This is a genomic window from Methylobacterium sp. Leaf106, from assembly GCF_001422895.1.
Classification (GTDB): domain Bacteria; phylum Pseudomonadota; class Alphaproteobacteria; order Rhizobiales; family Beijerinckiaceae; genus Methylobacterium; species Methylobacterium bullatum.
Genome location: NZ_LMNB01000023.1, coordinates 451826 through 507477 on the forward strand (window position 1 = coordinate 451826; position 55652 = coordinate 507477).

At 68.0% G+C, this 55652-nt stretch carries 57 protein-coding genes and 2 pseudogenes (2 of these 59 running past the window's edge); 36 read left to right on the top strand and 23 right to left on the bottom strand.

The window, feature by feature from the left end; genetic code table 11:
- From ASF34_RS13850 to ASF34_RS13855, 3 genes are all read left to right on the top strand, one after another.
- A protein-coding gene (locus ASF34_RS13850; RefSeq protein ID WP_056162082.1) for a multidrug effflux MFS transporter crosses the window boundary here: on the top strand, positions 1 to 472 show its 3' end. The gene continues 695 nt to the left of window position 1, outside the view; the window shows 472 of its 1167 coding nt (coding positions 696–1167); its start codon lies beyond the left edge, outside the window; the stop codon is at positions 470 to 472.
- A gap of 95 nt (positions 473 to 567) precedes the next feature.
- Entirely contained in the window at positions 568 to 693 is a 126-nt protein-coding gene (locus ASF34_RS23645; RefSeq protein WP_274533758.1) for a hypothetical protein, read from the top strand.
- A gap of 84 nt (positions 694 to 777) precedes the next feature.
- Positions 778 to 1296, top strand: coding sequence for a DoxX family protein (locus ASF34_RS13855; RefSeq protein WP_018045080.1), 519 nt, complete (start codon positions 778 to 780; stop codon positions 1294 to 1296).
- On the opposite strand, the gene ASF34_RS13860 is transcribed toward ASF34_RS13855, so the two are convergent.
- The gene (locus ASF34_RS13860; RefSeq protein ID WP_056162091.1) at positions 1293 to 2693 is read right to left on the bottom strand and encodes a DHA2 family efflux MFS transporter permease subunit; all 1401 of its coding nucleotides are present in this window, start codon (positions 2691 to 2693) and stop codon (positions 1293 to 1295) included. The genes ASF34_RS13855 and ASF34_RS13860 overlap by 4 nt on opposite strands.
- Before the next feature lie 298 nt (positions 2694 to 2991).
- On the opposite strand from ASF34_RS13860, the gene ASF34_RS13865 reads away from it, so the two are divergent.
- From ASF34_RS13865 to panE, 5 genes are all read left to right on the top strand, one after another.
- Entirely contained in the window at positions 2992 to 3876 is an 885-nt protein-coding gene (locus tag ASF34_RS13865) for a DUF3313 domain-containing protein (protein ID WP_056161714.1), read from the top strand.
- A gap of 129 nt (positions 3877 to 4005) precedes the next feature.
- Positions 4006 to 5499, top strand: coding sequence for an IMP dehydrogenase (gene guaB / locus ASF34_RS13870; protein WP_018045077.1), 1494 nt, complete (start codon positions 4006 to 4008; stop codon positions 5497 to 5499).
- A gap of 10 nt (positions 5500 to 5509) precedes the next feature.
- The gene (locus ASF34_RS13875; RefSeq protein ID WP_018045076.1) at positions 5510 to 5932 is read left to right on the top strand and encodes an MAPEG family protein; all 423 of its coding nucleotides are present in this window, start codon (positions 5510 to 5512) and stop codon (positions 5930 to 5932) included.
- Between the two features lie 22 nt (positions 5933 to 5954).
- Positions 5955 to 6386, top strand: coding sequence for an MAPEG family protein (locus ASF34_RS13880; protein ID WP_056161716.1), 432 nt, complete (start codon positions 5955 to 5957; stop codon positions 6384 to 6386).
- Positions 6387 to 6455: 69 nt separating this feature from the next.
- Positions 6456 to 7394, top strand: coding sequence for a 2-dehydropantoate 2-reductase (gene panE, locus ASF34_RS13885; RefSeq protein WP_056161718.1), 939 nt, complete (start codon positions 6456 to 6458; stop codon positions 7392 to 7394).
- A gap of 24 nt (positions 7395 to 7418) precedes the next feature.
- Here the strand turns inward: panE and ASF34_RS23150 are convergent, their stop codons facing one another.
- Positions 7419 to 7589, bottom strand: coding sequence for a hypothetical protein (locus tag ASF34_RS23150; protein ID WP_018045073.1), 171 nt, complete (start codon positions 7587 to 7589; stop codon positions 7419 to 7421).
- 198 nt (positions 7590 to 7787) lie between these two features.
- Here ASF34_RS23150 and ASF34_RS13895 point away from each other — a divergent pair, with 198 nt between their 5' ends.
- Entirely contained in the window at positions 7788 to 9089 is a 1302-nt protein-coding gene (locus ASF34_RS13895) for an RsmB/NOP family class I SAM-dependent RNA methyltransferase (RefSeq protein WP_082494172.1), read from the top strand.
- Positions 9089 to 10048, top strand: a complete 960-nt coding sequence (locus ASF34_RS13900) for an alpha/beta hydrolase (protein ID WP_056161724.1) — start codon at positions 9089 to 9091, stop codon at positions 10046 to 10048. Before ASF34_RS13895 ends, ASF34_RS13900 begins: the two co-directional genes overlap by 1 nt.
- Before the next feature lie 81 nt (positions 10049 to 10129).
- Here ASF34_RS13900 and ASF34_RS13905 read toward each other — a convergent pair whose 3' ends face one another.
- Entirely contained in the window at positions 10130 to 10357 is a 228-nt protein-coding gene (locus ASF34_RS13905; protein ID WP_056161726.1) for a hypothetical protein, read from the bottom strand.
- A 180-nt stretch (positions 10358 to 10537) separates the two neighbouring features.
- On the opposite strand from ASF34_RS13905, the gene guaA reads away from it, so the two are divergent.
- Positions 10538 to 12094, top strand: coding sequence for a glutamine-hydrolyzing GMP synthase (gene guaA, locus ASF34_RS13910; RefSeq protein ID WP_056140468.1), 1557 nt, complete (start codon positions 10538 to 10540; stop codon positions 12092 to 12094).
- An 87-nt stretch (positions 12095 to 12181) separates the two neighbouring features.
- On the opposite strand, the gene ASF34_RS13915 is transcribed toward guaA, so the two are convergent.
- On the bottom strand, positions 12182 to 12481 hold the full coding sequence (locus ASF34_RS13915; protein WP_026176153.1) for a hypothetical protein: 300 nt from the start codon (positions 12479 to 12481) through the stop codon (positions 12182 to 12184).
- 174 nt (positions 12482 to 12655) lie between these two features.
- Between ASF34_RS13915 and ASF34_RS13920 the strand changes: the two genes are divergently transcribed.
- A complete protein-coding gene (locus ASF34_RS13920; protein ID WP_018045066.1) occupies positions 12656 to 13666 on the top strand; it encodes an OmpA family protein in 1011 nt (336 codons plus the stop codon).
- A 116-nt stretch (positions 13667 to 13782) separates the two neighbouring features.
- Here ASF34_RS13920 and ASF34_RS13925 read toward each other — a convergent pair whose 3' ends face one another.
- Positions 13783 to 14952 (bottom strand): hypothetical protein, encoded by a 1170-nt coding sequence (locus ASF34_RS13925; RefSeq protein WP_056161728.1) that lies wholly within the window; start codon positions 14950 to 14952, stop codon positions 13783 to 13785.
- Positions 14953 to 15060: 108 nt separating this feature from the next.
- On the opposite strand from ASF34_RS13925, the gene ASF34_RS13930 reads away from it, so the two are divergent.
- From ASF34_RS13930 to der, 3 genes are all read left to right on the top strand, one after another.
- Positions 15061 to 15666, top strand: a complete 606-nt coding sequence (locus ASF34_RS13930) for an NnrU family protein (protein WP_056161731.1) — start codon at positions 15061 to 15063, stop codon at positions 15664 to 15666.
- Positions 15667 to 15768: 102 nt separating this feature from the next.
- On the top strand, positions 15769 to 16482 hold the full coding sequence (locus tag ASF34_RS13935; protein ID WP_056161734.1) for a tetratricopeptide repeat protein: 714 nt from the start codon (positions 15769 to 15771) through the stop codon (positions 16480 to 16482).
- 64 nt (positions 16483 to 16546) lie between these two features.
- A complete protein-coding gene (gene der, locus ASF34_RS13940; RefSeq protein ID WP_018045062.1) occupies positions 16547 to 17905 on the top strand; it encodes a ribosome biogenesis GTPase Der in 1359 nt (452 codons plus the stop codon).
- A gap of 3 nt (positions 17906 to 17908) precedes the next feature.
- On the opposite strand, the gene ASF34_RS13945 is transcribed toward der, so the two are convergent.
- The 12 genes from ASF34_RS13945 to rpsF form a co-directional block, all read right to left on the bottom strand.
- Positions 17909 to 19033 carry a carboxylate-amine ligase gene (locus tag ASF34_RS13945; protein WP_056161737.1) on the bottom strand — a complete coding sequence of 375 codons (1125 nt, stop codon included), beginning with the start codon at positions 19031 to 19033 and terminating at the stop codon, positions 17909 to 17911.
- 54 nt (positions 19034 to 19087) lie between these two features.
- Complete coding sequence (locus tag ASF34_RS13950) at positions 19088 to 19495, bottom strand: dihydrofolate reductase (RefSeq protein ID WP_018045060.1); 408 nt, start codon at positions 19493 to 19495, stop codon at positions 19088 to 19090.
- 181 nt (positions 19496 to 19676) lie between these two features.
- A complete protein-coding gene (locus ASF34_RS13955) occupies positions 19677 to 20417 on the bottom strand; it encodes an SDR family NAD(P)-dependent oxidoreductase (RefSeq protein WP_056161739.1) in 741 nt (246 codons plus the stop codon).
- A gap of 8 nt (positions 20418 to 20425) precedes the next feature.
- Positions 20426 to 21916, bottom strand: a complete 1491-nt coding sequence (gene purF / locus ASF34_RS13960; RefSeq protein ID WP_018045057.1) for an amidophosphoribosyltransferase — start codon at positions 21914 to 21916, stop codon at positions 20426 to 20428.
- Between the two features lie 180 nt (positions 21917 to 22096).
- On the bottom strand, positions 22097 to 22693 hold the full coding sequence (locus ASF34_RS13965) for a CvpA family protein (RefSeq protein WP_056161741.1): 597 nt from the start codon (positions 22691 to 22693) through the stop codon (positions 22097 to 22099).
- Between the two features lie 130 nt (positions 22694 to 22823).
- A complete protein-coding gene (gene radA / locus ASF34_RS13970) occupies positions 22824 to 24260 on the bottom strand; it encodes a DNA repair protein RadA (protein ID WP_026176151.1) in 1437 nt (478 codons plus the stop codon).
- Between the two features lie 193 nt (positions 24261 to 24453).
- Positions 24454 to 25563, bottom strand: coding sequence for an alanine racemase (gene alr / locus ASF34_RS13975; protein WP_156465720.1), 1110 nt, complete (start codon positions 25561 to 25563; stop codon positions 24454 to 24456).
- A gap of 252 nt (positions 25564 to 25815) precedes the next feature.
- Positions 25816 to 27303, bottom strand: coding sequence for a replicative DNA helicase (locus ASF34_RS13980; RefSeq protein WP_026176149.1), 1488 nt, complete (start codon positions 27301 to 27303; stop codon positions 25816 to 25818).
- A gap of 407 nt (positions 27304 to 27710) precedes the next feature.
- The gene (gene rplI, locus ASF34_RS13985; protein WP_018045051.1) at positions 27711 to 28274 is read right to left on the bottom strand and encodes a 50S ribosomal protein L9; all 564 of its coding nucleotides are present in this window, start codon (positions 28272 to 28274) and stop codon (positions 27711 to 27713) included.
- 67 nt (positions 28275 to 28341) lie between these two features.
- Positions 28342 to 29406, bottom strand: coding sequence for a hypothetical protein (locus ASF34_RS13990; RefSeq protein ID WP_056161743.1), 1065 nt, complete (start codon positions 29404 to 29406; stop codon positions 28342 to 28344).
- A gap of 234 nt (positions 29407 to 29640) precedes the next feature.
- Positions 29641 to 29922, bottom strand: coding sequence for a 30S ribosomal protein S18 (gene rpsR / locus ASF34_RS13995; RefSeq protein ID WP_018045049.1), 282 nt, complete (start codon positions 29920 to 29922; stop codon positions 29641 to 29643).
- A 3-nt stretch (positions 29923 to 29925) separates the two neighbouring features.
- The gene (rpsF, locus tag ASF34_RS14000; RefSeq protein WP_018045048.1) at positions 29926 to 30393 is read right to left on the bottom strand and encodes a 30S ribosomal protein S6; all 468 of its coding nucleotides are present in this window, start codon (positions 30391 to 30393) and stop codon (positions 29926 to 29928) included.
- 373 nt (positions 30394 to 30766) lie between these two features.
- Here rpsF and ASF34_RS14005 point away from each other — a divergent pair.
- Both ASF34_RS14005 and ASF34_RS14010 read left to right on the top strand, forming a co-directional pair.
- Positions 30767 to 30977 (top strand): annotated as a pseudogene (locus ASF34_RS14005) (PQQ-dependent dehydrogenase, methanol/ethanol family); the annotation flags it as partial.
- A 147-nt stretch (positions 30978 to 31124) separates the two neighbouring features.
- Positions 31125 to 32681: pseudogene (locus ASF34_RS14010) on the top strand (PQQ-dependent dehydrogenase, methanol/ethanol family); the annotation flags it as partial.
- A 4-nt stretch (positions 32682 to 32685) separates the two neighbouring features.
- Here ASF34_RS14010 and ASF34_RS14015 read toward each other — a convergent pair.
- The 3 genes from ASF34_RS14015 to ASF34_RS14025 form a co-directional block, all read right to left on the bottom strand.
- On the bottom strand, positions 32686 to 33351 hold the full coding sequence (locus tag ASF34_RS14015; protein WP_082494173.1) for an MgtC/SapB family protein: 666 nt from the start codon (positions 33349 to 33351) through the stop codon (positions 32686 to 32688).
- Positions 33352 to 33446: 95 nt separating this feature from the next.
- Complete coding sequence (locus ASF34_RS14020) at positions 33447 to 33710, bottom strand: PepSY domain-containing protein (RefSeq protein WP_156465721.1); 264 nt, start codon at positions 33708 to 33710, stop codon at positions 33447 to 33449.
- 72 nt (positions 33711 to 33782) lie between these two features.
- A complete protein-coding gene (locus ASF34_RS14025; protein WP_018045043.1) occupies positions 33783 to 34157 on the bottom strand; it encodes a PH domain-containing protein in 375 nt (124 codons plus the stop codon).
- A 115-nt stretch (positions 34158 to 34272) separates the two neighbouring features.
- On the opposite strand from ASF34_RS14025, the gene ASF34_RS14030 reads away from it, so the two are divergent.
- The 15 genes from ASF34_RS14030 (at position 34273) to dxr (ending at position 47755) form a co-directional block, all read left to right on the top strand.
- A complete protein-coding gene (locus ASF34_RS14030) occupies positions 34273 to 35040 on the top strand; it encodes a pyridoxine 5'-phosphate synthase (RefSeq protein ID WP_056162100.1) in 768 nt (255 codons plus the stop codon).
- On the top strand, positions 35037 to 35492 hold the full coding sequence (gene acpS / locus ASF34_RS14035; protein WP_018045041.1) for a holo-ACP synthase: 456 nt from the start codon (positions 35037 to 35039) through the stop codon (positions 35490 to 35492). Before ASF34_RS14030 ends, acpS begins: the two co-directional genes overlap by 4 nt.
- A gap of 60 nt (positions 35493 to 35552) precedes the next feature.
- Entirely contained in the window at positions 35553 to 36353 is an 801-nt protein-coding gene (gene lepB / locus ASF34_RS14040) for a signal peptidase I (RefSeq protein WP_056161748.1), read from the top strand.
- An 11-nt stretch (positions 36354 to 36364) separates the two neighbouring features.
- Complete coding sequence (gene rnc, locus ASF34_RS14045; RefSeq protein WP_056161750.1) at positions 36365 to 37177, top strand: ribonuclease III; 813 nt, start codon at positions 36365 to 36367, stop codon at positions 37175 to 37177.
- 49 nt (positions 37178 to 37226) lie between these two features.
- A complete protein-coding gene (era, locus tag ASF34_RS14050; RefSeq protein ID WP_085984279.1) occupies positions 37227 to 38156 on the top strand; it encodes a GTPase Era in 930 nt (309 codons plus the stop codon).
- A gap of 359 nt (positions 38157 to 38515) precedes the next feature.
- Positions 38516 to 39439 (top strand): class I SAM-dependent methyltransferase, encoded by a 924-nt coding sequence (locus ASF34_RS14055; protein WP_018045037.1) that lies wholly within the window; start codon positions 38516 to 38518, stop codon positions 39437 to 39439.
- A gap of 10 nt (positions 39440 to 39449) precedes the next feature.
- Entirely contained in the window at positions 39450 to 40199 is a 750-nt protein-coding gene (locus tag ASF34_RS14060) for a pseudouridine synthase (protein ID WP_056140515.1), read from the top strand.
- A gap of 177 nt (positions 40200 to 40376) precedes the next feature.
- Positions 40377 to 41441: a 30S ribosomal protein S2 gene (locus tag ASF34_RS14065; protein WP_018045035.1), complete on the top strand. Its 1065-nt coding sequence runs from the start codon at positions 40377 to 40379 to the stop codon at positions 41439 to 41441.
- 122 nt (positions 41442 to 41563) lie between these two features.
- A complete protein-coding gene (tsf, locus tag ASF34_RS14070) occupies positions 41564 to 42487 on the top strand; it encodes a translation elongation factor Ts (protein WP_056161752.1) in 924 nt (307 codons plus the stop codon).
- Positions 42488 to 42727: 240 nt separating this feature from the next.
- Positions 42728 to 43450, top strand: a complete 723-nt coding sequence (gene pyrH / locus ASF34_RS14075) for a UMP kinase (protein WP_018045033.1) — start codon at positions 42728 to 42730, stop codon at positions 43448 to 43450.
- A 166-nt stretch (positions 43451 to 43616) separates the two neighbouring features.
- The gene (locus tag ASF34_RS14080) at positions 43617 to 44096 is read left to right on the top strand and encodes a BLUF domain-containing protein (RefSeq protein WP_157196503.1); all 480 of its coding nucleotides are present in this window, start codon (positions 43617 to 43619) and stop codon (positions 44094 to 44096) included.
- 151 nt (positions 44097 to 44247) lie between these two features.
- Entirely contained in the window at positions 44248 to 44811 is a 564-nt protein-coding gene (gene frr / locus ASF34_RS14085; protein WP_018045031.1) for a ribosome recycling factor, read from the top strand.
- Between the two features lie 49 nt (positions 44812 to 44860).
- The gene (locus tag ASF34_RS14090; protein WP_018045030.1) at positions 44861 to 45706 is read left to right on the top strand and encodes an isoprenyl transferase; all 846 of its coding nucleotides are present in this window, start codon (positions 44861 to 44863) and stop codon (positions 45704 to 45706) included.
- Entirely contained in the window at positions 45706 to 46572 is an 867-nt protein-coding gene (locus ASF34_RS14095) for a phosphatidate cytidylyltransferase (protein WP_056161754.1), read from the top strand. The genes ASF34_RS14090 and ASF34_RS14095 overlap by 1 nt, the downstream gene beginning before the upstream one ends.
- Positions 46573 to 46585: 13 nt before the next feature.
- A complete protein-coding gene (gene dxr / locus ASF34_RS14100; protein WP_056161755.1) occupies positions 46586 to 47755 on the top strand; it encodes a 1-deoxy-D-xylulose-5-phosphate reductoisomerase in 1170 nt (389 codons plus the stop codon).
- Between the two features lie 7 nt (positions 47756 to 47762).
- Here dxr and ASF34_RS14105 read toward each other — a convergent pair whose 3' ends face one another.
- From ASF34_RS14105 to ASF34_RS14115, 3 genes are all read right to left on the bottom strand, one after another.
- Positions 47763 to 48242 carry a DUF2269 family protein gene (locus ASF34_RS14105; protein ID WP_056161758.1) on the bottom strand — a complete coding sequence of 160 codons (480 nt, stop codon included), beginning with the start codon at positions 48240 to 48242 and terminating at the stop codon, positions 47763 to 47765.
- Positions 48243 to 48247: 5 nt separating this feature from the next.
- Positions 48248 to 49546 carry an SDR family oxidoreductase gene (locus ASF34_RS14110; protein ID WP_056161760.1) on the bottom strand — a complete coding sequence of 433 codons (1299 nt, stop codon included), beginning with the start codon at positions 49544 to 49546 and terminating at the stop codon, positions 48248 to 48250.
- A 91-nt stretch (positions 49547 to 49637) separates the two neighbouring features.
- Positions 49638 to 50327, bottom strand: a complete 690-nt coding sequence (locus tag ASF34_RS14115; protein ID WP_244478995.1) for a TetR/AcrR family transcriptional regulator — start codon at positions 50325 to 50327, stop codon at positions 49638 to 49640.
- 89 nt (positions 50328 to 50416) lie between these two features.
- Between ASF34_RS14115 and ASF34_RS14120 the strand changes: the two genes are divergently transcribed.
- The 4 genes from ASF34_RS14120 to bamA all read left to right on the top strand — a co-directional run.
- Complete coding sequence (locus ASF34_RS14120) at positions 50417 to 51634, top strand: HlyD family secretion protein (RefSeq protein ID WP_056162106.1); 1218 nt, start codon at positions 50417 to 50419, stop codon at positions 51632 to 51634.
- Positions 51635 to 51643: 9 nt separating this feature from the next.
- The gene (locus ASF34_RS14125; protein WP_056161761.1) at positions 51644 to 53221 is read left to right on the top strand and encodes a DHA2 family efflux MFS transporter permease subunit; all 1578 of its coding nucleotides are present in this window, start codon (positions 51644 to 51646) and stop codon (positions 53219 to 53221) included.
- A 164-nt stretch (positions 53222 to 53385) separates the two neighbouring features.
- The gene (rseP, locus tag ASF34_RS14130; RefSeq protein ID WP_056161762.1) at positions 53386 to 54546 is read left to right on the top strand and encodes an RIP metalloprotease RseP; all 1161 of its coding nucleotides are present in this window, start codon (positions 53386 to 53388) and stop codon (positions 54544 to 54546) included.
- 353 nt (positions 54547 to 54899) lie between these two features.
- A protein-coding gene (gene bamA, locus ASF34_RS14135; RefSeq protein ID WP_056161764.1) for an outer membrane protein assembly factor BamA crosses the window boundary here: on the top strand, positions 54900 to 55652 show its 5' end (the start). The gene runs 1833 nt beyond the window's last position; 753 of the gene's 2586 nt are visible here — the first part of the coding sequence; its start codon is at positions 54900 to 54902; its stop codon lies off the right edge, out of view.

Consider the following 55652-nt stretch of genomic DNA (forward strand, 5'->3'; position numbering starts at 1 on the left):
GCTGTTTCCCCTCGCCTTCGCCCTGGTGGCCGGCGCCATGGGGGCGGCCACCCTCGTCAATGCCCGTCTGGTGCGGCGCCTCGGGATGCGGCCGCTCTCGCATGTGGGCCTCACCCTGTTCGTGGCGGTGGCGCTGGCCCAGGTCGGAATCGGCCTCGCCTATGCCGGGCATCCGCCGCTGTGGCTGTTCCTCACGGTGCTCGCCGGCAACCAGTTCATGATCAGCTTCGCCATGCCGAACTTCAACGCGCTGGCCCTGCAGCCCCTCGGCGAGATCGCGGGGACGGCCTCGTCCTTCCTCGGATTCTACACCACGATCCTCGGCGCCTTTTGCGGCTTCATCATCGGCCACGCCTTCGACGGCACTGTGCTGCCCCTCGGCCTCGGCTATGCCGGCCTCGGGGGAGCGGCCCTCCTCGTCGTCGCCTGGACCGAACGTGGCCGGTTGTTCCGAGGTGGGGTGTCGGGGTGAGTGTTGATGGATGCACCATCGACCAGAAGTTAAACTGAACGCTCACCCCGCCTATTCTTGACTGCACGGCTGGCGTTCCCCAAAGAGTTCGATCGATGAGTGCGTCCTACGCGATCGCCTTCGTCTTCACGCCGTTACTCGCCGTTGGCCTCGGCTGGCTCGCGGTTTTGCTGCATGAGCGCTCGCTGGCGAAGGCGGAGCGTCGCTCCCCGGGCGAGTGAGCGCCGGCTCCAAGCTTTAACGCCGTCTTCAGCCGGTCTCGCGCATTCTCCCGATCTCGATGGGGTCAGGGACGGAGTTCGCGCGTGTTCGGTCGGAGCCAGGACGGAATCCTCCTTGCGTCGCGCCTGTTGCTTGCGGCGGCGCTGCTGCCGACGGGCATCGCGCGTGCGCTCAACGTGTCGGGTTTCGCGCTCGCGCTGGCCGGGGCCGGGATGCCGTCTCCCAATGCCGTCGCCACGGCGGCCGTGGTGGTTCAGGTCTTCGGGCCGCTGGCGCTCATCCTCGGTGTCCTGCCCCGCATCACCGGCTTCGCCCTGGCGGGGTTCGCGGTGGCGATGGCGGTGCTGCTGCACGGGTTCTGGGCCTATTCCGGCGCGGCGGCGATGACCGAGCGCACCCTGTTCCTCGCCGATCTCGGCCTGGCTGGCGGCTTCCTCATCTACGCTATGGCCGGTCCCGGAGCCTGTAGCTGGCAGGGCTGGCGCCGCTCGACCCGGGAGGCGCCCGCTCCCGCCCGGCCGCAATCGGCCAACGCCAATGCGAAATCGGCCAAGGGACCGAAGCGCAGCCCCGCCCGGCCGTCGAGCCGCGCGGCGGCCTAAACGCCCTTCGACGCGAGGCGCTGACCCGAGACCTCCGCGCCTGCATCCGGCTTCAGCCGCAGGAAGGCGAGGAGGGAGACGGACGAGATCAGCGCGACGGTGAGGAAGGCGGGCCAGAAATCGCCGGCCTCGATGGTCGTGCGGCCATGCTGCGCGGCGGCCGTCTCCAGGGCCAGGGCTCCGATGGAGACGCCGAGGCTGAGGGATAATTGCTGCGCGACGCTCGCGAGACTCGTCGCCGAACTCATCTCCCGCTTGTCGAGATCGGCATACGCGATGGCGTTGACGCAGGTGAATTGAAGCGACCGAACGCAGCCGCCGACGAGCAGGATGCCGATGATGATCCAATGGGGCGTCTGCGCCGTGAACAGGCCGTTCACTGCCAGGAAGCAGGAGGCCACCACGGCGTTGAACAGCATCACCCGGCGGAAGCCGTAGGCGCGCAGGATGCGCGGCCCGATGATCTTGATGAGGAGCGCGCCCGCCGCCGCGGCGAAGGTGAGAAGGCCCGATTGCAGCGGATCGAGGCCGAAGCCGATTTGCAGCATCAGGGGCAGCAGGAACGGGATCGCCCCTGTGCCGATGCGGAACAGGCTGCCGCCGGTCACCGCCGCGCGGAAGGTCGGGTACCTCAGCAGATCGAGGCGGATCACCGGATGCTCGACCCGGCGCGAATGCGCGAGATAGAGCGCGAGCAGGATCGCGCCGCCGCCGAGACACCCCCACGAGACGTAATCCGGAAGGAGATGACGTCCGAGGGAGGCGAGGCCGAGCATCAGGGTGGCGAGGCCGGCTCCCGAGAGCAGGAACCCGAGGACGTCGAGGGGCGGCCGGGACGGCTCGCGGATGTTTTCGAAATAGATCGTCGAGAGGGCGATTCCGGCCAGCCCGATCGGGATGTTGATGAAGAAGATCCAGCGCCAATCGAGATAGGTCGTGATCAGCCCACCCAGCGGCGGCCCCATGATCGGGCCGATCAGGGCCGGAATCGTCAGGTAGGCGAGGGCGCTGACGAGTTCGCTCTTCGGCACCGCCCGGAGGATGACGAGACGGCCGACCGGCACCATCATCGCCCCGCCGATGCCCTGGAACGCGCGCGCTGCGACGAAGGCGCCGAGCGAATCGGACGCGGCGCAGGCCAGCGACCCCGCCATGAACATCACGAGGGCGGCGCGGAAGATCGTGCGCGCGCCGTAGCGATCCGCCATCCAGCCACTGATCGGGATGAAGATCGCGAGGCTGACGAGATACGCGGTGAGCGCGAGCTTGAGCGCGATCGGATCCTCGCCGAGGCTTCGGGCGATGGCCGGCAGCGCGGTGGCGATCACCGTGGAATCGGTGTTCTCCATGAACAGCGCGGTGGCGACGACGAGGGGAACGATCTGGGATGGGCGCATGGGGATCGCGTAGGTAGCGCGGACGAAGCCGCCCGGTTCCGTCACGCCGTCGAGGGGGCGCAACTCGGCTCTCGAACGAACATGCACACAAATGATGGTCTCTGTGGATGACACGTGCGGTGTCGCACGTGGTGGACGACCGTGACCCACGAGCCACAGGTGCGGGCTTCAAGTCGTCAGGCCGGCATGGCCGCCTTTCGGGGGCGTCGATACGGCCTTAAGCTCAGCAACAATTCGGCTGTCTCGTATCACGTCGGTTGAGCGAGCCACCGCCGCCATTTTGCGCGAAAGATATTGAATGCCCTCGCGGTTCGAAACCTGTCGACGCTCGCCCCTCATCGGTGGGGCTCTGGGCCTGCTGCTCATGGTCGCCGGTTGCGGCACCGTCATCCTCAATGAAAGCGGGTCGCTCACCCGCTACGACCGCCTCAACGGCAGCACCGAAGTGGCCACCGGAGCGAAGCTCTACGCCGATCAGCCGACCCTCGCGGCGACGCGGACGGTCCGCATCATCCCGGCGGCGTTTCCGGAATCGATCTCCGGCCCCGGTCTCAACAGCGTCGAGCGCCGGCTGATCGCCAACGCGGCCGACCGCGCTCTCTGCTACGAGCTGTCGCTGCGCTACGACGTGGTCTCCACCAAGAAGGCCGACCTCACGATCCGGTCCGCCGTCACCCGTGTCGAACTCACCAACGTCCCGGCGGCCGGCGCGACCATCGCCACCTCGGCGGGAATCACCATCGCGTCCCAGCTCGGCGTCGGCTTCGCCACCGCTGTCGGCCGCGTGCCGATCCCGCGCATCCCGATCGGTCTCGGCAGCATCACCATCGAGGCCGAGGCCCTCGATAGCCGTCACCAGCAGCGGGCGGCGATGATCTGGGGCGGCGGCGCCAACGCCTTCACCAACCAGGCGCGCTTCTCGGCGGCCGGGGACGCCTACGATCTGGCCGGCGAATTCGGCCAGGATTTCGGCACGTTGCTCGTCACCGGGCGCGACCCGTTCAAGGAGCCGCTGGCGATTCCGAGCTGGGACCGCATCCGCGTCACCACCCTCGGCGAGGCTCCGCTCGACCCGGATTGCGAGCAGTTCGGCCGCGCGCCCGGCATCGACGGCATGGTCGGCGACTATCTCGGCCTGCCGCCGGAATGGACCGACAAGGGCCCCCGCGACACGATCAACTGAGTTTTCCATTGCGATGCCGCGATCCTGCCTTTGCGCAGGGTCCGGCCCCATGATACTGCGCCGTGCCAACGCATTCGGCGTCGACGGCTGTTACAGCCCGGCGCCTCTCACCGTTTCGGGAGTTGGCACATGGCTCGTATCACCGCGGATTCCATCATCGAGGGCCTGACCTTCGACGACGTGCTTCTCCGTCCCGCCGCATCCTCGGTGATGCCCACCGAGGTCAGCGTCGCGTCGCGACTGACCCGCACGATCCACCTCAACATGCCGATCCTGGCCTCGGCCATGGACACCGTCACCGAAGCGCCGATGGCCATCGCCATGGCCCAGAACGGCGGCATGGGCGTCATCCACCGCAATCTCGAGCCGCACGAGCAGGCCGAGCAGGTACGCCTCGTCAAGAAATACGAGTCGGGCATGGTGCTCAACCCGATCACCATCCATCCCGACGAGACCCTGGCCGACGCCTTCTCGCTGATGAAGCAAAACCGCATCTCCGGCATCCCGGTGGTGGAGCGCGGCCCCAACGGCTCGCGCGGCAAGCTCGTCGGCATCCTCACCAACCGCGACGTGCGCTTCGCCACCAACCCTTCCGAGACCGTCGCCGAGCTGATGACCCGCGACCGGCTCATCACCGTGCGCGAGGGCGTGAACCAGGAGGAGGCCAAGCGCCTGCTCCACCAGTTCCGCATCGAGAAGCTTCTCGTCGTCGACGACCATTACCGCTGCATCGGCCTCATCACGGTCAAGGACATCGAGAAGCAGGTGGCCTATCCGGGCGCGGTCAAGGACGAGCAGGGCCGCCTGCGGGTCGCTGCCGCCACCACCACGGGCGATAGCGGGTTCGAGCGGGCCGAGCGTCTCATCGATGCCGGCTGCGACGTGATCGTGGTCGACACCGCCCACGGCCACTCCATCAAGGTGCTCGATGCCGTGCGCCGGGTGAAGCAGCTCTCCAACGCCGTTCAGGTGGTGGCCGGCAACGTCGCCACCCGCGACGGGGCCCAGGCTCTGATCGATGCCGGCGCAGACGCGATCAAGGTCGGCATCGGCCCGGGCTCGATCTGCACCACCCGCATCGTGGCCGGCGTCGGCGTGCCCCAGCTCACCGCCCTGATGGAAGCGGTGGAGGCCGCCGACCGGGCCGACGTGCCGGTGATCGCCGATGGCGGCATCAAGTTCTCGGGCGATCTCGCCAAGGCCATCGCCGCCGGCGCCTCCGTGGCGATGCTAGGCTCGCTGCTGGCGGGAACCGACGAGGCGCCGGGCGAAGTGTTCCTGCACCAGGGACGCTCCTACAAGAGCTATCGCGGCATGGGCTCGGTGGGCGCCATGGCCCGCGGCTCGGCCGACCGCTACTTCCAGGCCGAGGTCAGCGACACCCACAAGCTCGTTCCCGAGGGGATCGAGGGACAGGTGCCCTACAAGGGGCCGGTGGCGGCGGTGCTGCACCAGCTCGCCGGCGGCCTGCGGGCCGCCATGGGCTATGTCGGCGCCCCGACCATCCCCGAGTTCCAGGACAAGGCGCAGTTCGTCCGCATCACCAATGCGGGCCTGCGCGAGAGCCACGTCCACGACGTGACCATCACCCGCGAGAGCCCCAACTACCCCAGCCGCGCCTGAGTCCGGTCCGATGTCCGATCCGCGCCACCTCGTGCTCTGGCCCGTGCTGGCGCAGATCGGGCTCACCTTCGGCCTCTATGTCTGGCTCTCCGCGGCGCGCCTCCTGGCGGTGCGTCGCGGAGAGGTGGAGTTCGGGTGTTTCGAGTTCGGCCGCGACGAACCCGCGCCGATCGCCCGCATCACCCGCAACCTCTCCAACCAGTTCGAACTGCCCGTCATCGTTTTCGCCTGCGTCGCCCTCCTCGCGGCCCTCGACCGGGTGACCTGGGTCGATGTCGCCGCCGCCTGGCTCTTCTTCGCCGGCCGGGTGATCCACACCGCCGTCCAGACGCTCACCGACGACGTGCCCCTCAGGGGCAGGGTCTTCGTCATCAACTTCCTCGGCTGCGCGATCCTCGTCGCGCATCTCGGCCTCGTCGCCCTCGGGCGCTGACGCCGCCGCATCGGGATCCTCCATGACCGTCCAGGCCATCCTCGCCCCCGTCTTCGCGCAAGTTCTGTTGATCTTCGTGCTGATGTTCTGGCTGGGACGGGTGCGCCTGGCCGAGATCAAGGCGGGTGCGGTGACGGCCGGCGACGTCTCGATGGGACAGCGCAACTGGCCGCCCCGTGCGCAACAGGCCGCCAACGCGTTCTCCAACCAGTTCGAGCTGCCGGTGCTGTTCTTCGCCCTGGTGCCGCTGGCGCTCTACACGAAGAAGGCCGACCTGCTCTTCGTCGTCCTCGCCTGGATCTTCGTGGCGTCTCGCGCCGTCCATGCGGGCATCTACGTCAACTCGAACCACGTCCCCTTCCGTTTTCGCGCCTATACGCTCGGGGCACTGGTGCTGCTGGCGATGTGGATCGTCTTCGCGGTGCGCATCTTTCTGGCGCCGATCGGAATTTGATCGCACGCCTGGAAAACCGCCTCCCTCGTCCGATAAAGAGGGACGCTCATCGAGATTGAGGATCGTCCCATGCGCGTGCTCGTCGTCGGCGCCGGTGCCACCGGTGGATATTTCGGGGCGCGTCTCGTGGAGGCCGGTCGGGACGTCACCTTCCTCGTGCGGCCTGCGCGAGCCGAGAAGCTCGCCGCCTCGGGGCTTCGGGTGAAGAGCCCGGCCGGCGACATCCATATCGCGGAGCCCGCGACCCTCACCGCCGCCGATCTCGCGGCGGGCAGGGGCGGACGCTTCGATCTCGTTCTCCTCAGTTGCAAGGCCTACGACCTCGACGGAGCCATCGCGGATGTGGCCCCGGCCATCGGCCCCGCGACTTTGGTGCTGCCCGTCCTCAACGGCCTGCGCCATCTCGACGCCCTCGACGCCGCCTTCGGACCGGAGAATGTCCTCGGCGGGTCCTGCGCCATCGTGGCGACGGTGCGGGGCGACGGTGAGATCCGCATGATGAGCCCGCTCCATTCCCTCACCTTTGGCGAGCGGGCAGGGGGGCGCTCGGAGCGGGTGGAGCGGATCGAGGCGCTGATGCAGGGCGTCGCGTTCCAGGCTCGCCTCAGCGAGACGATGGTTCTCGAGATGTGGGAGAAGTGGTCGTTCCTGGCGACCCTCGCCGGGGCGACCTGCCTGATGCGGGCCACCATCGGCGACATCGTCGCCGCGCCGGGCGGCCTCGCCCTCATCGAGGCGCTGATGGAGGATTGCCGCCAGATCGCCGAAGATGCCGGGTACGCCCCGCGGGAGAAGGTGATGCAGAACACGCGCACGAGTCTCACCGCGGAGGGCTCGGCCTTCACCGCCTCGATGCTGCGCGACATCGAGAACAAGGCGCGGATCGAGGCCGATCACATCATCGGCGATCTCATCGCCCGCAGCCGCGACGGGGCGCACCCGATGCTCGACCGGGCCTACACCCATCTCAAGGCCTACGAGAACCGCCGCGCCCGCGAGGCCGCCTGAGCGGCGGCCCCGGACAGGCGGCGCTCAGTAGCGCGGAGCCGGGGGTGGTGGCGGCGGATTGCCGTATTCGAGCTGCGTCTTGGCATCGTAGGGGCGCTGCGGCGGCGGCGTCAGGTCGACGGCGGGCGCGGTGGAGCAGGCGGCGACGCTGAGCAGGACGAGGCCCGCGAGAGTGAGTTGGACGATGGGGTACATGACGATTGCGAGGCTCCGGACGTTGACGCAGCGGGCTCGGGCGCAGCAAGGGCACGAGACGAGTCTGGCGCCCTGCCTGTCTGACGGCCGATCGCGCCGGAAGCTCGGCTGTATTGTGTCGGACACCCGCTCAAAGCGTGACCGTATCGCGGCGGTGGTCGTGACCGGTCTCGCTTCCCTAACCCTGAGGATTTCGTCCTGACCCCTCCCGCTCGCCTTTCCGCCGCCATCGAAATACTCGCCGACATCGCCGGTCGGCGCCGACCGGCCGCGGACGCCCTCAAGGATTGGGGCCTCGCCCACCGTTTCGCCGGCTCCGGCGACCGCGCCGCCATCGCGAGCCTCGTCTACGACGCCCTGCGCCGGCGCGCTTCTGCCGCCTGGATCATGGGGGACGAGACCCCGCGCGCCATCCTGATCGGCATGCTGCGGCTGCAGCACGGACTCGCGGCACCCACCATTGCCGAGCTGTTCTCGGGCGAGCGCTTCGCGCCCGATCCCCTGACCGATGCCGAGCGCACGGCCATCGCCGAGGGCTCGCTCGCCGATGCACCGCCCCACGTGGCCGGCGATGTCCCGGACTGGATCCTGCCCTCCCTCGGCCACCTGTTCGGCGATACCCTGCTCGAGGAGTTGCGCGCGCTCGCCCGCCGCGCGCCCCTCGACATCCGCATCAACACCCTCAAGCGCGACCGCGAGACGGCTCTGACCGGGCTCGCGCATCTGGCGCCGGTGGTGACGCCCCATGCGCCGAACGGCCTGCGCATTCCCATCGGCGAGGACGGTCGCGGTCCCGCCTTGCATGTGGAGCCGGAATTCCTCGACGGCTGGTACGAGATCCAGGACGAGGGCTCCCAGATCGCCGGCGCCCTGACCGGCGCGCGCGCCGGCGAGACCGTGGTCGATCTCTGCGCGGGCGGCGGCGGCAAGACCCTCGCCCTCGCGGCCATGATGCGGAACGAGGGACGGCTCATCGCCACCGACGACGATCCGCGCCGGCTCGCGCCCATCCACGACCGGCTGCGCCGCTCCGGTGCCGAGGCCGAGATCCGCACCCCGCGCGGCGGACGCGCACGGGCCGACGTGCTCGGTGACCTCGACGGCACCGTGGACCGGGTGGTGGTCGACGCGCCCTGCACCGGCTCGGGGACGTGGCGGCGCAATCCCGACGCCAAATGGCGCCTGCGCCCCGGCTCCCTCAGCGCCCGCGTCACGGACCAGGCCGAGGTGCTCGACCGGGCCGCCCGCCTGGTGCGGCCGGGAGGGCGGATCACCTACATCACCTGTTCCCTGCTGCGGGAGGAGAACGACGCGGCCATCGACGGCATCCTCGCACGGGCGAATGGCGGGCTGACGGTCCTGCCGGCCGAGACGGTCGCCGCCGACCATGCGCCGGGCCTCGCAGGGGTGGTGCGGTTCACCGAGCACGGCCTGCAGATGAGCCCGGCGCTCACCGGCACGGACGGCTTCTACGTCGCCACGCTGGAACGACGCGGCTGATGCGCCTCGACCGCCGGACATTGGTCGCCGCAGCCGCGGCGATGCTGTCCGGCGGTGCGCAGGCCCGCGCGGAGACGGTTCCGGCTCCGGGCACGAATCTCGACGTGATCGACCTGTGGCCCGGCCTGCCCCCCGGCAGTGGCGGCCCCATCGCGGCGGATGGGCGGTTCGACGAGAGCCGCGACGGGGTGATCAGCAACGTGGCGCGGCCCTGCCTTCTCGTCATGCGCGCGCCCAAACCCAACGGGGCGGCCCTGGTCGTCGCGGCGGGCGGGGGCTATCGCCGCATCGACATCGGCAACGAGGGCATCCCGGTGGCGCGCTGGCTCGCCACCGTGGGCATCACCGCCTTCGTGCTGATCTACCGCCTCCCCGGCGAGGGCTGGGCGGCCGGTGCCGACGCGCCGCTCCAGGACGTGCAGCGGGCGCTCCGCCTCGTCCGGTCGGGGGCCGTGACCTACGGCATCGACCCCGAGCGGGTCGGCGTGCTCGGCTTCTCCGCCGGCGGCCACCTGATGGGAGAGGCGGCCATGCGCGCCTCGGCGGAGACCTATGCCGGGCTCGACGCCAGCGACGCGCTCTCGGCCCGGCCCGAACTCGCGGGGCTGATCTACCCCGTCATCACCCTGCTTCCGCCCTTCGACCGGACCTCCACGAGGCGCATCCTCGCAGGCGACCCGCCCGATCCGGTGAAGGCCTCGGCCTATTCGGTGGAGACGCATGTGCGCGAGAAGGCGCCGCCCACCTTCCTCGCCCAGGCCGCCGACGACCCCATCGCCGTGGTGGACAACAGCCTGCTCATGTATGCCGCCCTGCGCGGCGCCTTGGTGCCGACGGAACTGCACCTGTTCGAGCGCGGAGGCCATGGTTTCGGCCTCGGCGTGCCGGGCTCCCCGGCGGCGGCGTGGTCGGGCCTGTTCCTCACCTGGATGCGGCGGCGCGGGTTCCTCCGGGCGTGAAAGCCGAAGGAATGGCTCCGAGGGGCGAGCCATTCCAGCCGGGCCGTCCCGACACCGAGTCGACGGCCGGAAGGCCGATGCTCAGAAGCAGCGGCGCGTACGCACCATGGTCACCCGCCCATACGGACCCCGACGCTTCGTCACGACCGTCCGGCAGCGGGGGCCCCTGACGACGGTGCGCGAGACGACCCGCACCTGCTCGATCGCGGTGGTGGGCGCCGGCGGGGTCGTGCCGACCAGCGGCAGAGCCGAGGCCGAGCCGATGCCGGCGAGGGTAAGGGCTGCCAGTCCGAAGAGGGTTGCTCTCATCACGCGAGGCTCCTGTCTGTTCGAGGGACGGGAGGAGTTGCGCGGGTTGGATGAATCCGAGGTTAACGGTCCTGCCCGGAGCCCTCCGCCGGGCAGGGCCACGCTCAACGCATGTGGGCGGCGCGCGCTCTGCGGAACCTGCGCGTTGCACGGCGGCAGGGCCTCGTCTAACTCCGATCCATGAATACCGACCACGATAAGATCCTCATCGTCGATTTCGGCTCCCAGGTGACCCAGCTCATCGCGCGGCGGGTGCGCGAGGAGGGGGTCTATTGCGAGATCGTCCCCTTCACCAAGGCGGCGGAGGCCTTCGCCGAATCGAAGCCCAAGGGCGTGATCCTGTCCGGCGGCCCCGAATCGGTGACGAGCGACGCCTCGCCCCGAACGCCCCAGGTGGTGTTCGATTCGGGCGTGCCGGTCTTCGGCATCTGCTACGGCCAGCAGACCATGGCGGCGCAGCTCGGCGGCGAGGTCGAGGGCGGACACCATGCCGAGTTCGGCCGCGCCGAGATCGAGATCATTTCGGACTGTCCCCTGTTCAAGGGCGTCTGGCATGTGGGCGAGCATTATCCGGTCTGGATGAGCCACGGCGACCGGGTGACCAAGCTCCCCGACGGGTTCACCACCGTCGCCCTGTCGAAGAACGCGCCCTTCGCGGCGGTGGCCGACGAGTCGCGCAACTACTACGCGGTCCAGTTCCACCCGGAGGTGGCGCACACCCCGCACGGCGCCCTGCTGATCCGCAACTTCGTGCGCGACATCGCCGGCTGCACCGGCGACTGGACCATGGGCGCCTATCGCGAGGAGGCCATCGCCAAGATCCGCGCCCAGGTGGGCAAGGAGCGGGTGATCTGCGGCTTGTCGGGCGGCGTCGATTCCTCGGTGGCGGCGGTGCTGATCCACGAGGCCATCGGCGACCAGCTGACCTGCGTCTTCGTCGATCACGGCCTGCTCCGCATGGGTGAGGCCGACGAGGTCGTGCGGCTGTTCCGCGACCATTACAACATCCCCCTCGTCCATGTGCAGGCGCAGGAGCTGTTCCTCGGTGAGCTCGAAGGCGTCAGCGACCCGGAGATCAAGCGCAAGACCATCGGCCGCCTGTTCATCGACGTGTTCGACGAGGAGGCCAAGAAGATCGGCGGCGCGGCCTTCCTGGCGCAGGGGACGCTCTACCCGGACGTGATCGAGAGCGTCTCCTTCACCGGCGGCCCCTCGGTGACGATCAAGAGCCACCACAATGTCGGCGGCCTGCCCGAGCGCATGAACATGCAGCTCGTGGAGCCCCTGCGCGAGCTGTTCAAGGACGAGGTCCGGGTGCTCGGCAAGGAGCTCGGCCTGCCCGAGGCCTTCGTCGGCCGCCACCCCTTCCCCGGCCCCGGCCTCGCCATCCGCTGCCCCGGCACCATCACCGCCGAAAAGCTCGAGGCGCTGCGGAAAGCCGATGCAATCTATCTCGACGAGATCCGCAAGGCCGGTCTCTACGACACGATCTGGCAGGCCTTCGCGGTGATCCTCCCGGTGAAGACGGTGGGCGTGATGGGCGACGGCCGCACCTACGACCACGTCTGTGCGCTCCGCGCGGTCACCTCGGTCGACGGCATGACGGCGGATTTCTACCCCTTCGACATGGCCTTCCTCGGCCGCGTCGCCACCCGCATCATCAACGAGGTCAAGGGCATCAACCGGGTCACCTACGACATCACCTCGAAGCCGCCCGGCACCATCGAGTGGGAGTGATGTCAGTCTCCACCGACATTGCGCCGGATCGTTCCACAAGCCGCTTGACGACGTTGCTGATGATGTTGGTGTCCAAGAGATAGCGCGTCACAGGTCGACCTTACGTCCCTCTTCACGGGGGCGGGAAAGATCTAGTTCCGCATTCACCGGCGGAGAGCGCCGTAAGGCGGCGAGGATACGTCGAGTCTTGGCCGGAGCGCGAGCGATCGACTGGCTGACGGTCGCGCGAAGCTTCGAGGCCTCGGACGTGTCCTCGGACTGACGTCTGGGAAGCGACCGGATGAGGTCGCGATCTGCGTCCCGGCCAAGCACTTTGAAACGCGCGAGGCCGCGCTCGCCAAGGCGCGAGCGATATTTCCGGATGGCGCGTTTCTGCGAGCTTTCCATCATCGGCTCCGGATATCTCCAGTAAAATATCTGGAGCGAGAGCGGGCAGCAAGGTCGCGTGGTCGGCTAAGGGGGCGGTCGGGGTCCATCGGACATCCGTCCGACTCGACGCCGGGTGTAGGCGTGGCATCTCTCGCCCCTTGAAGGCCCCGCCTTCCCGCGAACCCGTCGACGGTGGCCCGGACCGTCGGCGCCGTCATCGTGCCGGAGTGGATGATGAACGCAGTGAAGCTCGTCTGGATTCTGTTGGCGCTCACCTGTGCGGCCAGCGAAAGCAGGGCCGAGCCGCTCGCGGGTCCATCGGCTCCCGGGGGCGGGACCATACCGGGCGCCGCGGCACTCGACGACATTCCCGTCTCGACCGTGGCCCTCGGCGGCTTTCCCTATTTCACGCTGCCCACGGGCTACCAGCCCGTGAACCCGCCCGAGACGCGCGATTTCGGGCATTTCCCGTTCTGGACGGGCACCGCGCTCCACGACGTCGACGGCAAGGTGTTCCTGTCCCTCATCGGCGCCAAGGACGGTAAGACCTACTCGTCCTATGAGTTGAAGAAGAACATCGAGGCCGTGCTGACCCAGGCCGGTGCTCGAAAGCTCACCGACAGCCAGATGCCCGCGTCAGTGACCGATACCCTGCCGGAGGAGGTCAAGATGGGCATGTATGAAGGCCTCGGTAACGTCTACTCCGAACGGACGCAGACATGGGTGATCCGCCGCCCGGACCGGCAGATCTGGGTGCATTTCGTCCCCGGCAGCAGCAACGCGAGCTGGACCATCCTCGAGACGAAGCCGTTCGCCCAGACCGCCTCCCTGCTGCCCGCCGAGCAGCTGAAGCAGGACATCGACAAGACCGGGCGGGCGGTGATCCATGTCAACTTCGCCACCGACAAGACCGAGATCCTGCCGGACTCCGCGGCTCAGATCGAAGCGGTGACGAGCCTGCTGAATTCGAATCCCGGTCTCAAATTGGCGATCAACGGCTACACCGACGAGACCGGCTCCGCCGGGCACAACCAGTCGCTCTCCGATGGCCGTGCCAGGGCGGTGATGGCCAGGCTCATCGCGTCGGGCGTCGCGAAGGATCGGCTGAGAGCCAAGGGCTTCGGGGCCGCCAGCCCGGTCGCCTCCAATGGTAGCGAGGAGGGCAGGGCGAAGAACCGGCGCGTGGAACTGGTGAAGTTCTGACGCGGAGACGTGGGGTGCCGCCGGCCCGGGAGGTCGTCTCCACCGGTACGGTCTTCGGTGACGAAGTCCGCCTTACGGCGGATAGGGGCCGGCCGTGATGACGATCCGCTCCCGGCTCATGGCCAGACCTTGATCGCCAGGGGGCGGCGGACGAGGTCGCGGTCCGAGGTCACCTGGCAGCCCTCCCGGCGCAGCGTCACGTAGGTGAGGAGGGCGGTGTCGCCCACATCGTCGAAGTTGCGGCCGGTCGCCTGCGGATCGAGGATCGACGGATAGGCGATGAGGTCGCCTTTGGCCGCGCAGGGATCGTCGTAGAGTGTGGCGCCGGCGAGGAGCAGGCGCGGCTGATCCCAGGTCAGGAGATCCCGCGAGGTCGTCCAGTAGAAGCCGGATTGCGGAACCTTGGCGCCGGCCCCTGCCATGAACACGGCGATCCAGGCCCCCGTGCCGCGGTGGCGCACCACCGCGCCCACGGGCAGGCCGAACGGCTCCAGCGGCTTGCACGGTTCGGTGAGCAGGGTCGGCTTGGTGTAGGGGTCGGGGAAGGCGGCGGTGAAGCCGAGCCCGGTCCAAGCGCGCCAGCGCGTCGGGTCGGAGGGCGTGTCGGTGCGGAACAGGCAGGCCCCGGCGGATTGCTCGCCGCCGCCGGACGACCAGCCCGTGGTGGCGATCAGCACGTAGCGCCAGCGCCCGTCCGCGACGATGTTCGACGGATTGAAGAAGCCCCGCTGCCGGCCCTGGCCCACCTCCTGGCGGAACGGCGCCCCGGCCACCACCACGGGGGGCCTGGCGCGGGAAAAGCTGCGGCCGCCATCGCCGGAGGAGGCGGCGACGATCGTGTTGTACCAGCACTCGATATAGACCTTCGAGCGGCAGCGGCCCTCGTGCTCGTTGGCCTGATACTCGTGGTGGAGGAGGGCCGAGACCGCCTTGCCGTCCTCGGTCCATGTGGCCGTGATCCAGGAGCGGTCGTCATAAGCCGCCGGATCGGCCTTCTCGCCGGAGTCGAGCACCACGGCGCAGTCGAGCTTCAACTGGTCGAGGCTTGGACCGCGCAGGGCCCGGTTGCGGTAATGCATTCCGAACAGGGCGACGCTGCCCGATGCGTCGCGGAAGGCACGGGCGGAGGCGTCCGGCACATCCGCCCCGTCGCAGGCATCGCGCCCGGCCCTGAAGATCGTCGTCGGCGGACCGACGAGGGTGAGGGCGGACAGCGGCGGTTCGGATCGCGCCGCGACGGCGTGCGGGAGCAGGACGAGCAGGAGGAGAGCGAGGAGCCGCGTCATCGGGTGAGCCTGGACATCGGCCCGAGTTTGGGTTTTGAACAATTACAGTCTGCTTCACCCGGCCTGGCGCGGCTTCCGCGATCCACAGGCGCGATTCGAAGGCGTTCCATGCTCATCCTCATCCTCGGCCTCGTGCTGTTCCTCGGCACGCATGCCTTCTCCATGTTGAGGACGAAGCGCGCGGGCGTCATCGACGAGTTGGGGGAGAGCCGGTTCAAGCTCGGTTATACCGTTCTGTCGATCGTCGGCATCGTGCTCATCGCCTACGGGTTCGGGCAATACCGCGCGAGCGGCTATATCGAGGTGTGGAGCCCGCCGACATGGACACGCCATCTCGCGCTGCTATTGACACTCCTCGCCTTCATCGCCCTGGCCTCCGCCTACCTGCCCGGCCATATCCGGGCGCGGGCCAAGCACCCGATGCTGCTGGCGGTGAAGATCTGGGCGACGGCCCATCTCCTCGCCAATGGCGACCTCGGCTCGATCCTGCTGTTCGGCAGCTTCCTCGCCTGGGCGGTGATCGCCCGGATCAGCGCCAAGCGCCGCGCCCTGTCGGCCGGTGCGGTGGCCGCCCAGCACGGCGCCGTCGCGGCTCCGGCCGGCTGGCGCAACGACGCCATCGCGGTAGTGGTCGGCTTCGTCGTCTGGTTCGTCTTCGCCAAATACCTGCATCAATGGGTGATCGGCGTCTCGGCTTGGCCTGTCCCGGCCTGAAGCAGGCTGCATGGCCAGTCGCCAAGCCGGCCTGGCTGTGCTAGGCGCCGGGCTTGGTTTTCCTCAAGGCCGTCGATCGTATCGCGGTCGGCGTGAGACGACATGGCCGAGAACAACGAGTTTATCCGCGAGGTCAACGAAGACTATCGCCGCGATCAGGTCGCTCAGATCTGGAAGCGCTACAGCGGTCTCATCGTCGCCGTGGCGATTCTCGTCGTGGCCGGCGTCGGCGGCTATCGCTACTGGCAGCACGACCAGCGGGTCCGCGCGGAAGCCGCGTCCGAGAAGTTCGAGGCCGCCAATCGCCTCGCCAAGGACGGCAAGGGCGCCGAGGCCGACAAGGCCTTCGAGGCGCTGGAGGCCGAGGCTCCCGGCGGCTACCGGATGCTGGCCCGCTTCCGCTCCGCCACCGAGACCGCCAAGCGCGACGCCACCGCGGGTGCTGCCGAGTACGATGCGCTGGCAGCCGACACCAAGCTCGACGATGGCCTGCGCGACCTCGCCCGCCTGCGCGCCGCCCTGATCCGCCTCGATCAGCCGAACCCCGATCCGGCCCTCGCCAGCCTCCAGGGGCTCGCCGCCCCGGCCGGCGCGTTCCGCCACACCGCCCGCGAAATGCTCGGCCTCGTGGCGCTGAAGCGCGGCGAATACGATGCCGCCGGGCGCTGGTTCGACCAGATCATCTCCGATCCTCAGACGCCGGCCAATCTTCGCCAGCGCATCGAGGTCTATGCCGCCCTCGTGGCCGGCGGCCCGGTCACCGTGACTTCGGCCCCTGCGCCTGAGCCGGCCGCACCCCCGCCCGTGACGCGCTGAGCCGGTTCCGGCACGCCGCCTGCACGACGAATTTTCTCCGTACGACGACTGAATCGAGACCACCATGGACATGCCGACCGTCGCTATCGTCGGACGGCCGAATGTCGGCAAGTCGACCCTCTTCAACCGGCTGGTGGGCAAGAAGCTCGCCCTCGTGGACGATCGCCCCGGCGTGACCCGCGACCGGCGCGAGGGCGATGTCAACTTCGGCGGATTGGTGTTTCGCGTCATCGACACGGCGGGGCTCGAACAGGCCGATGCCGATTCGCTGCTCGGCCGCATGCGCGCGCAGACCGAGGCCGCGATCCTCGAAGCCGACGTCGTGCTGTTCGTCATCGATGCCCGCGCCGGCATCCTGCCGGCCGACCAGCCCTTCGCCGAACTGGTGCGACGCGCCGGCTGCCCGGTGGTGCTCGTCGCCAACAAGGCCGAGGGCGGCACCGGCCTGTCCGGCGCCTACGAGGCGTTCTCTCTCGGGCTCGGCGATCCGATCCCGTTCTCGGCCGAACATGGCGAGGGCATCGGCGAGCTGCATGACGCGCTCACCGAGGCTCTGCCCAAGCTCGACGACGAGGACGAGGAATACGACGACGACCCGTCGAACCGCTCGCTCAAGGTCGCCATCGTCGGCCGCCCGAATGCCGGCAAGTCGACCCTGATCAACCGGATGCTCGGCGAAGAGCGCCTGCTCGTCGGCCCCGAGGCCGGCATCACCCGCGATTCGATCTCCCTCGACTGGGAATGGCGCGGCCGCCGGATCAAGCTCCACGACACCGCCGGCATGCGCCGCAAGGCCCGCATCGACGACAAGCTCGAGAAGCTCGCGGTGTCCGACGGCCTGCGGGCCGTGCGCTTCGCCGAGGTGGTGGTGGTGCTCCTCGATGCGACGATCCCGTTCGAGAAGCAGGACCTGACCATCGTCGATCTCATCGAGAGCGAGGGCCGCGCTCTGGTCATCGGCCTCAACAAGTGGGACCTCGTGGCCGACCAGCCGGGTTTGCTGAAGAAACTGCGCGAGGATTGCACCCGCCTGCTGCCGCAGGTGCGCGGCGTCTCCGTGGTGCCCCTCTCGGGCCTCGCGGGCGACGGCATCGACACGCTGATGAAGGCCGTCACCGAGACCTTCGAGGTCTGGAACAAGCGCATCTCCACCTCGAAGATCAACGACTGGCTCAACGAGGCGACCCAGCGCAACCCGCCGCCGGCGGTGGCGAGCCGCCGGATCAAGATCCGCTACGCCACCCAGGTGAAGAGCCGCCCGCCGCACTTCGCCCTGTTCGGCAACCAGCTCGACGGGCTGCCGAAATCCTACACCCGCTACCTCGTCAACAACCTGCGCGAGGCCTTCGACCTCCCCGGCGTTCCGATCCGGCTCTCGCTACGCACCTCGAAGAACCCATTCGACAAGGAGAACAAGGGCTGAGCCTCACGACCCGCAGGTCGTTTCACTCAGCCAATCGACCACGTCGTCCAGCCCCTGCCGATTGGTGCGGCCCGTCTCTCGGGCGGCTTCGAACACCGCGATCTGGCGGTCGGCGCTGGTGCCCTCGCGAACGATGGTGCGTGCCCGTTCCACCTCTTCGCCGCAGCCGAGCGCGTCGGCATCCGCGTCAATGAGGGCCAGCATCGCGTCGAGGGCGTCGGCGAAGGGGAGGGCGTCTTCGCTGGCCTCGTCGATGATCTCGGCCTCCGTGCCGCTGCGTTGGGCGCGCCACAGGTTCTCTTCAGCCAAAGCGCGGGAAACGCCGTCGAGATCGGCGTTGAGGTCGGGCCGGCGCACGACACAGCGCACGAGGCAGCGGAAGAGTGCCGCCACCGTGAGCGCGTCCTCCAGCCGTGTGCAGGAATCCGCCACCCGCAATTCGAGGGTCGGGAACTTGATCGACGGGCGCAGGGACCACCACAGGAAGCTCGCATCCTGGATCGAGCCGGCTCGCGTCATGATACGGACGTAGCGCTCATAGGCGTCGGGGTCCGAGAAGAGCTGCGGCAGTCCGGTGCGCGGCAGCTCGCCGAAAGCGCTGAGACGGTAGGCGGTGAGGCCCGTCGGCTCGCCCTGCCAGAAGGGGGACGAGGCCGAGAGCGCAAATAGCAGCGGTTGGAACGGCAGCAGCCGGTTCATCAGGTCCACCCGCCCCTGCGGGTCGGGCACCTCCACATGCACATGCATGCCGCAGATCAGGCTGCGCCGTCCCGCCATTCCCACATCCCGCAGGATGCCGCGATAGCGCTCGCCCTTCGTCGGCAATTGCCGCGCCCAATCGGACACCGGATGGGTGCCGGCGGCAAAGAGCAGAAGCTCGTGGTCTTTCGCCAGACGGCCGAGGGCGTCGCGCTGACGTCCCAGTATCTCACGCGCCTCGCTGAACTCCGTGGAGGGCGGGGTGCAGACCTCCACCTGACACTGAAGCATCTCGCGCCCGATTTCGGGCAGACGCTCGCTCGCCTCCGTATGGAACGGCTTCACCGACCGCCGCGGCGTCCCTCGCGTCTCGGCATCGGCCAGGAAATATTCCTCCTCGATGCCGAAACGGTAGCTGTGCGCGGTCATGGAGGTTTCCTGCGGTGGATTAGCATCAACTCGCAGGAGGCGTCGTCGTTGCCGTCAGGTCCGCAGCGCCCCGCCCACCAACCACGCCGGGTCGAACCAGCGGTCCGCCTCGCCGTCATAGGGCAGGCGGGTGATGTCCCAGTTCTGGATGTACTTGGCGTAGACGTTCCAGACCGTGATGCCGCCGCCGACGAAGATGCGCCGGCCCGGATAGCGCTTGAGCACCTCTTCCGGATCCTCGTGGCTGCGGATGACGTCGATGGTGCGGTCCTTGAAGGCGAAGTCCGGCACCGAGGCCACGGTCTTCGGCCCGGCGATCAGCACGTGCCCCATGGTCAGCGCGAAGAAGCGCGTCACGTCCTCGACGAAGAGCGGATCGGTGTTGCCCTCCCAGGGCAGCTGCCCGTTGAGGCCCAACTGGCCGCGCAGGCCGATGGCGCAGATGCAGCGAACGTCGATCATGATGGAAACCTCGATGAAGGCGGGTCACTCCCTCCACCGACCTCATCCTGAGGTGCCGCGAAGCGGCCTCGAAGGAGGGCTCCAGATCGCGCTGCGGGTGCTGGAGCCCTCCTTCGAGGCCTGCGCTTCGCTTCGGCGCCTCAGGATGAGGTGGCGGGTGGGGTTGTGAGGGGCAGGGAAGCTAAGCCGCCATCTGCGGCGTCAGCACGCGGTCGCTGGGGAAATCGTAGATCTTGCCCGATTGATCCCAATCCGGGCTCGCGAGCCGCACGAAATGCGGAGCGAGGTCGCCGGGAGTCTTGAGTGTGGTCTCGTCTTCGCCCGGCATCGCCGCCTTGCGCATGGAGGTGCGCAGAGGGCCGGGGTTGAGGAGCATGGCCTTGATGGCCGTCGTCTCGGTCTCCGCCGCATAGGTCCGCACCAGGGCATCGAGGGCCGCCTTCGAGACCGAATACGGTCCCCAATAGGCCTTGCATTTCTGCGACGCGCCGGAGGTGACGAAGATGGCGCGGCCCGCATCCGACATCCGCAGCAGCGGGTCCATCGAGCGCAGCAGGCGCCAGTTGGCGGTGACGTTGATGTCCATCACCTGCGACCAGGTCTTGGGCGTCACGTGGCCGAGGGGCGTGAGATTGCCGAGGATGCCGGCATTGCCCACGACCACGTCGAGCTTCCGCCAGCGCTCGTGGATGCTGTGACCCAGCCGGTCGATCGCGTCGAAATCGGTGAGGTCGAGGGGCACGAGCGTCGCGCTCGATCCCGCCTGTCGGATCGCGTCGTCCAGCTCTTCCAGCGCCCCTTGCGTCCTGGCGACGGCGACGATGTGCGCGCCGGCCTCGGCGAGGGCCAGGGCCGCCGCCCTGCCGATGCCGCGCGAGCAGCCGGTGACGAGGGCGATGCGGCCGTCGAGGGGCTTCGTCATGGGTCGGATCAATCCGCTTCGGCGAGCATCGCGAGACGCTTCGGCCCGGCGATGGCGAGGTCGGTCAGGCCGGTCGGGTAGTCGCCCGTGAAGCAGTGATCGGTGTATTGCGGGCAGGATTCGTTGCGGCTCTCCTCGCCCATGGCCTTGTACAGGCCCTCGATGGACAGGAAGGCCAGGGAATCCGCGCCGATATAGCGGCGCATGCCTTCGAGATCATGAGTGGCGGCCAGCAGCTTCTCGCGCTCGGGCGTGTCGATCCCGTAGAAATCCGGATAGGTGATCGGCGGCGAGGCGATGCGGAAATGCACCTCCTTCGCGCCGGCCTCGCGCATCATCCGCACGATTTTCACCGAGGTGGTTCCGCGCACGAGGCTGTCGTCCACGAGGACGATGCGCTTGCCCTCCACCACGGCGCGGTTGGCCGAATGCTTCATCCGCACGCCGAGCTCACGCACCGACTGGGTCGGCTGGATGAAGGTGCGCCCGACATAGTGGTTGCGGATGATGCCCATCTCGAAGGGCAGGCCGGTCTCCTGCGCGAAGCCGAGCGCCGCCGGCACGCCGGAATCCGGCACCGGGATCACCACGTCGGCGGCGGTGGCGGATTCGCGGGCGAGTTCGTGGCCGATATTCTTGCGGACGGAATAGACGCTCTTGCCGTTCACCACGGAATCCGGCCGGGCGAAGTAGATGTATTCGAAGATACAGGGGCGCATGGGCTGCGCCGGCGCGAACCGGATCGATTCGATGCCCTCCTCCGAGATGACGACGATCTCGCCGTTCTCCACGTCGCGGATGAACTTCGCGCCGATGATGTCCAGTGCACAGGTCTCGGAGGCGAGGATGTAGCGACCGTCGAGTTCGCCGATGACCAGGGGGCGGATGCCGAGGGGATCGCGAGCGCCGATGAGCTTCTTGTTGGTGAGCGCCACGATGGCGTAGGCGCCCTGGACCTGGCGCAGTGCCTCGGTGAAGCGCTCGACGATGAGCGGCGCGCGGCTGCGGGCAGCGAGGTGCAGGATCACTTCCGTGTCGGAGGTCGACTGCGTGATCGCGCCGTCGCGGACGAGGTCGCGGCGGATGGAGAGGGCGTTGGTGAGGTTGCCGTTATGGGCCACCGCGAGGCCGCCGCTGGCGAGTTCGGCGAAGAGCGGCTGGACGTTGCGGAGGATCGTGCCGCCCGTCGTCGAGTAGCGCACATGGCCGATGGCGGCCGAGCCTTCGAGATGCTCGATGGTGGAGCGGTCGGAGAACGAATCGCCCACGAGGCCGGGCCGGCGCTCGGAATGGAAGATGTGCCCGTCGAAGGAGACGATGCCCGCCGCCTCCTGGCCCCGGTGCTGGAGGGCATGGAGCCCGAGGGCCACGATGGCCGAGGCGTCCGGATGGCCGAAAATGCCGAAGACGCCGCACTCCTCGCGCAGCGTGTCCCCGTCCCGGTCCAGCCCATCCACCACGTCGACCGAATGGCGGGCGCTCGCGCTGCGTGCTGACATCTGGTTCTGCGATCCTAAGGTGGCCCGCCGCTGCCGAGTTCGGCACCGTCCACGGACCGGCTTGCATCCTGCGACCGTTTTATGACGACGGCCGCTTGCTGCAAGAAGCCGTCATTTAGTCGGCCTTGGCCCAGCAACCAAGCGGCATGCCACGCAGATCAGACGCGCTGCGTGAGAAGGTCAGCGCCGGGCCGGCGACTCGGTGCGGCGTTGGGCGGGTGCCGCATCGCCGTCGGCCGCCGGTTCGGCGGGGTCGACCACATCGCCCTTGGACTTTTTGAACTGCTTGAGGAACCCTTCCGGATTCTCGGGCAACTGCGCCACCAGGGCGTCCCCCGATTTCTCGAGTATCGGACGGCTGCGGGCCTGGGCCGCCCAATCGGGCATCTTGCCCTGGACCAGCCAGGCCAGGAACACCCAGCCGATCACGCAGATGAGGAAGCCGCGCCCCGCGCCGAAGACGAGCCCGAGGGACCGGTCGATCGCGCCGATGCGCGAATCGAGGATCATGTCGGAGACCTTCACCGTGATGATCGAGACGATGATGAGCGTCGCGAGGAAGATGGTCGCGATGGAGGCGACCAGCGCCACGGTGGCGTTGGAGACGTGCTGGCTCACGGTGGGCAACAGCAGGGGATAGAGCTTCCAGGCGACCGCCGCGGCGGCGACCCAGGCGACGATGGCTAGCACCTCGCGTGTCGCCCCGCGCACGGCGGCCAGCAGGGCCGAGATGACGACGATGCCGAGAACGGCCAGATCGAGAACGGAAAACGGCATTTAAGGCTATGGTCGCACGGGGCAGAGGGGCTGACGATCGCCGGCTCGTGCGGCTCCCCCTCGCCGCCGCGCCTGTATATCCTGCGGAATCTCGGCCGTCACCCTCCGCCACGTCCTCCCTTTCCCGGCCTCACTCGTCGTCCTCGTATTCGTACCGCGCCGGGTTGCGCTCGGGCCGGCCGCGTTTGGGCGCGCCGCTGGCGATGCCGGCCACCAGATCGGCGATGTGGCGCAGGGCCTCCGTGGGCAGGGAGCTGTCGCCGATCTCGTTGCGGCCCTGCGGCGTGACGGCCTTGGCGAAGCCGAGCTTCAGCGCTTCCTTCAGCCGCGACGGCGCCTGCGCCACCGGGCGGATGGCGCCGGAGAGACCGATCTCGCCGAAATAGACGGTCTCGCCCGGCAGGGCCGCGCCCGACAGCGACGAGACCAGGGCGGCCGCCACGGCGAGGTCGGCCGCCGGCTCCGTGATGCGCAGGCCCCCGGCGACGTTGAGATAGACGTCGTGGGTGCCGAGCCGGATGCCGCCATGGGCCTCCAGCACCGCGAGCACCATGGACAGTCGGTTGGGATCCCAGCCGACCACGGCGCGGCGCGGCGTGCCGAGGGAGGAGGGCGCCACCAGGGCCTGGATCTCCACCAGCAGGGGCCGCGTGCCCTCCATGCCGGCGAAGACCGCCGTTCCCGGCGCCGCGTGGTCGCGTCCCGCGAGGAAGAGCGCGGAGGGGTTGGGCACCTCGGCGAGGCCGCGGTCGGTCATCTCGAACACGCCGATCTCGTCGGTGGGGCCGAAGCGGTTCTTCACCGCGCGCAGAATACGGAAGTGATGGCCCTGGTCGCCCTCGAACGAGGCCACGGCATCGACCATGTGCTCCACCACGCGGGGGCCGGCGATCTGTCCGTCCTTGGTCACGTGCCCGACGAGGATCACCGCCGTCCCGGTGGTCTTGGCGAAGCGGATCAGCGATTGGGCCGAGGATCGGACCTGGGTCACCGTGCCGGGGGCGGATTCCACCGTCTCCGTCCACATGGTCTGGATCGAATCGATGATGGCGAGCGCCGGCGGCCGGCCCTGGCTCAGGGTCTCGACGATGTCCTCGACATTGGTCTCGGCGGCGAGATCCACCGCCGCGCTCGATAGGCCGAGGCGCTCGGCCCGCAGGCGCACCTGCGCCACCGCCTCCTCGCCGGAGATGTAGACCACGCGCTCGCCGGTGCGCGCCATGGCGGCGGTGGCCTGCATCAGCAGGGTCGATTTGCCGATGCCGGGATCGCCGCCGAGCAGGATCACCGAACCGCGCACGAAGCCGCCGCCGGTCACCCGGTCGAGTTCGCCGATGCCGGAGGGAATGCGCGGCGCCTCCCGCGCCTCGCCGGTGAGCCCTTCGAGGGGGAAGATGCGCCCATGCGACCGGCTCGGCCGGGTCTTGACCGGACCGGCCTGCGGGCCGCTCGCGCCCGTCTCCTCGACGATCGTGTTCCAACCGTTGCAGGCTTCGCATCGCCCGCGCCAGCGATTGTAGACGGCGCCGCAGGATTGGCAGACGAAGGTCTGGTGGATCTTGGCCATGATCGCCTTTTGAGTGGATCGCCGCTCGAAGAGATTGAGCACCGTTATCCGCCGATCCAACACACGACCTCATCCTGAGGTGCCGGAGCGGAGCGCAGGCCTCGAAGGAGCTTTCCAGTTCGCTTTGCCGGATCTGGAGGCCTCCTTCGAGGCCCGCTGACGCGGGCTCCTCAGGATGAGGTCGTGTGTTGGATCAATCTATTGGTCCTACATAACGACGAACATATCGTGAACCAAGACCGGTCAGGATTTCGTAGCCGATGGTGCCGGCGGCGTGGCCGACACTGTCCACGTCGAGGGAATCACCGATCAGGATCGCGGGTTCGCCGCGACGGGCGCTGGGCGCGTCGGTGACGTCGAGGATGATGAGGTCCATGGAGATCAGGCCGACGATGGGGCAGGGCACCCCGCCGACGAGGGCGTGGCCGCGACCGCTCGCCGAGCGCGGATACCCGTCGGCATAGCCGATGGAGAGGGTGGCGAGCCGTCGCGGGCCGGGGGCGGTCCAGCGGGCATTGTAGCCAGCGCCATCTCCGGCCGCGACGTCGCGGACTTGCGCGATCGCCGCTTCGAGGCGGACGACCGGCCGCATCGGGTTCGCCCGCCACGGGGTCGGGTTGCCGCCGAAGATGGCGTAGCCCGGCCGGAGCAGGTCGCTGGCGACGCCCTCGCCGAGATAGCAGCCGGAGGAATTGGCGAGCGAGCCCGGAATGCCGGGATAGGCCCGCAGAACGTCCCCGAACGCCTCGCACTGGCGCCGGTTGATCGACTCGTCGGGCCGTTCGGCGCTGACGAGATGGCTCATGAGCAGGTCGATCCCGGCCGCTTGGATGAGCGGATCGCCGGCGAGCGCCAGGGCTTCGGGGACGGTCAGGCCGAGGCGGTTCATGCCCGTATCGACGTGAAGGGCGGCGGGAAGCGGCCGGCCCATCTCCGCCCCCAGAGCAGCCCATTCGTCGAGTTCCTCGCGCGATCCGAGGACCGGGCGCAGGGCGTGCGCGGCGAGGACGGGGCCGCTGCCGGGCGTGAGGCCGTTGAGGACGTAGATCGTGGCCGCGGGCAGGGCGGACCGGGCGACCGCGCCTTCGCTCGCATGGGCGACGAAGAACGTCCGGCAGCCGGCCCGCCACAGGACCGGCGCGACCTTCACCAGTCCGCAGCCATACGCATCGGCCTTGACCACGGCGGCACAGGGGATGTGCGGCGCCTGCGCGCCGAGCCGACGCCAGTTCTCGGCGATGGCCGCGAGGTCGATGGTGAGGTGGGCGCCGTGGATGGCGGCCTCCGGATGAGCGATCGACATTGCCGGGTCTCGTTCGAGCGCGGTGATGGGGCAGTCTCCGCTGCCTGCAAATCTCATGTGAGGAACCGGAGTCTACCGTCTCGCGCAGGGTGAACCATAGAGGCGACGGTCTCTGTAGCGCCCTTGCCACCCCCTCGCGGGGCTAAAGGATTCCCATCCGCTCTTTCAAGCGGACCGCGTCCCCCTCCCTTGCGGGGAGAGGTTAGGAGTGGGGGTGGTTGGGTGACCCTCACTCGGCTGGCACGGCACCGATCACATGCGCTGCGGCATCCGGTCTTCGCTGGCCAGATCCGAGAACCGCGTGATGTTCGCATCGAACTGCAGCTCCACCGTGCCGGTGGGGCCGTGGCGCTGCTTGCCGAGGATCACCTCGGCCTTGCCGTGGACGCGGTTCATCTCCGCCTCCCAGGCGAAGAACTCCTCGGTGCCTTCGCGCGGCTTCTTGTTGTTGACGTAGTATTCCTCGCGGAACACGAACATCACCACGTCGGCGTCCTGCTCGATCGAGCCCGATTCGCGAAGGTCGGAGAGCTGCGGGCGCTTGTCGTCGCGGTTCTCCACCTGACGCGAGAGCTGCGACAGGCCGATGATCGGCACCGCGAGTTCCTTGGCCAGCGCCTTCATGCCGGTGGTGATCTCGGTCATCTCCTGCACGCGGTTGTCGCTGCGCTTGCCCGAACCGGACAGCAGCTGCAGGTAGTCGATGATGAGGAGGTCGAGACCCTTCTGGCGCTTCAAGCGGCGGGCGCGGGCGGCGAGCTGCGCGATGGAGATGCCGCCGGTCTGGTCGATGTAGAACGGGATCGTCTGCATGTCCCGGGCGGCATCGGTGATCTTGTAGAAATCCTCCGGCCGGATGTCGCCGCGGCGGATCTTGTAGGACGGCACGCCGGATTGCTCGGCGATGATGCGGGTCGCCAGCTGCTCGGCCGACATTTCGAGGGAGAAGAACCCGACGATGCCGCCGTTCTTGGTCTCGATCCGCCCGTCGGGCTGCTTCTCGCCCCGATAGGCCTTGGCCACATTGAAGGCGATGTTGGTCACCAGCGACGTCTTGCCCATGGCCGGACGGCCGGCGAGGATGATCAAGTCGGAGGATTGCAGGCCGCCCATCTTGGCGTCGAGGTCCGACAGGCCGGTGGCGATGCCCGAGAGCTTGCCGTCGCGCTGGTAGGCCTTGGCCGCCATGTCCACGGCGGCGGTGAGCGCGTCGGAGAATTTCTGGAAGCCGCCATCGTACTTGCCCGATTCGGCGAGCTCGTAGAGCCGGCGCTCGGTGCCCTCGATCTGGTCGCGGGGGGAGGATTCCACCGGCGCCTCGTAGGCGCCGTTGACCAGATCCTCGCCGATGGTGATCAGCCGGCGGCGAATGGCGAGGTCGTAGATGGTGCGGCCGTAATCGCCCGCGTTGATGACCGTGGTGGCCTCGGCCGCGAGGCGCGCGAGGTACTGCATCACCGTCTGGCCGCCGAGATCGGCGTCACCGAGATAGGTCTTGAGCGTGATTGGGGTCGCGAGCTTGCCGACCTTGATCAGCGAGGCGGCGACCTCGAAGATCTTACGGTGGACATCCTCCATGAAATGCTCGGGCAGGAGGAAGTCCGAGATCCGGTAATAGGCGTCGTTGTTGACGAGGATCGCGCCGAGCAGCGCCTGCTCCGCGTCGATGTTGTGGGGCGCGACGCGGAACTCCTGCGTGACGCTCTGGAGGTTTGCCGTCAGGGCGTTGGGCAGGGCCATGGGCTGACTCGAGGCTCCGACTTCTTCGACACCGCGCGGCGAGTCCATCGCCGCACCATTCCGCTACCGCACGACCATGGCCCAGGCATGGTTAGCCGAACCTTAGCCGATTCGCGCGACGCGCTCGTCGCTTCCTCAATCCAACCACCTCATCCTGAGGTGCCCGCGTGAGCGGGCCTTGAGGGAGGGCTCCAGAACCCGACGCGCGAAATGGAAGCCTCCTTCGAGGCCTCCGCTGTGCTCCGGCACCTCAGGATGAGGTGGCCGGGTGGGATGGAGTGCGTGGACCGAACACGAAAAACGCCTGCCACCCCTTTCGGGATGACAGGCGCCATGCTGGAACAAATCGGGAACCAGTCAACCCCTTTGGGTGATGATCCCCGTTCTCCACCGGTCGTGGATGGGGCTTACTCGCGGTCGTCGCCGGCCTCGGCGAGAGCGGCGCCGACTTCGAGGCCGAGGTCGTCGAGGTTGAACGCCTCACGCTCGGTGGTCGATTCGCCGCGGGCCTGACGCTCGGCCTCTTCCGGCGAGCGAGCGACGTTGACGGTGACGGTCACCTCGACCTCGGGGTGCAGCACCACCGGCACAGTGTGCAGGCCCAGCGTCTTGATCGGCTGGTTGAGGGCGAACTGATCGCGGCCGACGGTGAAGCCCTCGGCGGTGACGACTTCGGCCAGATCGCGGGTGGAGACCGAACCGTAGAGCACGCCGGTCTCGCCCGACTGCCGGATCAGCACGAAGCTCTTGCCCTCGAGGGTCTCGGCGACGGACTGCGCCTCGCTCTTCTTCTCGAGGTTGCGGGCCTCGAGTTGGGCGCGCTGGGTCTCGAAGTGCTTCTTGTTGCCGGCGGTGGCGCGCAGGGCCTTGCCGCGGGCGAGGAGGAAGTTGCGGGCGTAGCCCGGCTTCACGTTCACGGTCTCGCCCATCTGGCCGAGTTTGGCGACGCGCTCGAGGAGGATGACTTCCATGGTCTTGGTCCTTGCTGGGGTGGGGTGTGTTGGGAGAGGTCCGGCCGCGTGATGCGGGAGACGGGCCTCAGGTTCGTCCGGCGTCCTCCTTGGGACGGCGCCGGTTGAAGGCGGTGTCGGCGAGGCCGAACAGGGTCAGGGCGAAAAGAGCGACGCCCTGCGTGAAGAACAGGATCAGATAGAGCCCGAACAGGAGGGCCATGCGTCCGGGTCGGCCACGACTGCGATCGTGGAAGGCGGCGAGGCCCTGCATGGCGAAGGCGGCGGTCAGCGCACCGATGAGGCAGATGCCGAGGACGCCCGGATAGCCGGGCACCAGGGCCAGCACGAAGGCCGCTCCCAGGATGCCGAGGACGGAGCGCGGCATCGCGGTGGAGGGGATGTCGGGCCAGGGCCGAGGCAGGCGGCCGGAAATGCGCACGATCCGCCCAGCGGCCCAGAGATAGAAGGTGAGCAGCACGGCAAGACCCTGCGTCGCCAGTCCAGGGGCGATCGTCGCCAGGGCATCGGCCACAGCGTTCTGCTGGTCGGTGCCGGGCTCGGCGGTGGGCGCCGTCTTCGCATCCGACTCCGCCTGGATCGCGGGCGTCTCCGTGGGCGGGGGATTCTCTACCGGTGAGGGATTCCCCGTCGTCGAAGGGTTTCCTGCAGGAGCGGCGGCCGGGGGCGTCGCACGGGTCTTGCCCTGCATCGTCACCAGCGTGCGCGTCATCCCGCGCAACTGGGTCTGGAAGGTCTCGAAGTTCGGCGAGGCGATCACCGCGATGGCGACGAAGGCGAGCCCGGCCGTGCCGGCGGTCCAAGCGAGAAGCCGCCCGGTCGGGTACCATTCCATGGTGCCGTCGGCGTTCGGTCGCCCGAGGAGGGCGAGATAAGCCAGCCACCAAGCCGGCAACGCCAGATAGGCGAGGAAGCCGAGGCCGAGGAAGGGTTGTAGGAAGGCAAGCGCGACGGCGCCCGTGATCGCAGCGACGAGGGCGGCCTTGTGGCTCCAGCCGAGGCCCACGATCAGGATCGGGAGCGGGGCGAGCAGGTAGAGCACGATGGACAGCAGCGTGCCCTTCAGCAGGACGCCGAAGAGGAGTGCGGAGACGAGGCCCGCGCCGATGCCGATACCGAGAAACTGTGTCATCGATCCCGCTGTCCCGCTGTCCCCGAAAGGGGCAGGGTTAGAGGCGTTTCATTTCGCCCCAACGACGTCCGGCAGCGTGCTTACCGCCGGCGTAGACTTACCTCCCCCTCGTGGGGAGGGATCGAGGGTAGGGGTGGCTCCGCCAGCCTGCGCAGGCCGAGGGCCACCCAATCACCCCCACCTCCAACTCCTCCCCGCGAAGGGGAGGAGGGGGCCTCGTGGAGAGGCCGAGGCCTACTTGATCACGTAGGGGAGGAAGCCGAGGAAGCGGGCGCGCTTGATCGCCTGGGCGAGTTCACGCTGCTTCTTGGCCGACACCGCCGTGATGCGCGACGGCACGATCTTGCCGCGCTCGGAGACGTAGCGCGACAGGAGCTTGACGTCCTTGTAGTCGATCTTGGGAGCGTTCGCGCCCGAGAACGGGCAGGTCTTGCGACGACGGAAGAAGGGACGGCGTCCGCCGCCCGCACCACCACCAGCGGCAGGAGCCGCACCAGGTCCAGCACCGAAACCCATGGCTTAGTTCTCCCCGCCGAAGCTGCGCTCGGGACGGTCGCCGCGATCACCGCGGTCGCCGCGATCCCGGTCGCCACCGAATCCACCACCACCGAAGCCTTCGTCGTCACGACGACGGCCGCGCTCACGATCCTTGCGGTCGTCGCGGTCGCGCTTCTGCATCATCGCCGACGGCTCGGACTCGAGCTCTTCGACGCGGACGGTCATGAAGCGCAGGACGTCCTCGGAGATCTGCATCTGGCGCTCCATCTCGGCGAGAGCCGCCGGGGGGGCGTCGACGTTGAGGAGCGTGAAATGCGCCTTGCGGTTCTTCTTGATGCGGTAGGCGAGGGACTTCACGCCCCACATCTCGATCTTCTCGACCTTGCCGCCATTGGCTTCGATGACGCCCTTGTAGGTCTCGACCATGGTCTCGACCTGCTGGGCCGTCACGTCCTGGCGCGCCAGGAAGACGTGTTCATAAAGAGGCATAACGGGCCCTTCATAGCAAAAGGGGCCCGACGGCACGGATGTGCGGATGTCGATCGTCGGGCCGGTTCAACGCGTTTCGCCCGGCGCCAAGCCCTTCGAGCCGTTTGAAGGCCCGAGCGGTTGATCGAAGGCGGAGACACGGGACGATGGAGCGAACTCCGCATGCCGGACAAGCCGGCACCGTCCGTTCAGCCCCCAGCCGGAGCGAACACGAGTTGCGGCGCATAGACGAGTTCGGACGGGATGGCAAGGATGGCGACACGGATGATCGCCCCGATCCCAGCGGCAAGGAAGCCCGCGAATCGATCCGCATCCGGTGATAGAGGAGCGGCTGGAATGCGCACGCCACGTGGGAGGATCGCCGATGTCAGCTATGAAACGAGCCGTGGCCCTCCTGCTCTGTCTCATTGCGTCCGGCCCGGCCATCGCCGACGAGCCGGTGCTGCAGACGGTCGATTACGCCAACACGCGCTATTCGAAGCTCGACCAGATCGACGCCGGCAACGTGAAGCAGCTGCAGGTGGCCTGGACGTTCTCGACGGGCGTGCTGCGCGGCCACGAGGGTTCTCCCCTCGTCGTCGGCAACATGATGTACGTCCACACCCCCTTCCCGAACATCGTCTACGCCCTCGACCTCGACAAGGACGGCGTGATCGTCTGGAAGTACGAGCCCAAGCAGGACCCGTGGATGATACCACGGTCACCGTGACGGTGGTGGCGGTGGGAAAGCGATGATGTACGTCCACACCCCCTTCCCGAACATCGTCTACGCCCTCGACCTCGACAAGGACGGCGTGATCGTCTGGAAGTACGAGCCCAAGCAGGACCCGTCGGTCATCCCGGTGATGTGCTGTGACACGGTCAACCGTGGTCTCGCCTATGCCGACGGCGCCATCATCCTGCACCAGGCCGACACCACCCTGGTTTCCCTCGATGCCAGGACCGGCCGGGTGAACTGGTCCGTGAAGAACGGCGATCCGGCGGTCGGCGAGACCAACACCGCCACCGTGATGCCGGTGAAGGACAAGATCATCGTCGGCATCTCTGGCGCCGAGTACGGCGCGCGCGGCCATATCACCGCCTACGATGCCAAGACCGGGACACGGCTCTGGCGCGGCTATTCGACGGGGCCGGACGCGGACATGATCGTCGATCCGCAGAAGACCACCTCGCTCGGCCGGCCCATCGGGGAGAACTCGTCCCTCGCGAGTTGGGAGGGCGACCAGTGGAAGACCGGCGGAGGGGCGACCTGGGGCTGGTACTCCTACGACCCCGAGCTCGACCTCATCTATTACGGCACCGCCAACCCCTCGACCTGGAATCCGACGCAGCGTCCCGGCGACAACAAGTGGACGACGGCGATCGTCGCCCGCAACCCGGATACCGGCATGATGCGATGGGTCTACCAGATGACGCCCCACGACGAGTGGGACTACGACGGCGTCAACGAGATGATCCTCACGGATCAGACGATCGACGGCCGGACGCGTCCGCTTCTCACCCATTTCGACCGCAACGGGTTCGGCTACACGTTGGACCGGAGCACCGGCGAACTCCTGGTGGCGAAAAAATTCGATCCGGCGGTGAACTGGGCCACCGGGATCGACATGGACGAGGGCTCGGGCCGTTACGGGCGCCCCCTGGTCGATCCGCGCCGTTCACCCGATAAAACGGGAGAGGACGAGACCACCACCGGCATCTGCCCCGGCGCCATCGGCGCCAAGAACGAGCAGCCGGCGGCGTATTCGCCGATCACCCGGCTCTTCTACGTGCCGACCAACCACATCTGCATGAGTTACGAGCCGTTCCACGTCACCTATACGCCCGGCATCCCCTACGTCGGCGCCACGGTGACCCTGCAGCCGACTGAGGATGGTCCCGAGACGGGCCGGTTCATCGCCTGGGACGGCGTCGCCGGAAAGGTCGTCTGGTCGAACACCGAGCCGTTCTCGGTCTGGTCCGGCGCACTCGCCACGGCCGGCGGCGTCGTCTTCTACGGAACGCTGGAAGGCTATCTGAAGGCCGTCGATGCGCGCACGGGCCGCGAACTCTACCGCTTCAAGACCCCGTCGGGCATCATCGGCAACGTGACGACCTACCTCCATCGCGGCCGGCAATACGTCGCCGTGCTCTCGGGCGTCGGCGGCTGGGCGGGGATCGGGCTAGCGGCCGGTCTCACCGACCCGGCGGACGGGGCCGGGGCGGTGGGCGGCTATGCCGGCCTGTCGCGCTACACGGCGCTGGGCGGACAACTCACGGTCTTCGCCCTTCCCGAATCGCGGGACTGACGCCTCAGGAGACGCTCGTCACGCCGTCGCGGGCTCGGAGGGCGGCCACGATCTCGTCGAAACTCTTCTCAGGTATGTGGACGTAAGACACGTCGATCGTGTCGATGCCGTCCTCCGCCGTCGGCTGGGTGACGAACTGGAGGAGGCGGGAGGCATAGGAACCGGACAGGCCGCGCAGGACCTCGATGGTGATCGTGCCGCGCCTGGCCGTGATGGTGAGGGTGCGGGTCTGCGCCCGCTCGCGATAGCGCGCCTCCAAAGGTTTCATCCCCGCCAGGATCAGGAGGACGATGGCGGTGGTCGCGATCGCCGCCACGTAGAGGCCCGTTCCCGCAGCCAAGCCGATGGCGGCCACGGCCCACAACCCCGCCGCCGTGGTGAGGCCCTTCACCATCTCCCCGCGCAGCATGATCGTGCCGGCACCGAGAAAGCCGATGCCGGACACCACCTGCGCCGCCATGCGCGACGGATCCAGAGAGACGTTCGGCGTACCGAGAATGTCCGAAAAGCCGAAAGCCGAGACGATGACGATCAGGCAGGAGCCGACGCAGACGAGCATGTGCGTCCGCATCCCCGCCGCCCAGACGAGGCGCTCACGCTCGAAACCCACGGCGCTGCCGAGCAGCGCCGCGAGGAGAAGACGCCCCAGGATCTCGAAATTGCCGATCACGCACAGTCCATCCGCTCAGAGCCCGTCGGTCGCTCCTAAGCAGAGACGAGGACGGCGACAATCCTGACGCCGTCCCTGTTCACCCGTCGATGGGCCTATTTGTCGGGCTTCTCGGAAATGATGGCGCCGGTCTTCGGATCGGCGTGGAATTCCATCTTCACGCCGTTCTTCATGCCCTCGCCCTCCCAATGGCCGTCATCCGCCTCGAACTCGGTGATGTCGGTATAACCGGCGGCCATCAGCTTCTGCTTGACCTGCTCGGCCGGCATCCAATCCGCACCGGGCTTGTCGGCGAGAGCGATGCCGGCGGACCCGGCGGTGAGGAGCAGGGCGAGGAGCGCGGGTTTCAAGACTCTCATGAGGTTCCTCCAAGATTTCGTTTGCCGTCTAAAAGCAAACATCTGCCCTGGTTTTCCGGTTCCGGAGACGAATCACCTGAGGGAGGCGGCGATCGCCTGCTGGATGCCCAGGATGTCGGCGCCGCGCTTGAGCGTCTTCCTGATCGGCTCCGGCCGGCCGGAGACCCAGATCGCCAGCTCCGAATCGAAGTCGAAACTGCCCGCCGTCTCCACCGAGAAGCAGGTGATCGCCCGGTAGGGCACGGTCATGTAGGCGACCTTGCGCCCGGTCATGCCCTGCTTGTCCACGAGGATCAGCCGCCGGTCGGTGAAGACGATGAGGTCGCGGATCACCCGGAAGGCGACCTGCACCGTTTCGCCCTGGGTGAGGATTCCCGCGAGGCTGTCGTTCACCTCCTGCGGAGAGAGGTCGCTGCCATGGCCGAAGAGGCCGTCGAGAATTCCCATTGCGCCGCCTATCCCGAAAATGCCGCCTTGCCCCTATCTAGGGACGAGCCGGCCCGGCACATCCTCCGCCGGTCGTCCTTTTTCTCGGGACCCGCCTGCCGTCCGGAGCCGCATGATGTCCGCTACAACCCCCGTTCCCCTGCGCCTCGGGGTGAACATCGACCACGTCGCCACCGTGCGTAACGCTCGCGGCGGCATCCTTCCCGATCCCGTCGCCGCCGCCCTGCTCGCCGTGGAGGCCGGGGCGGACGGCATCACCGCGCATCTGCGCGAGGACCGCCGGCATATCCGCGACGCCGATATCGAGGCGCTGATGGCGCGGCTCTCGGTGCCGCTCAATTTCGAGATGGCCGCCACCGACGAGATGGTGGGCATCGCCGCCCGCCTGCGGCCGCACGCCTCCTGCCTCGTGCCGGAGAAGCGCGAGGAGCGCACCACCGAGGGCGGCCTCGACATCGTCGGGCAGGCGGCGCACCTCGCCCCCCGGATCGCCGCCCTGTCGGCCGCCGGCATCCGCGTTTCGCTCTTCGTCGAGCCCGACGAGGCGGTGATGGACGCGGCACTCCGTCTCGAAGCACCCGTGGTCGAGTTGCATACGGGGAGCTACTGCGAAGCGGTCGCCGAGGGCAACGGCGCGCGGGTGGCGCATGAACTCGCCCGCATCGCGCGGGCCGCCGATTACGGCTCGCGGATCGGCCTCGAAGTCCATGCCGGGCACGGTCTCGCCCTCGACAGCGTAGGGCCGGTGGCGGCCCTGCCGCAGCTCGCCGAGCTCAATATCGGCCACTCGCTCATCGGCGAGGCCATCTTCTGGGGGCTCGGCCAGGCGATCCGCGACATGCGCGCCGCGATGGACCGGGCGCGGGCGGGGATCGCGGCATGATCGTCGGCATCGGCTCGGACCTCTGCGACATCCGCCGGATCGAGCGGTCCCTCGCACGCTACGGCGAGCGGTTCACCCACCGGATCTATACCGATGGCGAGCGCGCGAAGTCGGAGGGCCGCGCCTCCCGCGCCCCGTCCTATGCGAGGCGCTTCGCCGCCAAGGAGGCCTGTGCCAAGGCGCTGGGCACCGGCATGAGCCACGGTGTTTTCTGGCGCGACATGGAGGTGGTGAGTCTGCCGGGCGGGGCGCCGACCCTGCATCTCACCGGCGGCGCCGCGGAGCGACTGCGGGCGATGATTCCCGCCGGGCATGCCGCGAAGATCCACGTGACGCTCACCGACGATCCGCCCATGGCGCAAGCATTCGTGATCATCGAAGCCTTGCCCCTTCCGGCCGCGCATGCTGAGCCGGCGACCGCTCGCGTTGCGGCCCCCGACCGCATGGTCTAGACCGCCGGTCTTCACCGACAGTCGATCGGGTTCGCGCGTCGAGCCGGAGATTGCAGACAGATGGAACGAGCGCGCGTGGATCACCAGACGAAGCGAGACCTGAGGGCGGCCGATACCGGCGCCTGGGCGAGCATCAAGGAGACGGTCAAGGTCGGCGTCCAGGCGCTGCTGATCGCCCTCGTGGTGCGCACGCTGCTTTTCCAGCCGTTCAACATTCCCTCGGGGTCCCTGGTTCCGACGCTTCTCGTGGGCGACTACCTGTTCGTGTCCAAGTACTCCTACGGGTATTCGAAGTACTCGCTCCCCCTGAGCGAGTACCTGCCGTCCAAGGCCGATGGCCGGATCTGGGCGGCGGAGCCGAAGCGCGGCGACATCGCGGTGTTCAAGCTGCCGAAGGACAATGCCACCGACTACATCAAGCGCGTCATCGGCCTGCCCGGCGACAAGATCCAAATGAAGGCCGGCATCCTCTACATCAACGACGTGGCGGTGAAGCGTGAGCGCATCGCCCCCTACGAGACCACCGGTCCGTACGGCGAGGAAACGAAGGTCGAGCAATATACCGAGACCCTGCCCAACGGCGTCGTGCATCAGGTGATCGAGCGCGAGGGCGACAACGGCTACTGGGACAATACCGAGCCCTATTTGGTGCCGCCGGGCCGTTACTTCATGATGGGCGACAACCGCGACAATTCCACGGATTCGCGCGATCTCGCCAATGTCGGCTTCGTCCCGTTCGAGAATTTCGTCGGCCGCGCCGAAATGATCTTCTTCTCCATCGACGAGGGCACGCCCGCCTGGCAGATTTGGCAATGGCCGACGAAGGTGCGGTGGGGCCGCATCTTCAGCAGCATCCGTTAGGACGATCGATCGTGGGTGAGGAGGCGCGTCCTTCCAGCCGGGCGCGGCGCGCACCGCGACCCAAGCCCGGCCTGAACGTGCTCGAAGAGCGGATCGGCCATGTCTTTGCCGACCGCAGCCTGCTGTCCCTGGCCCTGACCCATGTCAGCAAGGCCGGCGGCGGTGGACGGGTGGGAAGCTACCAGCGCCTCGAGTTCCTCGGTGACCGGGTGCTCGGCCTCGCCATCGCGGACCTCCTCTATGAAGCCTTTCCCCAGGCGGATGAGGGTGACCTGTCGCGGCGTCTCGCCGGGCTCGTGCGCCGGGAGACCTGTGCCTCGGTGGCGACGGCCTGGGATGTCGGGCCCCATCTCGCCCTCGGCCCGGGCGAGATCCAGAGCGGCGGCCGCCGCAACCAGACGATCCTGGCGGATGCCTGCGAATCGATCCTCGGCGCGGTCTTCCTCGATGCCGGATACGAGGCGGCCAAAGCCATCGTCCTGGCGGCCTTCGCGCCCGGCACCGACACGGCGGCGCCGCGCGGACGCGACGCGAAATCCGCCCTTCAGGAATGGGCGATGGGGCGCGCCCTGCCGATCCCGGTCTACGACGTCGTGGAGCGGTCAGGCCCGGACCATGCCCCCGTCTTCCGGATCGCCGCGCGTGTCGAGGGCCTGGAGCCCGGATACGGCACCGGCCCTTCGAAACGCCTCGCCGAGCAGGAGGCCGCCCGCCTCGTCCTCGACCGCGAGGTCCAGGGTGTGAGCCAGCAACCTGGCGCGCGCCCCCTCAACGGAATGGAGACGTCGGCGGACGTCGGTGAAGAAAGCGACTCCGATGCCTGACGACCACAACGATTTCGACGACGAGGACGACCTGCCCCCTCAGGCCCCGATGCCCGAGATCAAGCCGCTGCCGGTTATCCCGGCGGATTCGAGCGCGGGCTTCGTCGCCCTGATCGGCGTTCCCAATGCCGGCAAGTCGACCTTGCTCAACAGCCTCGTGGGCACCAAGGTCTCCATCGTCTCGCGCAAGGTCCAGACGACGCGGGCGCTGGTGCGCGGCATCGTCATGGAGGGCAGCGCCCAGATCATCCTGGTGGACACGCCCGGCATCTTCGCTCCCAAGCGCCGCCTCGACCGGGCAATGGTGCATTCCGCCTGGAGCGGGGCCGCCGATGCGGACGCGATCTGCCTGCTGGTCGATGCCCGCAAGGGCGTCACCGAGGAGGTCGAGGCGATCCTCGCCCGCCTGCCCGAGGTTCGCCGCCCCAAGGCGCTGATTCTCAACAAGATCGATCTGATCCCGCGCGACCGGCTGCTGGCGCTCGCCGCCTCGCTCAACGAGCGCATCGCCTTCGCCCACACATTCATGATCTCCGCGCTCAACGGCGACGGCATCGACACGCTGAGGAAGACTCTGGCCGGTATGATGCAGCCCGGCCCCTGGCTCTACCCGGAGGACCAGGTCTCGGATGCTCCGCTCCGCATGCTCGCCGCGGAGATCACCCGCGAGAAGCTCTACGACCGGCTCCACGAGGAACTGCCCTACCGCTCCACCGTCGAGACCGACCAGTGGGTGGCCAAGACCGATGGCTCTGTCCGGATCGAGCAGACGATCTTCGTGGAGCGCGAGAGCCAGCGCTCCATCGTGCTCGGCAAGGGCGGACAGACCATCAAGGCAATCGGGCAGGCGGCGCGGCGCGAGATCGCCGAGGCGGCCGATCAGCCCGTCCACCTGTTCCTGCACGTCAAGGTGCGCGAGAACTGGGCCGACGACCCGGCGCGCTATCGCGAAATGGGACTCGAATTTCCGCGCGGCTAAAGGAAGGCCCTATGTCGCACGGCATGATCCGAGGTATCGGATACTCGTTTCATGCTGCGCCGCCGCATAAACCACAGTATCGTTTCGCGGAAGGTTGGGGTTCTCAAGGCGGAGTTGCAATTGAATGGCCTGCTTTGAATGATTCCGTACAGAACAGCTTGGCAATGACTTGACAGGCTGTTGCCAACCGATTCGCTCGATTTTGCGAATTTGGCGGATGCCGCGAAGATAACCTTTCCAACGAGGCCATCGCCGGCTACCAATCACGAAGCCGCACCCGATTCCGAGTCGCGGACCTCTCTATCCTCCTTTCAACGCCCAACTCTCGAGGCGCGCGTGCTGTCGCGCCGGATCCATCAATGATGCCTTCTCCCACCGTCCCGGATGCCGTCTATGGTTCACCTCCCGCCGAACTCGCCGACGTGTCCGCAGGAGCGGCCCAACTCTCGCCGCTGATCCCCGGATCGGTCCGGCTCGAGGACATCGCCGAGGGCAGCCTCGAGAGCGTGACCATGCTGGCCCCGGCGGGGACGATCGAGCGGCGCTACGCACTCTCCCTGTCGTTGCGCGCCCTGCGTCCGGGCGGTCGTCTGCGTGCCCTGGCGCCGAAGGACAAGGGCGGCGCCCGCCTCGGCCGAGAGCTGAAGGAGTTCGGCTGCGAGCCGGCCGAGACCGCCAAGCGGCATCACCGGATCTGCGAGGTCGCCCGGCCCGCCGCGATCATCGACCTCGACGAGGTGATCCAGGAAGGCGCCCCCCGTCATATCGACAACCTCGCTTTGTGCACGCAGCCCGGCGTCTTCTCCTGGGACCGGCTCGATCCGGGCACGGCGCTGCTCCTGGCCAACCTGCCGGCCCTGTCCGGCCGGGGCGCCGATTTCGGCTGCGGTATCGGCGTCCTCGCCCGTGCCGTCCTCGCCTCCCAGGGGGTCACCGCGCTGACCCTGATCGACATCGACCGGCGCGCCGTGGAGATGGCCCGCCGCAACGTGGGCGATCCCCGCGCCGACATCCGCTGGGCCGACATCCGCTCCACCGACGTCACCCTGGAGCGTCTCGACTTCGTGGTGATGAACCCGCCCTTCCACGATGGCGGGATCGAGGATCGCTTCCTCGGCGAGGTCTTCATCCGGCGCGCCGCCGAGACATTGAGGCCAGGCGGCACGCTCTGGCTCACGGCCAACGCGCACCTGCCCTACGAGGCACCCCTGAAGGCCGCCTTCAAGGCCGTCACGCTGAGGGCCTCGGCCGGCGGCTACAAGATCTACGAAGCGCGCAAGTGAGCGTGCCTTCGTGAGCAAGAGCCCGAGCCTCAGGCTCGATCGCCTGCTGGCGAATCTCGGTTACGGCTCGCGCCGGGAGATCGGCCTTCTCGCCAAGGCCGGCCTCGTCGTTCTCGACGGCGCGCCTTTGCGGGACGCGAGCCAGCGCATCGCCGCGACGCCGGATCTGTCGGAGCGCATGGTCGTCGATGGCGATCCCCTGGATCCGCCGCCCGGCCTCGCCTTGATGATGAACAAGCCGCTGGGTGTCACCTGCTCCCACAAGGAGGCCGGTCCCCTGGTCTACGGGCTCCTTCCAGAGCGCTGGCGAAGGCGCGACCCGGCCCTCTCCACCATCGGCCGCCTCGACAAGGAGACCTCCGGTCTCCTGCTCCTCACCGATGACGGGCCTTTCCTGCACAAGGTGATTTCGCCGAAATCGAAAGTCGCCAAGCGCTACCGTGTCGCCCTCGACCGTCCGCTCAAGGGCGACGAGGTCATGGTGCTGGGCAGCGGCTCGATGCTGCTCGAAGGAGAGGACAAGCCGCTCCTGCCGGTGGAGATGGAAGTCGAGGACGAGACCCATGTGGTCGTGACCCTGCATGAGGGCCGCTATCATCAGGTCCGCCGCATGTTCGCGGCGCTCGGCAACCACGTCACCGCCCTGCATCGCGACCGCATCGGCGGCCTGACCCTGCCGGCCGACCTGGAAGCCGGCGCGTACCGCATCCTCACCAAGGGGGATGTCGCCGCCTTGTTCGGCGAGGCACCGGCTGCCTGATTCGCTCCCTGCTATGTCCTTCGCATAGCCTTGCCTCGGCAGATATCCTCTGCTAAGGCCCCGCCCATTCCACACGCGGAGCCGGCCTCATGCCTGAATGAGGCGTTTCCGGTGATCGTTCCTTTCGAGGGGCGGTCGCTTCCTCCGCGGCGGCATCAACCGGAAGAGAAAACGATCATGGCCGTTGATTTCACGATGCGTCAGCTCCTCGAAGCGGGCGCCCATTTCGGACACCAGTCCCACCGCTGGAACCCGAAGATGCAGACCTACATCTTCGGTACCCGCAACAACATCCACATCATCGATCTGGCCCAGACCGTGCCGGCTCTTCACCAGGCCCTCCAGGCCGTGAGCGACACCGTCGCCAAGGGCGGCCGCGTGCTGTTCGTCGGTACCAAGCGTCAGGCCGCCGACACGATCGCGGAAGCCGCCAAGCGTTCGGCTCAGTACTACGTCAACTCCCGCTGGCTCGGCGGCATGCTGACCAACTGGAAGACCATCTCGGGCTCGATCGCCCGTCTGCGCAAGGTCGACGAGACCCTCGAAGGTGGTGGCCAGGGCCTCACCAAGAAGGAGCGCCTGATGCTGTCCCGTGAGAAGGACAAGCTCGAGAAGGCTCTCGGCGGCATCAAGGACATGGGCGGCGTGCCCGACCTGCTGTTCGTGATCGACACCAACAAGGAGCAGCTCGCGATCAAGGAGGCCCAGCGCCTCGGGATCCCGGTGGCGGCCATCGTCGACACCAACTGCAACCCCGACGGCATCACCTACGTCGTCCCGGCGAACGACGATGCCGGCCGCGCGATCTCGCTCTATTGCGACCTCATCGCCCGCGCCGCCATCGACGGCATCTCGCGTGGCCAGGGCTCCAGCGGCGTCGATCTCGGCGCCTCCGAGGCTCCCGTCGCCGAGGAACTCCCGCAGGAAGAGGCTGCCATCTCGGTGGAGTCCGGTGCTCTCGACCCGGCCGACGTGGCCGCCCTCGTCGAGTCCACCGAGCATTTCGAACTGCTCTCCGCTCCCCGCGGCGCTCCGGACGACCTGTCCAAGCTCCACGGCGCCGGCCCGCAGATCGTGCAGAAGCTCAACGATGCCGGCGTCTACCATTACTGGCAGATCGCCGCGATGACCGACGCGGAAGTCGCCAAGGTCGATGCCGACCTGAAGCTCAACGGCCGTATCAGCCGCGACGGCTGGGTCGATCAGGCCCGTGGCTTCGCCGAGGCCGCTGCCGCCGTTTGATCGCACAGGCATCCCGGTGACGGGACGCCGCCGCTGACGTCGAAACCATCCCCGAAGCCCGGCGCTGACCCTAGCGTCGGGCTCCTTTATCATTTGAGACAGACCCGAAGAGAGGACTCGCCATGGCCAACATCACCGCCGCATTGGTGAAAGAGCTCCGCGAAAAGACCGGCGCGGGCATGATGGACTGCAAGGGCGCACTCAACGAGACGAACGGCGACATCGAAGCCGCCGTCGACTGGCTGCGCAAGAAGGGCCTCGCCAAGGCCGCCAAGAAGGCCGGCCGCGTCGCCGCCGAGGGCCTCGTGGCCGTCGAATCGTCGGGCCATCACGCCGCCATCGTCGAGGTGAATTCCGAGACCGACTTCGTCGCCCGCAACGACAGCTTCCAGGGCTTCGCCCGCGAGGCCGCCAAGCTCGCCCTCGACACCGACGGCACCCTCGAAGGCCTCGAGGCCGCGCACTTCCCCGGCGGCTCCACGACGATCAAGGAGACGCTCTCCAGCCTCATCGCCACCATCGGCGAGAACATGACCCTGCGCCGCGTCGCCAAGCTCGATGTGACCAAGGGTGTGATCGCGTCCTACGTCCACGCCCAGGTCGCCGACGGCCTCGGCAAGATCGGCGTGCTGGTGGCTCTCGAATCGGAGGGCGATGTGGACGTTCTCTCCACCCTCGGCCGTCAGATCGCCATGCACGTCGCGGCCACCAACCCGGTGGCCCTCGACGCAGCGGGCGTCGATCAGGCCGTGCTGGAGCGTGAGAGCAACATCCTGCGCGAGAAGAACGCCGGCAAGCCGGATCACGTGCTCGCCAAGATCGTCGAGAGCGGCCTGAAGAGCTACTACAAGGAGGTCACCCTCCTGGAGCAGCCCTTCGTCCATGACGGCTCCAAGACGATCACGCAGGTGCTGAAGGAAGCCGAGGGCAAGGCCGGCGCGCCGGTCAAGCTCACGGCCTTCGTGCGCTATGCCCTCGGCGAGGGCATCGAGAAGGAAGAAGCCCCCGATTTCGCCACCGAAGTCGCCGCCGCCGCCCGCGGCTGATACGGCCTTCGATCCGAGACGGGTCTCCCTGTGAAACGGGCGGCGGCAGCGATGCCGCCGCCCGTTTCACGTTTCCGGTCCCCGGCCTCGTCGCGCCTCTCCACAGGCTTGGGGGCGAGATGGGGGATGACGCGCGAACGGCGTCCTGCCCCTCGACCTTCGCGACCGCCTTGCGATAGACAGCGGACACTTCCGATTGGATCGTTCGGCCTTGCGCCGGTGCTCGAGGGGACTGGCGCCATGTCGAAGACCAAACCGTTTCGCCGCGTGCTCGTGAAACTGTCGGGCGAGGCCTTGGCCGCCCCGGACGGGTATTGGCTGCATCCCCCGCTTCTCGCGGCCCTGGCGGACGATATCGCCAAGACCCTGGAGGCCGGCTTCCAGGTCGCCCTCGTCGTCGGCGGCGGCAACATGATCCGGGGCGCGCGCATCTCGTCGGCGGGCTGGATCGACCGGGCCACCGGCGACTCGCTGGGCATGATCGCCACGGTGATGAATTCCCTCGCCCTGGAGACGGCGCTCAATGCCGCCGGCGTGCCCGCCCGCACCATGTCCGCCGTGTCGATGCCGACCATCTGCGAGACCTATGCGCGCCAGCCGGCCCTTCACCATCTCGACAAGGGCCAGGTGGTCGTCCTCGCCGGCGGCACCGGCAACCCGTATTTCACCACCGACACCGCCGCCGTCCTGCGCGCGGCCGAACTGCGCTGCGGAGCCGTGCTCAAGGCGACCCAGGTGGACGGAGTCTATTCGGCCGATCCGAAGAAGGACCCTTCGGCGGTGCGTTTCGATCGCCTGACCCATGACGATGCCATCGCCCGCGATCTCAAGATCATGGATACCGCCGCCTTCGCTCTCGCCCGCGAGAGCCGCATCTCCATCGTCGTCGGCTCGGTCCACGCGCCGAGTTCGGTGACCGCGATCCTCACCGGGAACGCCCCTTCGACGCATGTCGTGCCCTGACGGCACCCTGTCTCAAGTATCGGATTGGCCCCGCCGAGTTGATGCGCGGCGGTCTGTCAGTCGATCGATGCTTCTGCCCACAGGGTTTCTTGAGGATTTTAGGTCGTCCTGGGAAAGGGAACGCCTGCCGCACGCCCGAAGCGGCTACCGAGCATAGTCGATGCCCTTGTCGCAGATCGTTTTCTATAGCCGGAATCTCGTCAAGCTGACGGGTGGTTCGATGCGCGACATGGTCCGGGACATCCTGGCCTCCTGCAGCCGCTACGATCGCGCGTCCGGCATGACCGGGGCCCTCGTGTTCAACGAGGATTTCTTCCTGCAGGCCATGGAGGGCGAGGCATCGACGATCTCGGAGCAGCTCTGGACTCTGGCGGCGGACAGCCGTCACAGCGGCATGGTCCTCGTCTCGGCCGCCCCGGTGCAGCAGCGTTCGTTGGGGGGATGGACGGTGGGTTATGCCGGCCGTTCGGAGGCCCTCAACGCCCTCTATCTCCAATACGGTCCCACCGCGAAGTTCGACCCCACGGAGATGTCCGCGACGTCCATCATCGCCCTGCTCCGGGCGTTCACGGAGCTCGATGCGAGCCATTTCGTGCAGCGCTCGGGCCAGACGGGGATCGTGGCGATGAAGCCGGTCGCGCGATAGGCCGATCGCGAACCCGGCTCGCACCGGCGATTTGATCCGCCGCAGCTGCGAACGCCATTTGCGACCTGTCGGATTTTGGTTCATTGAGGCCGCACGCACGGGCCCCGGCGGCCCAACGCCCTTTCTCCCTAATTTCGTCGGGACACACAGTATGGCGACCCCAGAGTTCGACCTGAACGATATCAAGCGCCGGATGCAGGGCGCCGTGAGCGCCTTGTCGAAGGATCTCGGCTCCCTGCGCACCGGACGCGCCACTCCGAGCATCCTCGATCCGATCAACGTCGATGCCTACGGGTCGTCGATGCCGATGGCCCAGGTCGCCACGGTGAGCGTGCCCGAACCGCGCCTCCTGTCGATCTCGGTCTGGGACCGGAGCATGGTCGCTGCCGTGGAGAAGGCCATCCGCGAATCCGATCTCGGGCTGAACCCCCAGACCGAAGGCCAGACCATCCGCCTGCGCGTGCCGGAGATGAACGAGCAGCGCCGCAAGGAAATGGTCAAGGTCGCCCACAAATACACCGAGGAGGCCCGCGTCGCGGTCCGCCACGTCCGCCGCGATGCGCTCGACCATCTCAAGAAGCTCGAGAAGGACAGCGCCATCAGCGAGGACGACGAGAAGCGTCAGGCCACCGAGGTGCAGAAGGTGACCGACCAGCACATCGCCGAGATCGACGGCGTTCTCGCCTCGAAGGAAAAGGAAATCATGCAGGTCTAGGTTTCGGACAGGTATGGAATCGACGGAATCAGGGACGGGGAGAAGCGCGTTGGGTCGCTCAGAGGGCGCGCGTCAGATCGAGGTATCTGCGGCCGGGGATAGGGATGCGGCCGCTGCCACGGTCGGCCTCGCCTCGCGCGATGCCGCGCCGTCGGGGGCCGGCCCGTCTCCCGTCACCCGTCCGGCGGCACCCGCCCATGTGGCCATCATCATGGATGGCAACGGCCGCTGGGCCGCGCGCCGTGGTCTGCCGCGTGTGGAGGGGCATCGCCGCGGCGTCGAGGCCGTCCGCCGCGCGGTCCGCTCCGCGATCGAACTCGGCGTCTCCTATCTGACGATCTACAGCTTCTCCTCCGAGAACTGGCGCCGGCCGCCGGCCGAGATCGCCGATCTCATGGGCCTGCTGAAGCTGTTCGTGCGCCGCGACCTCGCCGAGCTCCACGGCAACAACGTGCGCGTCAAGATCATCGGCGCCCGCGAGGGCCTGAGCACCGATATCGCCGCCCTGCTCGACGAGGCCGAGTCGCGGACCCGCGGCAATACCGGCCTCACCCTGGTGATCGCCTTCAATTACGGCGGGCGCCAGGAGATCCTGCGGGCGGTCCGGACCCTGGCCCAGGCCGTGGCCGACGGGCGGATGAGCCCCGCCGAGATCGGCCTCGAAGCCATCACCCAAGCCCTCGACACCACCGGCATTCCCGATCCCGACCTCGTCATCCGGACTTCCGGCGAGCAGCGCCTGTCGAACTTCCTCACGTGGCAGACGGCCTACGCCGAATACGTGATCGTGCCGGAGTTCTGGCCGGATTTCGACCACGCCTGCTTCCATGCGGCCATCGACGAGTATCATCGCCGCGACCGCCGCTTCGGCGGCCTCAGCGGCAAGGCCGGGTGATGGTCTCGCCCGGCGACGCGGCGTCTGCGCCGAGGCGTGGCCCCCTCGGCGGCCGCGAGTTCCAGCTGCGGACCGCCTCAGCCATCGTGCTGGCGACCATCGTGCTCACCACGCTGTTCCTCGGCGGCTGGGCCTTCGCCGCCATTTGGCTTATCGCCGGCATCGTCTTCGCGGGCGAATGGATCACGATCAGCCGGATCGCGCCGCTCAGGCCTACCGTTGCGATCACGGGCCTGGGGCTGGCCGGCCTCGCCCTCTGCCTGCGCTTCGATGCGTCGCCGCCGATCTGGCTCGCGGTCACCGGCGCCGCCCTCGTGGCGCTCCTCGTCACCGTGAGGGATTCGGGCGGGCGGAGCCGCGTCCTCATCGGCTTCCTCAGCGCCGCCGTGCTGGCCCTGGTTCCCCCGGCTTTGCGCGACGACCCGGCCATCGGCATCTTCGGCCCGGCCTGGATGTTCGCCGTGGTCTGGTCCACCGACATCGTCGCCTACATCACCGGCCGGACCTTCGGCGGGCCGAAGCTGATGCCGTCGGTGAGCCCCAAGAAGACGTGGTCGGGCTCACTTGGCGGCCTCGTGGCGGGCATCGCCGCCGGCACCCTGCTGGTGATGGCCGCGCGCTCGCAGGGGTGGAGCAGTCTGGCGAACGCCCCCCTCGTCGCGGTCGCCATCACGAGCGCCCTCGCGTCCATCCTGAGCCAGGCTGGCGATCTCGCCGAATCCGGGCTCAAGCGTCATTACGGCGTCAAGGATTCGGGCCGTTCGATCCCGGGCCATGGCGGTGTCATGGACCGGCTCGACGGCTTCTTCGCCGTGGCCGTCCTCGCCGGCCTCTATCTCATCGCCCACCGCCTGGCGGTGGTCTGAAGGAATCGATTCGTTGACCCATACCGTCACCATCCTCGGCGCCACCGGGTCCATCGGTCGTTCCACCACGGATCTGCTGGCCCAGCATCCCGAGCGGTTCCGGATCGGCGCCCTCGTCGGTGGTCGCGACGCCGTGGCACTGGCCAAGCTCGCCCGCGAGATCGGAGCCGACTTTGCCGCGCTCGCCGACGAAAGCCAGGGGCCGGCCCTGCGCGAGGCCCTTTCCGGCACCGGCATCGCGAATGGGGCAGGCGATAGCGCCGTCCTCGAAGCCGTGGCCCGTGACGCCGACATCGTCGTGGCGGCGGTGAGCGGCGCGGCCGGCCTGCGGCCGACCCATGCCGCCCTGCGCCTCGGCCGCACGGTGGCGCTCGCCAACAAGGAGAGCCTCGTCTGCGCCGGCGACGCCTTCATGCGCGATGCCGCGCGGTTCAAGGCGACGCTGCTGCCGGTCGATTCCGAGCACAACGCCCTGGCGCAGGCGCTTGGGGACGGTTGCGTCTCTGACGTGACCAAGATGACCATCACCGCCTCCGGCGGCCCGTTCCGCACCTGGACGCGGGAGCGTATCGCGGCGGCCTCACCCACCGAGGCTGCGGCCCATCCGACCTGGTCGATGGGGATGAAGATCAACATCGATTCGGCGTCGCTGATGAACAAGGGCCTCGAACTCATCGAGGCGCATCACCTGTTCGCCATCGAGGCCGAGCGCCTCGACGTGATCGTTCATCCGCAATCCATCGTGCACGGCCTCATCACCTGGCGCGACGGCGCCGTGACGGCCGGTCTCGCCATGCCGGACATGCGCGTCCCCATCGCCCATTGTCTCGGTCTCGGCGACCGCCTGACCATCGAGCGGGGACGCTCCCTCGATCTCGCCGCCGTCGGCAGTCTCACCTTCGAGGCGGCGGACGAAGCGCGCTTCCCCTGCCTGCGCATCGCCCGCGCGGCGCTCGCGGAGGGCGGCGCCGCCCCGACGGTGATGAACGCCGCCAACGAGATCGCGGTGGCCGCCTTCATCCGTGGGGAAATCGGTTTCTACGGCATCGCCGAATTGGTGGAGCGGGCCTGCGAGCATTTCGCCCCGGAGTATCGCAGCGCGCCCGCCGACGTGGACGAGGCTCTGGCCATCGACGCCCATGTCCGTGCCTGGAGCGCCAAGGCGCTGCCTTCGGCCGCCTGAGGTCAGCTCAGAACAGGACGAATCGCGGTTTCGCCGTCATCAGCCAGACGATGGCAAGCATGGCGGCGAAGGCGGGAAAACCGCAGGCGAACCAGATCCGGTACAGTCTGTGATAGCGCGGCGGCAGGGGCACTCCCGATCCCGCCGCAGCGCTGGCGAGATCGCGCAAGGTCGTCTGGATCCTGACGACCGGCAGCCAGAACAAGCCGATGACGACGTAGAGGATCAGCGACAGGGCGATCCATCCCTCGGAGAGGGGCCAGCCCACCGCGCGTGCCAGCAGCCAGCCCGTCAGCGGTTGGATGACCGCCGCCGTCGCCGTGAAGAGCGTGTCGGCGACGACCACCGTTCCCGCCACATGGGCGATCAGGTCGGGCCGTCCCGTGCGGTGCGCCATCGTCATGAAGAAGGCGATGCCGGCCCCGGTGCCCAGCAGGATCGTCGCGCCGATGACGTGCAGCCAGCGCAGGAGATCGACGTACTCCATCGAGGTCAGCGCTCGTCGGCCAGCGCATAGGCCACGAGGGCCAGCATCACCCCGGGCAGGGTCTTGAGATAGGCGCCGAGGGGATCGAGCCAGAGACCGGCGGCGATGGCCGAGCCGAAGAAGAGGTAGATCCCCGTCATCGCCGCCATGCCGAGGGCGGCGAGCGGCATGGTGCGCCTCACCAGGATCGCGGCCCCCAGCGCCAGGTCGACGAAAATCCCGGCGAGCACCGTGACCCGCGCCGTCACCGCATCGATGCCATGGGCGGTCATCGCCGCCATGGCGGCGTCGAGATGCGTCAGGGCAATCAGCCCCGAGAGCAGCCAGAACAGCGAGAGCGTGGCGAGGATCGCCGGCTTCAGGAGCCAGAGACGGCCGAACCAGCGTTCCTGCACCCCGGACGGCATCCGGCGAAGGCTCTCCGACAGGGAGGAGAGCGGTGAGCCCGCGACCCGCTTCCAGGCGGTCGGGTCCCCGCTCACGCCGGCCTCGATCTGGCGCAGAGCCGTGATGCGGATGGGAGTCCGCCAGCCGAGTCGGCCGACGAGATCGCCCATGCGGAAACCGGCCCGGAGGAGCCAGGACGGGACCGGCAGCGCGAGCGGGGCCGGAGGGCGCCCGAGCCAGGCGCGGTAGGCCGCGACGATGTCCGGCAGGGTGTGGCCTTGATCCTCGACGAGGTCGTAGTGCGCCCGTACGGCGATCCCTCCCTCCACCGCGAGGAGGACCGCCCCCGCTACGTCCTGCACATGGACGGTCTGGATGGGCCGGAGAGAGGGCATCCCCGTGAAGACCACCGGAAGCGACGCCAACCCGCGTATCAGGCCGGTGGCGCCGTAGGAGACGGGCGCGAGGACGAGGCCGGGCCTCAGGATCACCCAGTCGAGATCGAGGGCGCAAAGGGCCGCATCGGCCTCGGCCTTGCTGCGCATGAATTCGGTGGGGGCATCGGACGAGGCTCCCACGGCCGAGACCTGGACGATTCGCCGGATGCCCATCTGCCGGCAGCAGGCGAACAGGGCGCACATGGCGACCGCCTGGACGGCGCGGACATCGTCGCGCGGGCCGTCCTGCAAGGCGCCAGAGCAGTTCACCACGGCGTCGAACCCGGTGAGAACCGTGGTCCAATCCTCCGGCTCGGCCAGTCTCGCGATGTCGCACGCGACCCAGTCGGCATCGGGGTGACGCCATCGCGCCGACCGGACGTCCCGCCCCAGGCCCGTCACCGCATGCCCGGCGGCGAGGCAGCGGGAGACCACCGCCGAGCCGATGAGGCCGTAGCCTCCGAGAACCAGGATTCGCATCTCTCGGTGATCCACCGCTCCGATCGCGTCTCGGCCCACCCTTGCCGGCTTTGCCTGAATCAAGCGTGACCGTTCGCGAGGCTGAGACCCGTCACTCCTCGGGCCCGTAGGCCGCGAAGAACACGCGGATGGCCTCGCTCACGCGGGGCGCGATCTCGCCTTGCGTCACCGGACCGCCCGCCGCGAAGAGCAGGCGCGTCAGCAGCCCGGCCTGGCACAGATGCAGGAAGTGCTTGGCGGCGAGTTCCGTATCGGCGCGGCGCAAACGACCCGCCGCCACCTGGCGGTCGAGATAGGCGGTGAGCCGTGCCACCCCCTGTGCCGGGCCGGCCTCGTAGAAGGCCTGGCCGAAGCGCGGAAACTTCTCCGTCGCCCCGATCACCATCCGGATGATCGCCACGTGGTCCGGACGGATCATGTGGACGAGGTAGGTCTCGCCGAGCCGGGTGAGGACCCCGCGCACGTCGGGATCGTCGGCATCGAGCTGGAATAAAGCCTCGGCGAGGCCGCGCTTCTCCTCCAGAGTCAGCGCCTCGAACAACGCCTCCTTGCTATCGAAATAGACGTAGAGCGTGCCCTTCGACACGCCGGCCGCCTTGGCGATCTCGCCCATGCTGGCTCCGTCGAAGCCCGAGGCCATGAAGACCGAGCGCGCGCCGTCGAGGATCTGCCGACGCTTGTCGGTCTCCGCCGGGTTTCGCGCGCCCGTCCTGTCCGACGTCGGAACGTCCCCTCCGCTTGCCACCACCTCTCCCTCCGATTGACCGAACCGTTCAGTCATCCTAACTAGGTGCAATCGACGGCCTCGGTCAATCCGATGCCGAAATTGACCGAACGGTTCGGTCAACTCATTTGTTTCGGGACGGGATCATGTCTCTGCGTGACGATGATGGGCACGGCGACGCGTCCTCGGGGGCGGTCCATTCCGACGATACCGTGGCGCCGGTGGCCTCGCCGGCGATCCCCGTCGTGGCCGGACCGCCGACCGCTCAGCCGGCCGGAGCGGTCGCGTCACCTCCGAGGCGACGTCCTCTGCGCAAGGCCATCTTGGCGAGCCTCGTCGTCCTCGGCCTCGCCGGCGGCGGCTACAAGGGCTACGAATGGTGGACGGTGGGACGCTTCTTCGTCTCCACCGACGATGCCTATGTCCAGGCCGACATCTCGATCCTGGCGGCTAAGGTTTCCGGCTATCTCGCCGCCGTGCCGGTGATGAACGGGCAGGCGGTGCGGAAGGGCGACGTGATCGCCCGCCTCGACGACGGCGATTATCGCCTTGCTGCCCAAGCCGCGCATGACAAGCTCCTGACGCAGCAGGCCACCATCGCCCGCATCGGCCGGCAGGTGGAGGCCGCGCAGGCCCAGATCCTCCAGAGCGCAGCGCAGATCGATGCGGCCAAGGCCGATTCCATTCGCGCCGCCGCCGATTACGCCCGCCAGCAGCAGCTGGAGAAGGTCGATTTCGTCGCCAAATCGCGGATCGAGCAGGCCCTGGCCGATCGCAACCGCACCGAGGCCACGGTGAAGGGCGCCGAGGCGAACCTCGCCATGATGAAGGCCAATGTCGAGGTGCTGCGGGCTCAGGGCCGGGAGGCGGAAGGGCTCGCGGCCGAACTGAAGACCGCCGAGGACAGGGCCGCCCGCGACCTCTCCTTCACGGTGATCCAGGCCCCCTTCGACGGCGTCGTCGGCAACAAGGCCGTGGAGGCGGGCGCCTATGTCGCGCCGGGCTCGCGGGTCGCCGCCCTCGTTCCCCTGGAGAGCGTGCGGATCGACGCGAACTTCAAGGAGACGCAGGTCGAGCGAATGCATCCCGGTCAGCGCGTCCATATCGCGGTGGACGCCTATCCCGGTCAGGACATCGTGGGTGAGGTCGAATCCCTGTCACCGGCCTCGGGCTCGGTCTTCAGCCTGCTGCCGCCGGACAACGCTACCGGCAATTTCACCAAGATCGTGCAGCGCCTGCCGGTGCGTATCCACGTGCCGGCGGACGTCGCCCATGAGGGGCTCCTGCGTCCGGGCCTCTCCGTCACCGTGCGTGTCGATACCCGCGACGGGGGCGAGCCCGTCCGCACGGCGTGGCGGCATTAGGGGCCGATCATGGCCGCCACCGCCACCATCGCGCCGGCACCCGCCACCGAGCCGCCCCTCGATCGCCGCCGCATGGTGGCCTTCGTCTGCATGGTGTTCGGGATGTTCATGGCCATCCTGGACATCCAGATCGTCTCGGCATCGCTGGCCGAGATCCAGGCCGGGCTCTCGGCCTCGGGCGACGAGATCCCCTGGGTCCAGACGAGCTATCTCATCGCCGAGGTCATCGCGATCCCGCTCTCCGGCTTCCTGTCGCGGGTGATCTCGACCCGGTGGATGTTCGTAGTCTCGGCCGGCGGCTTCACCCTGATGAGCCTGATGTGCGCGACCTCGACCTCGATCAACGAGATGATCCTGTGGCGGGCGCTGCAGGGCTTCATCGGCGGCGGCATGATTCCCACCGTCTTCGCCTCCGCCTTCACGATCTTCCCGCCCTCTAAGCGCCCCATCGTCTCGCCGATGATCGGCCTCGTGGCGACGCTCGCCCCCACCATCGGCCCGACCGTGGGCGGCTACCTGACGGACGCCTTCGACTGGCACTGGCTGTTTCTCATCAACGTGGTGCCGGGCATCGTCGTCACCGTCTCGACCTACCTGCTCGTCGATTTCGACGAGCCCAACCTCGACCTGTTCAAGCGCTTCGACTGGTTCGGTCTCGCCTTCATGGCCGCTTTCCTCGGCTGCCTCGAATACGTGCTCGAAGAGGGGCCGAACCACGACTGGCTTCAGGACGAGGCGGTTTTCGCCTGCGCCATCGTCTGCGTCGTGGGCGGTGTCGCCTTTTTCTGGCGCGCGCTCACGGCGGCAGAGCCCATCGTCGACCTGCGCGCCTTCTCCGACCGCAACTTCGCGGCGGGCTGCATCTTCAGCTTCGTCCTCGGCATCGGCCTCTACGGCCTGACCTATCTCTACCCGGTCTATCTCGGACGCGTGCGCGGCTACTCCGCCCTGCAGATCGGCGAGACGATGTTCGTCTCAGGCCTGTGCATGTTCGCCACCGCGCCCATCGCGGGGCGGTTCTCGGGCAAGGTCGATCCGCGCATCCTGATGGGGATCGGCTTCACCGGCTTCGCCGCCGGCACGTGGATCGTGACCGGGCTGACCAAGGATTGGGATTTCTGGGAATTGCTGCTGCCGCAGGTCCTGCGCGGCTGCTCGCTGATGCTGTGCATGATCCCGATCAACAACATCGCGCTCGGCACGCTTCCGCCTGCGCGGATGAAGAACGCGTCCGGCCTCTACAACCTGACCCGCAACCTCGGCGGGGCGGTGGGCCTCGCCCTCATCAACACCGTGCTCAACGACCGCTGGGATCTGCATCTCGCCCGGCTGCACGAGCGCTTCACCTGGACGAACAATACCGTGCTGGAGCGGCTCGACATGACGCGCCGCCAGTTCGATGCGCTGGGCCTCGACGGCAACGCCATGGCCCTCAAGGCGATGATGAACACGGTGCGGATGCAGGGTCTGGTGATGGGCTTCACCGACGTCTTCCTGGTTCTGACCTTCCTGTTCCTGGCCATGGCCTGCGCGACGCCGCTGATCCGCCGGCCGCGCGCCGCCGCTCCGGCGGGCGGCGGCCATTGAGACGATTGCTCCGGCCGAGCCCTTAACCCTCCACCGAGGAATTCGGGGACGGGCGAGCCGCATGCGACGATCTCGCCGGCCCCGTCCGGTTTGCGTTCGCTCGTCCGCGATCCGATCTGCTATGGACGTGTGTTGGCCCCTCGCGAGGCCCTGAGGATCGACGAATGGACTTTCTAGCTTCGATGGGGGGGACGGCCTCCGGCTTCTTCGGGTCGGTGATCCCCTTCGTCATCGTGCTCAGCATCGTGGTGTTCGTCCACGAGATGGGCCACTTTCTCGTCGGCCGCTGGTGCGGGGTCGGCGTCCATGTCTTCTCCCTTGGGTTCGGCCCCGAACTCTTCGGCTTCAACGACCGCCACGGTACCCGTTGGAAGGTCTCGGCGATCCCGCTCGGCGGCTACGTCAAGTTCCACGGCGACGCGAACGGCGCCAGCGTGGCCGATCCCGCCGCCCTCGCGCGCATGACGCCCGAGGAGCGCGCCACGAGTTTCCCGGCCCAGAGCCTGGGTAAGCGCGCGGCCATCGTCGCCGCCGGACCCATCGCCAACTTCCTCCTGGCCATCGCGCTCTTTGCCGGGGCGATCTATGTCTCCGGCCGTTACGAGCTTCCGCCGCGCATCGACGGCGTGATGCCGGGCAGTGCGGCCGAGCGGGCGGGCTTCCAGCCCGGCGACCTCGTCACGTCCATCGACGGGACGCAGGTGACCAACTTCCTCGACATGCAGCGCACCGTCTCCGGCAGCGCCGGCGCCAGCCTCGCCGTCACCGTCGACCGCGGCGGTGAGACGAAGACCCTGACCGCGATTCCCGACGCGGTCGAGGAGCGCACGCCGTTCGGCAAGCACCGCCTCGGCCGCCTCGGCATCAAGGGACCGAACGGCGCCGATGCCCAGGTCCGGCATTACGGCCTCGTCCAATCCCTCGGGCTCGGCGTGTCGGAGACCTATTTCGTGGTCGACCGGACGATGAACTACCTGGGCAAGCTGGTGACGGGGCGCGAATCCGCCGATCAGCTCTCCGGACCCATCGGGATCGCCCGCGTTTCGGGCGAGGTCGCCAAGGTCGGCGGTGTCGGCGGGCTCATCGGCCTCGTGGCGCTCCTATCCGTGTCGATCGGCCTGCTTAACCTTTTCCCGGTCCCCCTCCTCGATGGCGGTCACCTGTTGTTCTACGCGTTCGAGGCCGTTCGCGGCCGTCCCCTGAGCGAGAAGACCCAGGAGATCGGCTTCCGGATCGGGCTCGCCCTGGTGCTGTTCCTGATGCTGTTCGCCGCCTGGAACGACATTCTGAACCTCGGCGCGTCCTGGTCCGGACGGGGTTCCTGACCCGGCGCCATCGTCTCCGCGGCGCCGCGGAGCGCGCCTCTCGCAAGGCTGTGGATGTCTCCGTAACGCCCTGATCGAGTTCGATAATCGAAAAGCCCGCCCGGTCCTCGGGGCGGGCTTTTTGCTGCAAATTGACGATTGATTCACCTTATCGAGCGATGAACGGGAACCGTTAAGTGACCGGAAGGCCACGTCTCCCCAAAATCCCCCCTACAGCCCAGGTCCGAGCGTTTGCTTCGCTCGGGAAACTCGGTAGAAGCTGAGCTTGGGACCAGGTGACGGGACGGTCGGACAACGACCGCCTGTCTGCGGGTGCAAACCCGGACTGTTAATAAATAGAGACGGGCGATTACATGATGTCGATGACGGGGAAGCGCCGGCGGAAGTCGGCCGAACGGACCATCGTCCTAGTCGCTGCCGCGGCCGCAGGGCTGGTTCTGGGCGGTACGGCACAGGCGCAGCAGATCGTCGTCCAGGGTAACAAGCGCGTCGATGCCGACACGATCCGGTCCTACGTGACCGGCACGGCCTCGGGATCTCCCGAAGAGGCCCGCCGCAACCTTCTGGCGAGCGGCATGTTTTCCGACGTCAAGGTCTCGCGCAGCGGCGCCGGGACGGTGGTGACGGTGCGCGAGAACAACCTCATCAACCGCGTCGTGTTCGAGGGGAACAAGAAGGTCGAGAAGGGGACGCTCGAAGCCGAGGTCGAGGCCAAGGCCCGCGGCGGCTTCAGCGAGGGCATCGTCCAGGCCGATCTTCAGCGCATCCGCGAGATCTACCGCCGCGCCGGCCGCGGCACCGCCAAGGTGAGCTTCCGCACCGTCGATCTGCCCAACGGCCGCATCGACCTGATCTACGTGATCGAGGAGGGCGACAAGACCGGCATCAAGGCGATCAAGTTCGTCGGCAACAGCGCCTATTCCGACAGCAAGCTGCGCGAGTTGATGAGCTCGTCGGAGATGAACTTCCTCTCGTTCATCAAGACCTCGGACGTCTACGATCCCGACCGGATCACCAACGATCTCGACCTCGTGCGCCGCTACTACCTGAAGAACGGTTATGCCGATTTCCGGGTGGTGAATGCCGATGCGCGCTACGTCGAAGGC

What these genes read in the sequence shown, in the direction of transcription:
- ASF34_RS14025 (WP_018045043.1), bottom strand. Translation starts at nt 34,157, where the DNA reads ATGGGAATTCTCGACGGCCTCTTCGGCCATGGCAGCGACCTCTCTCCG.
- ASF34_RS14120 (WP_056162106.1), top strand. Translation starts at nt 50,417, where the DNA reads ATGTCTCTGCGTGACGATGATGGGCACGGCGACGCGTCCTCGGGGGCG.
- ASF34_RS13905 (WP_056161726.1), bottom strand. Translation starts at nt 10,357, where the DNA reads ATGAGAGCAACCCTCTTCGGACTGGCAGCCCTTACCCTCGCCGGCATC.
- ASF34_RS13980 (WP_026176149.1), bottom strand. Translation starts at nt 27,303, where the DNA reads ATGGCCCTGCCCAACGCCCTGACGGCAAACCTCCAGAGCGTCACGCAG.
- ASF34_RS14030 (WP_056162100.1), top strand. Translation starts at nt 34,273, where the DNA reads ATGTCCGCTACAACCCCCGTTCCCCTGCGCCTCGGGGTGAACATCGAC.
- radA (WP_026176151.1), bottom strand. Translation starts at nt 24,260, where the DNA reads ATGGCCAAGATCCACCAGACCTTCGTCTGCCAATCCTGCGGCGCCGTC.
- ASF34_RS13915 (WP_026176153.1), bottom strand. Translation starts at nt 12,481, where the DNA reads ATGGAAAGCTCGCAGAAACGCGCCATCCGGAAATATCGCTCGCGCCTT.
- ASF34_RS13990 (WP_056161743.1), bottom strand. Translation starts at nt 29,406, where the DNA reads ATGACACAGTTTCTCGGTATCGGCATCGGCGCGGGCCTCGTCTCCGCA.
- guaB (WP_018045077.1), top strand. Translation starts at nt 4,006, where the DNA reads ATGGCTCGTATCACCGCGGATTCCATCATCGAGGGCCTGACCTTCGAC.
- rseP (WP_056161762.1), top strand. Translation starts at nt 53,386, where the DNA reads ATGGACTTTCTAGCTTCGATGGGGGGGACGGCCTCCGGCTTCTTCGGG.
- purF (WP_018045057.1), bottom strand. Translation starts at nt 21,916, where the DNA reads ATGTCAGCACGCAGCGCGAGCGCCCGCCATTCGGTCGACGTGGTGGAT.
- ASF34_RS13965 (WP_056161741.1), bottom strand. Translation starts at nt 22,693, where the DNA reads ATGCCGTTTTCCGTTCTCGATCTGGCCGTTCTCGGCATCGTCGTCATC.
- ASF34_RS14055 (WP_018045037.1), top strand. Translation starts at nt 38,516, where the DNA reads ATGATGCCTTCTCCCACCGTCCCGGATGCCGTCTATGGTTCACCTCCC.
- ASF34_RS23645 (WP_274533758.1), top strand. Translation starts at nt 568, where the DNA reads ATGAGTGCGTCCTACGCGATCGCCTTCGTCTTCACGCCGTTACTCGCC.
- guaA (WP_056140468.1), top strand. Translation starts at nt 10,538, where the DNA reads ATGAATACCGACCACGATAAGATCCTCATCGTCGATTTCGGCTCCCAG.
- ASF34_RS14105 (WP_056161758.1), bottom strand. Translation starts at nt 48,242, where the DNA reads ATGGAGTACGTCGATCTCCTGCGCTGGCTGCACGTCATCGGCGCGACG.
- acpS (WP_018045041.1), top strand. Translation starts at nt 35,037, where the DNA reads ATGATCGTCGGCATCGGCTCGGACCTCTGCGACATCCGCCGGATCGAG.
- ASF34_RS14020 (WP_156465721.1), bottom strand. Translation starts at nt 33,710, where the DNA reads ATGAGAGTCTTGAAACCCGCGCTCCTCGCCCTGCTCCTCACCGCCGGG.
- rpsR (WP_018045049.1), bottom strand. Translation starts at nt 29,922, where the DNA reads ATGGGTTTCGGTGCTGGACCTGGTGCGGCTCCTGCCGCTGGTGGTGGT.
- ASF34_RS13925 (WP_056161728.1), bottom strand. Translation starts at nt 14,952, where the DNA reads ATGACGCGGCTCCTCGCTCTCCTCCTGCTCGTCCTGCTCCCGCACGCC.
- ASF34_RS13875 (WP_018045076.1), top strand. Translation starts at nt 5,510, where the DNA reads ATGTCCGATCCGCGCCACCTCGTGCTCTGGCCCGTGCTGGCGCAGATC.
- ASF34_RS14110 (WP_056161760.1), bottom strand. Translation starts at nt 49,546, where the DNA reads ATGCGAATCCTGGTTCTCGGAGGCTACGGCCTCATCGGCTCGGCGGTG.
- alr (WP_156465720.1), bottom strand. Translation starts at nt 25,563, where the DNA reads ATGTCGATCGCTCATCCGGAGGCCGCCATCCACGGCGCCCACCTCACC.
- ASF34_RS13860 (WP_056162091.1), bottom strand. Translation starts at nt 2,693, where the DNA reads ATGCGCCCATCCCAGATCGTTCCCCTCGTCGTCGCCACCGCGCTGTTC.
- tsf (WP_056161752.1), top strand. Translation starts at nt 41,564, where the DNA reads ATGGCCAACATCACCGCCGCATTGGTGAAAGAGCTCCGCGAAAAGACC.
- ASF34_RS13935 (WP_056161734.1), top strand. Translation starts at nt 15,769, where the DNA reads ATGGCCGAGAACAACGAGTTTATCCGCGAGGTCAACGAAGACTATCGC.
- ASF34_RS13930 (WP_056161731.1), top strand. Translation starts at nt 15,061, where the DNA reads ATGCTCATCCTCATCCTCGGCCTCGTGCTGTTCCTCGGCACGCATGCC.
- pyrH (WP_018045033.1), top strand. Translation starts at nt 42,728, where the DNA reads ATGTCGAAGACCAAACCGTTTCGCCGCGTGCTCGTGAAACTGTCGGGC.
- era (WP_085984279.1), top strand. Translation starts at nt 37,227, where the DNA reads ATGCCCGAGATCAAGCCGCTGCCGGTTATCCCGGCGGATTCGAGCGCG.
- rpsF (WP_018045048.1), bottom strand. Translation starts at nt 30,393, where the DNA reads ATGCCTCTTTATGAACACGTCTTCCTGGCGCGCCAGGACGTGACGGCC.
- rplI (WP_018045051.1), bottom strand. Translation starts at nt 28,274, where the DNA reads ATGGAAGTCATCCTCCTCGAGCGCGTCGCCAAACTCGGCCAGATGGGC.
- ASF34_RS14065 (WP_018045035.1), top strand. Translation starts at nt 40,377, where the DNA reads ATGGCCGTTGATTTCACGATGCGTCAGCTCCTCGAAGCGGGCGCCCAT.
- ASF34_RS13880 (WP_056161716.1), top strand. Translation starts at nt 5,955, where the DNA reads ATGACCGTCCAGGCCATCCTCGCCCCCGTCTTCGCGCAAGTTCTGTTG.
- ASF34_RS14115 (WP_244478995.1), bottom strand. Translation starts at nt 50,327, where the DNA reads ATGACTGAACGGTTCGGTCAATCGGAGGGAGAGGTGGTGGCAAGCGGA.
- ASF34_RS13955 (WP_056161739.1), bottom strand. Translation starts at nt 20,417, where the DNA reads ATGACGAAGCCCCTCGACGGCCGCATCGCCCTCGTCACCGGCTGCTCG.
- ASF34_RS14095 (WP_056161754.1), top strand. Translation starts at nt 45,706, where the DNA reads ATGGTCTCGCCCGGCGACGCGGCGTCTGCGCCGAGGCGTGGCCCCCTC.
- ASF34_RS13950 (WP_018045060.1), bottom strand. Translation starts at nt 19,495, where the DNA reads ATGATCGACGTTCGCTGCATCTGCGCCATCGGCCTGCGCGGCCAGTTG.
- frr (WP_018045031.1), top strand. Translation starts at nt 44,248, where the DNA reads ATGGCGACCCCAGAGTTCGACCTGAACGATATCAAGCGCCGGATGCAG.
- ASF34_RS13945 (WP_056161737.1), bottom strand. Translation starts at nt 19,033, where the DNA reads ATGACCGCGCACAGCTACCGTTTCGGCATCGAGGAGGAATATTTCCTG.
- ASF34_RS23150 (WP_018045073.1), bottom strand. Translation starts at nt 7,589, where the DNA reads ATGTACCCCATCGTCCAACTCACTCTCGCGGGCCTCGTCCTGCTCAGC.
- der (WP_018045062.1), top strand. Translation starts at nt 16,547, where the DNA reads ATGGACATGCCGACCGTCGCTATCGTCGGACGGCCGAATGTCGGCAAG.
- ASF34_RS14125 (WP_056161761.1), top strand. Translation starts at nt 51,644, where the DNA reads ATGGCCGCCACCGCCACCATCGCGCCGGCACCCGCCACCGAGCCGCCC.
- ASF34_RS13865 (WP_056161714.1), top strand. Translation starts at nt 2,992, where the DNA reads ATGCCCTCGCGGTTCGAAACCTGTCGACGCTCGCCCCTCATCGGTGGG.
- lepB (WP_056161748.1), top strand. Translation starts at nt 35,553, where the DNA reads ATGGAACGAGCGCGCGTGGATCACCAGACGAAGCGAGACCTGAGGGCG.
- ASF34_RS13900 (WP_056161724.1), top strand. Translation starts at nt 9,089, where the DNA reads ATGCGCCTCGACCGCCGGACATTGGTCGCCGCAGCCGCGGCGATGCTG.
- panE (WP_056161718.1), top strand. Translation starts at nt 6,456, where the DNA reads ATGCGCGTGCTCGTCGTCGGCGCCGGTGCCACCGGTGGATATTTCGGG.